The organism is Pelomonas sp. Root405, assembly GCF_001425165.1.
GTDB lineage: Bacteria > Pseudomonadota > Gammaproteobacteria > Burkholderiales > Burkholderiaceae_C > Pelomonas.
The window spans coordinates 56278-112919 of record NZ_LMDU01000003.1 but is presented as its reverse complement, the minus strand read 5'-3'; the positions used below and the strand labels follow the sequence as shown (position 1 = coordinate 112919).

Annotated in this window: 52 protein-coding genes and 1 tRNA gene (2 of these 53 only partly in view); 40 read left to right on the top strand and 13 right to left on the bottom strand. The window is 68.4% G+C overall.

Annotation, left to right across the window (positions count from 1 at the left end; genetic code table 11):
• Together ASC81_RS08030 and ASC81_RS08025 are read right to left on the bottom strand one after the other, a co-directional pair.
• On the bottom strand, positions 1–1530 hold the 5' portion of the coding sequence (locus ASC81_RS08030; RefSeq protein WP_056264996.1) for an efflux RND transporter permease subunit. Its footprint begins 1617 nt before the window's first position; only the first 1530 of its 3147 coding nucleotides appear in the window; its start codon is at positions 1528–1530; its stop codon lies beyond the left edge, outside the window.
• Positions 1531–1534: 4 nt separating this feature from the next.
• Positions 1535–2761 carry an efflux RND transporter periplasmic adaptor subunit gene (locus ASC81_RS08025; protein ID WP_162245871.1) on the bottom strand — a complete coding sequence of 409 codons (1227 nt, stop codon included), beginning with the start codon at positions 2759–2761 and terminating at the stop codon, positions 1535–1537.
• A 106-nt stretch (positions 2762–2867) separates the two neighbouring features.
• Between ASC81_RS08025 and ASC81_RS08020 the strand changes: the two genes are divergently transcribed.
• Both ASC81_RS08020 and ASC81_RS08015 read left to right on the top strand, forming a co-directional pair.
• Entirely contained in the window at positions 2868–4253 is a 1386-nt protein-coding gene (locus tag ASC81_RS08020) for an ATP-binding protein (RefSeq protein WP_056264993.1), read from the top strand.
• Positions 4246–4974: a response regulator gene (locus tag ASC81_RS08015; protein ID WP_056264990.1), complete on the top strand. Its 729-nt coding sequence runs from the start codon at positions 4246–4248 to the stop codon at positions 4972–4974. Before ASC81_RS08020 ends, ASC81_RS08015 begins: the two co-directional genes overlap by 8 nt.
• A 13-nt stretch (positions 4975–4987) precedes the next feature.
• Here the strand turns inward: ASC81_RS08015 and ASC81_RS08010 are convergent, their stop codons facing one another.
• On the bottom strand, positions 4988–6352 hold the full coding sequence (locus tag ASC81_RS08010; protein WP_235533596.1) for a sorbosone dehydrogenase family protein: 1365 nt from the start codon (positions 6350–6352) through the stop codon (positions 4988–4990).
• The gene (locus ASC81_RS08005) at positions 6349–6735 is read right to left on the bottom strand and encodes a DUF2231 domain-containing protein (RefSeq protein WP_056264985.1); all 387 of its coding nucleotides are present in this window, start codon (positions 6733–6735) and stop codon (positions 6349–6351) included. The genes ASC81_RS08010 and ASC81_RS08005 overlap by 4 nt, the downstream gene beginning before the upstream one ends.
• A gap of 157 nt (positions 6736–6892) precedes the next feature.
• Here ASC81_RS08005 and ASC81_RS08000 point away from each other — a divergent pair, with 157 nt between their 5' ends.
• Positions 6893–7657 (top strand): cytochrome c oxidase assembly protein, encoded by a 765-nt coding sequence (locus ASC81_RS08000; RefSeq protein ID WP_056264983.1) that lies wholly within the window; start codon positions 6893–6895, stop codon positions 7655–7657.
• Positions 7654–8316: a cytochrome b gene (locus ASC81_RS07995; protein WP_056264980.1), complete on the top strand. Its 663-nt coding sequence runs from the start codon at positions 7654–7656 to the stop codon at positions 8314–8316. The genes ASC81_RS08000 and ASC81_RS07995 overlap by 4 nt, the downstream gene beginning before the upstream one ends.
• On the opposite strand, the gene ASC81_RS26485 is transcribed toward ASC81_RS07995, so the two are convergent.
• Complete coding sequence (locus ASC81_RS26485) at positions 8240–8881, bottom strand: c-type cytochrome (protein WP_162245870.1); 642 nt, start codon at positions 8879–8881, stop codon at positions 8240–8242. The genes ASC81_RS07995 and ASC81_RS26485 overlap by 77 nt on opposite strands.
• On the opposite strand from ASC81_RS26485, the gene ASC81_RS26920 reads away from it, so the two are divergent.
• From ASC81_RS26920 to ASC81_RS07970, 4 genes are read left to right on the top strand one after another with little or no spacing between them, the layout of a single operon-like run.
• On the top strand, positions 8880–9263 hold the full coding sequence (locus ASC81_RS26920) for a cytochrome c family protein (protein WP_156391890.1): 384 nt from the start codon (positions 8880–8882) through the stop codon (positions 9261–9263). The genes ASC81_RS26485 and ASC81_RS26920 overlap by 2 nt on opposite strands.
• A 4-nt stretch (positions 9264–9267) precedes the next feature.
• Complete coding sequence (coxB, locus tag ASC81_RS07980; protein WP_235533595.1) at positions 9268–10206, top strand: cytochrome c oxidase subunit II; 939 nt, start codon at positions 9268–9270, stop codon at positions 10204–10206.
• Entirely contained in the window at positions 10203–12803 is a 2601-nt protein-coding gene (locus ASC81_RS07975) for a cbb3-type cytochrome c oxidase subunit I (RefSeq protein WP_056264971.1), read from the top strand. Before coxB ends, ASC81_RS07975 begins: the two co-directional genes overlap by 4 nt.
• Positions 12800–13105 carry a hypothetical protein gene (locus ASC81_RS07970; protein ID WP_157581033.1) on the top strand — a complete coding sequence of 102 codons (306 nt, stop codon included), beginning with the start codon at positions 12800–12802 and terminating at the stop codon, positions 13103–13105. The genes ASC81_RS07975 and ASC81_RS07970 overlap by 4 nt, the downstream gene beginning before the upstream one ends.
• A 177-nt stretch (positions 13106–13282) precedes the next feature.
• Here ASC81_RS07970 and ASC81_RS07965 read toward each other — a convergent pair whose 3' ends face one another.
• Positions 13283–14587: an alkaline phosphatase PhoX gene (locus ASC81_RS07965; RefSeq protein ID WP_162245869.1), complete on the bottom strand. Its 1305-nt coding sequence runs from the start codon at positions 14585–14587 to the stop codon at positions 13283–13285.
• Positions 14588–14804: 217 nt separating this feature from the next.
• Here ASC81_RS07965 and ASC81_RS26480 point away from each other — a divergent pair, with 217 nt between their 5' ends.
• The 4 genes from ASC81_RS26480 (at position 14805) to ASC81_RS07940 (ending at position 16438) form a co-directional block, all read left to right on the top strand.
• Positions 14805–15239, top strand: a complete 435-nt coding sequence (locus tag ASC81_RS26480; protein WP_082536357.1) for a DUF3597 domain-containing protein — start codon at positions 14805–14807, stop codon at positions 15237–15239.
• Positions 15240–15413: 174 nt separating this feature from the next.
• Entirely contained in the window at positions 15414–15644 is a 231-nt protein-coding gene (locus ASC81_RS07950; RefSeq protein WP_056264957.1) for an addiction module protein, read from the top strand.
• A complete protein-coding gene (locus ASC81_RS07945; RefSeq protein WP_056264954.1) occupies positions 15641–15943 on the top strand; it encodes a type II toxin-antitoxin system RelE/ParE family toxin in 303 nt (100 codons plus the stop codon). Before ASC81_RS07950 ends, ASC81_RS07945 begins: the two co-directional genes overlap by 4 nt.
• Positions 15944–16228: 285 nt before the next feature.
• Positions 16229–16438 (top strand): hypothetical protein, encoded by a 210-nt coding sequence (locus ASC81_RS07940; protein WP_056264951.1) that lies wholly within the window; start codon positions 16229–16231, stop codon positions 16436–16438.
• A 284-nt stretch (positions 16439–16722) separates the two neighbouring features.
• Here the strand turns inward: ASC81_RS07940 and ASC81_RS07935 are convergent.
• From ASC81_RS07935 to ASC81_RS07920, 4 genes are all read right to left on the bottom strand, one after another.
• Positions 16723–16799 (bottom strand) — tRNA-Met (locus ASC81_RS07935).
• Between the two features lie 114 nt (positions 16800–16913).
• The gene (locus ASC81_RS07930; RefSeq protein ID WP_056264948.1) at positions 16914–17477 is read right to left on the bottom strand and encodes an RNA polymerase sigma factor; all 564 of its coding nucleotides are present in this window, start codon (positions 17475–17477) and stop codon (positions 16914–16916) included.
• 149 nt (positions 17478–17626) lie between these two features.
• Positions 17627–18151, bottom strand: coding sequence for a hypothetical protein (locus ASC81_RS07925; RefSeq protein ID WP_056264943.1), 525 nt, complete (start codon positions 18149–18151; stop codon positions 17627–17629).
• A gap of 153 nt (positions 18152–18304) precedes the next feature.
• Positions 18305–20080 carry a serine/threonine-protein kinase gene (locus ASC81_RS07920; protein WP_056264940.1) on the bottom strand — a complete coding sequence of 592 codons (1776 nt, stop codon included), beginning with the start codon at positions 20078–20080 and terminating at the stop codon, positions 18305–18307.
• 195 nt (positions 20081–20275) lie between these two features.
• Here ASC81_RS07920 and tssA point away from each other — a divergent pair, with 195 nt between their 5' ends.
• From tssA to ASC81_RS07815, 21 genes are all read left to right on the top strand, one after another.
• Entirely contained in the window at positions 20276–21376 is a 1101-nt protein-coding gene (gene tssA / locus ASC81_RS07915; protein WP_056264937.1) for a type VI secretion system protein TssA, read from the top strand.
• 86 nt (positions 21377–21462) lie between these two features.
• Entirely contained in the window at positions 21463–21957 is a 495-nt protein-coding gene (tssB, locus tag ASC81_RS07910; protein ID WP_056264935.1) for a type VI secretion system contractile sheath small subunit, read from the top strand.
• A gap of 33 nt (positions 21958–21990) precedes the next feature.
• Entirely contained in the window at positions 21991–23484 is a 1494-nt protein-coding gene (gene tssC / locus ASC81_RS07905; RefSeq protein ID WP_056264931.1) for a type VI secretion system contractile sheath large subunit, read from the top strand.
• 98 nt (positions 23485–23582) lie between these two features.
• On the top strand, positions 23583–24083 hold the full coding sequence (locus tag ASC81_RS07900) for a type VI secretion system tube protein Hcp (protein ID WP_056264929.1): 501 nt from the start codon (positions 23583–23585) through the stop codon (positions 24081–24083).
• Between the two features lie 23 nt (positions 24084–24106).
• The gene (locus ASC81_RS07895) at positions 24107–24655 is read left to right on the top strand and encodes a type VI secretion system tube protein Hcp (RefSeq protein WP_056264927.1); all 549 of its coding nucleotides are present in this window, start codon (positions 24107–24109) and stop codon (positions 24653–24655) included.
• A 10-nt stretch (positions 24656–24665) separates the two neighbouring features.
• The gene (locus ASC81_RS07890; protein WP_056264924.1) at positions 24666–25517 is read left to right on the top strand and encodes a type VI secretion system tube protein Hcp; all 852 of its coding nucleotides are present in this window, start codon (positions 24666–24668) and stop codon (positions 25515–25517) included.
• 160 nt (positions 25518–25677) lie between these two features.
• Complete coding sequence (locus ASC81_RS07885) at positions 25678–26241, top strand: zinc ribbon domain-containing protein (RefSeq protein WP_056264921.1); 564 nt, start codon at positions 25678–25680, stop codon at positions 26239–26241.
• Complete coding sequence (locus tag ASC81_RS07880; protein WP_056264920.1) at positions 26231–27058, top strand: type VI secretion system accessory protein TagJ; 828 nt, start codon at positions 26231–26233, stop codon at positions 27056–27058. Before ASC81_RS07885 ends, ASC81_RS07880 begins: the two co-directional genes overlap by 11 nt.
• On the top strand, positions 27058–27591 hold the full coding sequence (gene tssE / locus ASC81_RS07875; protein ID WP_056264918.1) for a type VI secretion system baseplate subunit TssE: 534 nt from the start codon (positions 27058–27060) through the stop codon (positions 27589–27591). The genes ASC81_RS07880 and tssE overlap by 1 nt, the downstream gene beginning before the upstream one ends.
• Positions 27592–27609: 18 nt before the next feature.
• The gene (locus tag ASC81_RS07870; protein WP_056264915.1) at positions 27610–27930 is read left to right on the top strand and encodes a hypothetical protein; all 321 of its coding nucleotides are present in this window, start codon (positions 27610–27612) and stop codon (positions 27928–27930) included.
• A 68-nt stretch (positions 27931–27998) separates the two neighbouring features.
• A complete protein-coding gene (gene tssF, locus ASC81_RS07865; protein WP_056264912.1) occupies positions 27999–29864 on the top strand; it encodes a type VI secretion system baseplate subunit TssF in 1866 nt (621 codons plus the stop codon).
• Positions 29861–30919 carry a type VI secretion system baseplate subunit TssG gene (tssG, locus tag ASC81_RS07860; protein WP_056264909.1) on the top strand — a complete coding sequence of 353 codons (1059 nt, stop codon included), beginning with the start codon at positions 29861–29863 and terminating at the stop codon, positions 30917–30919. The genes tssF and tssG overlap by 4 nt, the downstream gene beginning before the upstream one ends.
• A 269-nt stretch (positions 30920–31188) precedes the next feature.
• On the top strand, positions 31189–33876 hold the full coding sequence (tssH, locus tag ASC81_RS07855; RefSeq protein WP_056264906.1) for a type VI secretion system ATPase TssH: 2688 nt from the start codon (positions 31189–31191) through the stop codon (positions 33874–33876).
• Between the two features lie 17 nt (positions 33877–33893).
• A complete protein-coding gene (locus ASC81_RS07850; protein ID WP_056264903.1) occupies positions 33894–36167 on the top strand; it encodes a type VI secretion system Vgr family protein in 2274 nt (757 codons plus the stop codon).
• A 56-nt stretch (positions 36168–36223) separates the two neighbouring features.
• Positions 36224–36700 (top strand): DUF4123 domain-containing protein, encoded by a 477-nt coding sequence (locus tag ASC81_RS07845; RefSeq protein WP_056264900.1) that lies wholly within the window; start codon positions 36224–36226, stop codon positions 36698–36700.
• Between the two features lie 666 nt (positions 36701–37366).
• Complete coding sequence (locus tag ASC81_RS07840; RefSeq protein WP_056264897.1) at positions 37367–39127, top strand: hypothetical protein; 1761 nt, start codon at positions 37367–37369, stop codon at positions 39125–39127.
• Positions 39128–39138: 11 nt separating this feature from the next.
• On the top strand, positions 39139–39945 hold the full coding sequence (locus tag ASC81_RS07835; protein WP_156391888.1) for a hypothetical protein: 807 nt from the start codon (positions 39139–39141) through the stop codon (positions 39943–39945).
• Between the two features lie 25 nt (positions 39946–39970).
• Positions 39971–41731, top strand: coding sequence for a type VI secretion system-associated FHA domain protein TagH (gene tagH, locus ASC81_RS07830; protein ID WP_056264889.1), 1761 nt, complete (start codon positions 39971–39973; stop codon positions 41729–41731).
• 9 nt (positions 41732–41740) lie between these two features.
• The gene (locus tag ASC81_RS07825) at positions 41741–42490 is read left to right on the top strand and encodes a PP2C family serine/threonine-protein phosphatase (protein WP_056264887.1); all 750 of its coding nucleotides are present in this window, start codon (positions 41741–41743) and stop codon (positions 42488–42490) included.
• A gap of 21 nt (positions 42491–42511) precedes the next feature.
• Complete coding sequence (locus ASC81_RS07820) at positions 42512–42892, top strand: DUF4280 domain-containing protein (protein ID WP_056264886.1); 381 nt, start codon at positions 42512–42514, stop codon at positions 42890–42892.
• 79 nt (positions 42893–42971) lie between these two features.
• On the top strand, positions 42972–43865 hold the full coding sequence (locus ASC81_RS07815) for a hypothetical protein (protein WP_056264883.1): 894 nt from the start codon (positions 42972–42974) through the stop codon (positions 43863–43865).
• A 98-nt stretch (positions 43866–43963) separates the two neighbouring features.
• Here ASC81_RS07815 and ASC81_RS28170 read toward each other — a convergent pair whose 3' ends face one another.
• Positions 43964–44524, bottom strand: coding sequence for an OmpA family protein (locus ASC81_RS28170; protein WP_056264880.1), 561 nt, complete (start codon positions 44522–44524; stop codon positions 43964–43966).
• Between the two features lie 159 nt (positions 44525–44683).
• Here ASC81_RS28170 and tssK point away from each other — a divergent pair, with 159 nt between their 5' ends.
• From tssK to ASC81_RS07775, 7 genes are read left to right on the top strand one after another with little or no spacing between them, the layout of a single operon-like run.
• Positions 44684–46021, top strand: a complete 1338-nt coding sequence (gene tssK / locus ASC81_RS07805; RefSeq protein WP_056264878.1) for a type VI secretion system baseplate subunit TssK — start codon at positions 44684–44686, stop codon at positions 46019–46021.
• Between the two features lie 23 nt (positions 46022–46044).
• Complete coding sequence (locus ASC81_RS07800; protein WP_056264875.1) at positions 46045–47370, top strand: DotU family type VI secretion system protein; 1326 nt, start codon at positions 46045–46047, stop codon at positions 47368–47370.
• 2 nt (positions 47371–47372) lie between these two features.
• Positions 47373–50918 (top strand): type VI secretion system membrane subunit TssM, encoded by a 3546-nt coding sequence (gene tssM, locus ASC81_RS07795; RefSeq protein ID WP_056264872.1) that lies wholly within the window; start codon positions 47373–47375, stop codon positions 50916–50918.
• A complete protein-coding gene (gene tagF / locus ASC81_RS07790) occupies positions 50915–51526 on the top strand; it encodes a type VI secretion system-associated protein TagF (RefSeq protein ID WP_056264868.1) in 612 nt (203 codons plus the stop codon). Before tssM ends, tagF begins: the two co-directional genes overlap by 4 nt.
• Before the next feature lie 8 nt (positions 51527–51534).
• Complete coding sequence (locus ASC81_RS07785) at positions 51535–53310, top strand: type VI secretion system contractile sheath domain-containing protein (RefSeq protein WP_056264865.1); 1776 nt, start codon at positions 51535–51537, stop codon at positions 53308–53310.
• A 36-nt stretch (positions 53311–53346) separates the two neighbouring features.
• A complete protein-coding gene (locus ASC81_RS07780; RefSeq protein WP_056264862.1) occupies positions 53347–53982 on the top strand; it encodes a hypothetical protein in 636 nt (211 codons plus the stop codon).
• Between the two features lie 20 nt (positions 53983–54002).
• A complete protein-coding gene (locus ASC81_RS07775) occupies positions 54003–54749 on the top strand; it encodes a hypothetical protein (protein WP_056264860.1) in 747 nt (248 codons plus the stop codon).
• Between the two features lie 31 nt (positions 54750–54780).
• On the opposite strand, the gene ASC81_RS07770 is transcribed toward ASC81_RS07775, so the two are convergent.
• Both ASC81_RS07770 and ASC81_RS07765 read right to left on the bottom strand, forming a co-directional pair.
• The gene (locus ASC81_RS07770; protein ID WP_082536355.1) at positions 54781–56373 is read right to left on the bottom strand and encodes a beta-xylosidase; all 1593 of its coding nucleotides are present in this window, start codon (positions 56371–56373) and stop codon (positions 54781–54783) included.
• A 114-nt stretch (positions 56374–56487) separates the two neighbouring features.
• Positions 56488–56642, bottom strand: the 3' end of a protein-coding gene (locus ASC81_RS07765; RefSeq protein WP_156391886.1) for a glycoside hydrolase family 5 protein. Its footprint extends 1507 nt past the window's final position; the window shows 155 of its 1662 coding nt (coding positions 1508–1662); the start codon falls outside the window, past its right edge — the gene reads right to left on this strand; it ends in the stop codon at positions 56488–56490.

The following is a 56642-nucleotide window of genomic DNA, read 5'->3' as shown; positions in this document are numbered from 1 at the left end:
CCCGCCGTGGGCGGCGTGCTCGCCCTTGTGCACGGGCTTGAGCACCGTGGCGCACAAGGCCGGCGACAGCGTCATCGCCACCAGCACCGACAGCACCATCGCACTGACCACGGTGATCGAGAACTGCCGGTAGATGATGCCCGTGGAGCCTCCGAAGAAGGCCATCGGGATGAACACCGCCGACAGCACGACGGCGATGCCGACCAGCGCACCGGTGATCTCCTTCATGCTCTTGCGCGTGGCGTCCTTGGGCGACAGGCCTTCCTCGCGCATCAGGCGCTCGACGTTCTCGACGACGACGATGGCGTCGTCCACCAGCAGGCCGATGGCCAGTACCAGGCCGAACATGGTCAGCGAATTGATCGAGAAGCCCGCCACGGCCAGCACGCCGAAGGTCCCCAGCAGCACCACCGGCACGGCAATCGCCGGGATCAGTGTGGCGCGCAGGTTCTGCATGAACAGATACATGATGGCCACCACCAGCACGATGGCCTCGATCAGCGTCTGCACCACGCCCTTGATGGACACGCTGATGAAGGGCGTCGTGTCGAAGGTGACCGTGGCCTTGTAGCCGGGGGGGAAGAAGGGCTCCAGTTCCTTGATCTTGGCCTTGACCGCATCGCCCGTGGCGAGCGCATTGGCGCCGCTGGCCGGGAAGATGGCCACGCCGGCGGCGGTGCGGGCGCTGGAGCGCACATTGGTCGTGTAGCTGTCGCGGCCGAGTTCAACGCGGGCCACCTCGCCCAGGCGCAGGGCCGAGCCATCGGGCTGCACGCGCAGCACGACGTTCTTGAACTCTTCGGCCGTGGTCAGCTTGGATCGCGCGGTGATGATGGCCGTCAGGCGCTGGCCGGGCGGTGCTGGCTGGGCGCCGATCTGGCCGGCCGAGACCTCGGTGTTCTGCTGTTGCAGGGCGGTGCGGATGTCGCCGGGCACGAGGTTGTAGCGTTGCAGCTTCAGCGGGTCCAGCCAGATGCGCATCGCATAGCCCGAGCCGAACACGTTGACGTCGCCGACGCCCTCGACGCGGCTGATGATGTCCACCAGCGTGCTGTTCAGGTAGTCGCCCAGGTCGGAGGAGCTGACCGCCGGATCGTCGCTGGTCAGCATCATCACCATCAGGAAGTCGGTGCCCGACTTGGTGACGCGCACGCCTTGGGCTTGCACCGCCTGCGGCAGCCGGCTGATGATGGACTGCACCTTGTTCTGCACCTGCACCTGCGCGGTGTCGGGGTCGGTGCCGGCGACGAACGTGAGCTGCGTATTGGCACTGCCCGCGGCACTGCTGCTGGACTCGATGGACAGCAGGCCGTCGATGCCCTTCAGGCTCTGCTCGACGATCTGTGTCACCGAGTCCTCGATGGCCTTGGCGGATGCGCCCGGATAGCTGGTGTTGATGGACACGCGCGTGGGCGCGATGTCGGGGTAGCGCTCCAGCGCCAGCTGGTGGATGGCGCCGCCGCCGGCCAGCATGATGACGATGGCGATGACCCAGGCAAAGATGGGCCGGTCAATGAAGAAGGAGGCCATCGTGTCAGCCCGCGCTCGCCACCGACGCGGCCGAGGCGGGCGAGGCGGCCGAAGCCGCGCCGGCCGGCGGCTTGCCCTCGCCCTTCTTCTTCGGTGCCGAGCCGGCGGGCACCGGTGTCACCACCTGGTTGGGACGGGCGCGCTGCAGGCCCTCGACGATGAGCTTGTCGCCCACCTTGAGGCCGCTGGTGACCAGCCACTGGTTGCCGACCGCACGCTCCAGCACCAGGCGGCGGCGCTCGACCTTGTTGCCCTCGCCCACGACCAGGGCTGCGGCATCGCCGGTGGGCGAACGCGTGACGCCCTGCTGCGGCACGAGGATGACGCCGCTGTCCACGCCGGCCAGCAGCTTGGCGCGCACCACCATGCCGGGCAGCAGGCTGCCCTTGGGATTGGGCACCGTGGCGCGCAGCGTCACCGCGCCGGTGCCGCGGTCCACCGTGACGCCGCTGACCTGCAGCGTGGCGGGTTGCGGGTGCACGCTGCCATCCTCCAGCATCAGCTTGAGCTGGCGGCTGCCGGTGCTGCTGTCGAGCTGGCGGCGCAGGGTCAGCATCTCGGCGCTGCTCTGCACGATGTCGATCTGCATCGGGTCGAGCTGCTGCACGGTCGTGAGCGCCTGGGTCTGGTTGGCCGTCACCAGCGCGCCAGCCGTCACGCTCGAGACCTCGGTACGGCCGCTGATGGGCGAGGTGATGCGCGCGCGCTCCAGCTGCACGCGGGCGGCATCCAGCGCCGCCTTGGCCACGGCCACATCGGCCTCGGCCTGCTTCGACGCGCCGGCGCTGTCGTCGGCAGCCTGGCGGCTGATCGCGTCGACCTTGAGCAGCTCGGCGTCGCGCGCGGCCTTGCTGCGCGCCACGGCCAGCGAGGCCTCGGTCTTCTGCAGCGCGGCGGCGGCGCGGGCGCGCTCGGCCTCCAGGCCGGCGGCGTCCAGCTGATAGAGCGGCTGGCCGGCCCGGACCAGCGAGCCTTCAGTGAACAGGCGCTTGAGCACGATGCCGCTGACCTGCGGGCGGATCTCGGCCACCTGGCTGGCCGACAGGCGCCCCGGCAGATCCAGCTCCAGCGGCGCGTCCTGCGTGCCGACGCTCACGACACCGACTTCGGGCGGCGGCGGCTTGGCGCCGGCCTTGGCCGCGTCGCTGCCGGCCTTGTCCTGGCAGGCGCCCAGCACCAGCAGGGCCGCCAGCGCGGGGAAGGTGAGAATCTTGCGCACATGCTTGTCCATGGCGCGGCATGCTGCCAGCAGAATGTGGAGAGAGCTTGAAGTCACCTGCAGCGGCCGGGATTGCTTGCCGCGAGGGCCGCGCCGCCGCCACCATTGCCCCCTGATGATGAAGCTCAGCCTGACCGCCCGCCTGTTCGCCGCCGTGTTCAGCACGGCCATGGCCGTGGCCCTGGCCATGGGCGTGTTGACCCACGTCAACCTGAACCGCGACTTCCTCGGCTACCTGAACGAGCAGGCGGTCAACCGGCTGGACCTGGCCCAGGTCAGCGTCACCGCGGGCTACCGAGAAAACGGCGGCAGCTGGGACTTCCTGCGTGAGAAGCCCGAACTGTGGGGCCGGCTGCTGCGACCGCGCGTGCCGGAGGGGCAGGCACCGGCCGTCAAGTCCAGCCCGGCCGAGCTGACCGGCGCAACACGCCGCTTTGCGCTGCTTGATGTCGACCGCCAACGCATCGCCGGCTTCAGCCAGCCATCGCCGGACGCCGTCGAGCGCCCCATCGTGGTCGATGGCCTGACGGTCGGCTGGCTGGTGCTGACGCCCTTCGAGTCGGTCAGCTCCGGCGCCGAGAAGCGCTTTGCCGATGCGCAGCTGCGGTCCGCCTGGGCGGTGGGCGGCGGCGCCGTGCTGCTGGCCGCCGGCGTGGCGTTCTGGGCCTCGCGCCGCCTGCTGCGCCCCGTGCGACGCGTGGCCGAGGCCAGCCATCGCCTGGCCGCCGGCGACTACGGCACCCGCGTGCCCGTCACGGCCAGCAAGGACGAGATCGCCCAGCTCAGCCATGACTTCAACCACCTGGCCCTGACCCTGCAGCGCAACGAGGCGATGCGTCGCGAGTTCATGGCCGATGTCTCGCACGAGCTGCGCACACCGCTCGGCGTGATGCACGGCGAGCTGGAGGCGCTGGAGGACGGCGTGCGCCGCCTCGACGCCCAGGCGCTGCGCTCGCTGCAGGGCGAGGTGGCGACGCTGCACAAGCTGGTGGACGACCTCCATGAACTGTCGCTGGCCGATGTCGGCGCGCTGTCCTATCGCAAGACCGACCTCGACCTGCGCACGCTGATCGACGGCACCGCCGGCGCCTTCCGCGAGCGCATCAGCGGCAGCGGCCTGGCCCTGCAGCTGGAGCTGCCCGACCAGCCCCTGCCTGCCTTCGGCGACGAGCGCCGGCTGCGCCAGCTCTTCAGCAACCTGCTGGAGAACAGCTGCCGCTACACCGAGGCCGGCGGCGCGCTGCGCATCAGCGCCCGGCGCGAAGGCCCGCACGCGGTCATCGACGTGCAGGACTCCGCGCCCGGCGTGCTGCCCGAGCAGTTGCCGCGCCTGTTCGAGCGCTTCTTCCGCGCCGAGGCCTCGCGCAGCCGGCGCAGCGGCGGGGCGGGCCTGGGCCTGTCGATCTGCCAGCGCATCGTGCAGGCGCATGAGGGCCGCATCGAGGCGCGCCCCTCGCCGCTTGGCGGCCTTTGGCTGCGCGTTGAGCTGCCGAGTCATGGCTGAGGCTTCGCTAGCCCTGGACACCGGCCCCGCACGCGTGCTGGTGGTCGAGGACGAGCCCAAGCTGTCGGCCCTGCTGGCTGACTACCTGCGCGCCGCTGGCCACGAGCCGGAGTGCGTGGCCGATGGCCGCGACGTGCTGCCGGCCTGGACCGCGCGCCGCCATGACCTGATCCTGCTGGACCTGATGCTGCCAGGGCTGGACGGCCTGAGCCTCTGCCGTGAAATCCGCGCGCGCAGCAGCGTGCCCATCGTCATGCTGACCGCGCGCGCCGACGAGACGGACCGCCTGCTGGGCCTGGAGCTGGGCGCCGACGACTACATCGCCAAGAACCCCTTCAGCCCGCGCGAGGTGATGGCCCGCGTCAAGGCGGTGCTGCGGCGCAGCCGAGGCAGCGGCGGTCCGCCGCCGGCGCCGGCCGCGGACGAGGGGGGCGAGCTGCCGCTGCAGATCGACGACGCTGGCTGGCGCGCCAGCTGGCGGGGCCAGGCCCTGGACCTGACACCCATCGAGTTCCGCCTGCTGCGCACGCTGGCGACGCAACCGGGCCGCGTCTACTCCCGCGCCCAGTTGCTGGCGCAACTGCACGATGACGGCCGCGCCGTGACCGAGCGCGCGGTCGACAGCCATGTGAAGAACCTGCGCCGCAAGCTGGAGCAGGCCGGCGCCGGCACGGAGTGCATCCGCGCGATCTACGGCGTGGGCTACCGCTTCAACGCCTGAGGCGCCCGCAGCTTTAACCGGCCGGCGCGCTCGCCGGCATTGGTGCGCTGGCCGCCGCAGGTGCGCTGGCCGACGCCGGCGCCACGCGCCAGATGGTGTTGGACAGGTCGTCGGCGACGATCACCGCGCCCTTGGGGTCGACCGTGACGCCGACCGGCCGGCCCATGGTCTTGCCGTCGGCCTGGAAGCCGGTGACGAAGTCGACCGGCGGGCCGCTGGGGCGGCCGTTCGTGAACGGCACGAAGATCACCTTGTAGCCGACCGGCTGCTTGCGGTTCCAGCTGCCGTGCATGCCGACGTAGGCGCCCTCGGCAAATGGCGCGGCGGCGCCCGGCTGCACGAAGGACAGGCCGAGCGGCGCCGAGTGCGACTGCAGGGCGTAGTCCGGCTTGACGGTGGCCTGGACCTTGCTGTCGTCCTGAGGCTGCACGCGGCGGTCGGCATTGGGGCCCCAATAGGCATAGGGCCAGCCGTAGAAGGCGCCCTCTCGCACCGAGGTGAGGTAGTCGGGCACCAGGTCGGGCCCGAGTTCGTCGCGCTCGTTCACCACCGCCCAGAGCTGCCGGCTGCCGGGCTCGAAGGCGAGCGCCGTCGGGTTGCGCAGGCCGGTCGCGAACGGCTTTGTCGCGCCGGTGCTGGCGTCCACCTGCCAGACCAGGGCGCGGTTTTCCTCGATGGCCAGACCGCGCTCGCCGACATTGCTGTTGGAGCCAATGCCGACATAGAGATAGCGGCCGTCGGCATCCGCCGCGAGGGCCTTGGTCCAGTGGTGGTTGATGGCCGACGGCAACTTGGCCACGGTCACCGGGGCGGCGGTGGCGCGAGTCTGGCCCGGCGCGTAGTCCAGCCGCACCAGCGCGTCCTGGTTGGCGACGTAGAGCTTGTCGCCGGCGAAGGCGAGGCCATAGGGCGCATTGAGGTTCTCGGCATAGACCCAGCGGCCTTCGTAAGTGCCGTCGCCGTCGGCATCGCGCAGCAGGGTCAGGCGGTTGCCGCCCTTGACCTTCGTGGTGCCCTTGGCCTTGATGAGGCCGGCAATGATGTCCTTCGGCGTCAGCGCCGGGGCGCCGCCGCCCCTGCCTTCGGCCACGAGGATGTCGCCGTTGGGCAGCACCAGCGTCTGGCGCGGGATCTTCAGATCGGTGGCAATGGCCTGAATCGCCCAGCCTTGCGGCACGGCGGGGCGGCGCTCGCCCCACCCGGCCGGCTCGGCGATGCGCATGTCGGGCAGCAGGCCGCGCTCCGGCGACGGCAGCTGCGGATTGGCACCGTGCTGTTCGGCGGCCGGGCCGGTCTGAGCGACGACGAAGCCGAGGGTTGCGCCCAGCACCGCGACGGCCATGGTGCCCAGGGCGATGCGCCGGGCCCGGGGCGTCATGCCGTCCTCCGGTGCATGCCTGCCAGGCCAAGCGCGCTGGCGGCTGCAGCGAGCACCACCACCACGACAGACAGGATCAGCGCGGTCGGCATCGCAGCCCAGGCGTCCCTGGCGTGGACCAGTGCATTGATGAAGCCGAGCACGAAGGTCGCGAGCAGCAACAGCAGGTAAAGCATGCCGTGGCGATGCCGCGTGGTGCGTGAGCGCAGCAGCACGTCCAGCGCGCCCCACAGCAGCGCGATGCCCGCGAGCACCAGGCCGGCGGCCACCAGCCAGGACGCAAAGTTGGTCCACTGCACCTGATAGCTGCTGCTGTAGGCCCAGTCGCTGAGAAGCGCACCGAGAAACAGCGGCAGCGCGGAGAAGGCGATGACGGCATGCATGGCTGGGCCATGGCAATCGCGATGCCGGCCCCTCGGGCAGCGCGTTTGCCATGGGCGCTTGCCGGTGGCCACGGCGCGGCCCGGTGAGCGGGGCTGCCGTAAATGTTGCGGCAAACGCTGCCGCCGGCGCTGTGCATACTCGACTTGAGGCCACGACGTGGACGAACCCAGAAGGTGGATTCCCTATTGCGGCGAGGCGCCCGGCCCCGAGGCCTGGCTGAGCCGTTGGAATTTTGATCCGGTGCTGGGCGCCTGCCTGCTGCTGCTGGCCATGGCGCTGTGGCGCCCGGCTGCGGTGCAGTCGGCGACGGCCGGGCAGCGCCGCAGCCTTCGCCTGGCATGGGCCGTGACGGTGCTGCTCTACGTGTCGCCGCTGTGCGCGCTGAGCTCGGCCTTTTTCACGATCCGCGTGGTCCACCACATCGCGCTGGTGTTGGCGGTGGCACCGCTGCTGGCCCACGGCATGGCGCCGTGGCTGCATCGCCTGCCGGCGCCGCTGTGGAGCAGCACCGCCATCGCCGCGATGACCTTCTGGACCTGGCATGCGCCCGCGCCCTATGCGGCGGCGTTGTCGTCGACTGCCATCTACGCGCTGATGCAGCTGACGCTGCTGGCCAGCGCCACGGCCTTCTGGCTGGCGGTGCGGCGGTCCGCGCCGGCGGCGGCGCTGGGCGCCATCCTGGTGACCACGGTGCAGATGGGGCTGCTGGGCGCGCTCATCACCTTCGCCGTGCGGCCGCTGTATGCGCCGCACTTCGCGTCCACGCTGAGCTGGGGCGTCGCGCCGCTGCAAGACCAGCAGCTCGCCGGCATCACGATGTGGGCGCCGGGCAGCATCGCCTACCTGGTGGCCGCGATGTGGATTGGCTGGCGCTGGATGCGTGCGGAGCGTGGGCGCGGATCGGTGGCTGAGCCCGCATGAACCTCATCGCCACCATCGAATGGGCCGAGGGCTACAACCGGCGCGGGCTGTACTCGCCCATCGGCGTCACCTTCCACTGGGTCATGGCGGCGCTGATGATCTTCCAGCTGGGCTATGGCTGGTACTTGAGCTGGGAGCCGGCGGGCGGCGACAAGTACCTGGGCTACCAGACCCATGCGCAAGTCGGGCTGACGATCATGATGCTCGGCACGCTGCGCTTCTTGTGGCGCAGCCAGATCACCGGCCCCAAGAACGTCGACGAAGACTCGCTGGCCGGCCGGGCCAGCCGCCTGCTGCAGGCCTGGTTCTATTTCAGCTTCTTCGCGCTGCCGATCAGCGGGTGGGTCATGTGGTCCACCCTGCCCAGCGACCTGCCGCTGACCGTCGCCGGCGTGATCCCGTTTCCCAACCTGCCATTCGACCAGATGTCCGAGGGCCTGCAGCAGCGTGTGATGCGCTGGGCCGCGGTGGCGCATCTGTGGATTGTCTGGATGACGGTGCTGGCCATCCCGGGCCATGCCGGGGCGGCGGTACTGCACTACCTGGTCAAGCGCGACCGCGTGCTGCCTTCGATGTTCGACCTCAACGGGCCGCAGAAGCCGGGTGTGATGGGATCTGCGACAGATACAGGCTCAGCTGATGAACCTCCACGGGCTTGAGCTGCTGCGCCACCTTCAACATCGCATGGCCGGCGTCATTGCGCCGCTTGGCCACCTGCCAGTCCTGCAACTGCTGGGCAAGGTAGAAGGCCGGCTGGGCGTTCAGCGGCGGGCCCAGCTCGCTGCCCGCGCCCTGGGCACCATGGCATTGCTGGCAGGCGCGGGCATACAGCGCCGGGGTCGCCGCGGCAATGGCTTCGCGGCTGGCGGGCGGCATGGCGCGCGGCGGCAGCGCGGCGTAATAGCCGGCCACCTGCACGCGTTCATGGCTGTCGAGAAACCGCGCCACGTCGCCCATCAGCTCGTGTGGCCGCAGGCCGGCCGCGTAGTCCTCCATCTGCTTTTGCAGATAGCCCGCCGGCAGGCCGGCCAGGCGCGGCGCGTCGAAGCCGTTGCCCTCGCCGCGTGCGCCGTGGCAGCCGATGCACGCATAGCGCGCGCCGCCTTCACCGCCACTCATCGCAATGAGGTCGCCGCTGCGGCCGAAGCGGTCGTCGCTCGGGGCCATGCGGTCGGTGCAGGCGGCAGCCAGCAGCGGGAAGATGAGAAGGGACAGGTGGCGCATGGCGGGTGAATCATCGTCCCTGGCAAGCATCGTGCTGGGCTGCGCCCTCCTTGCCGGCTGCGACGGCCCGCCCAAGCGCACGCCGACCGTGGGCGACGCCGACGCGGCGCGCGGCCGGCAGCTCGTTGCGGACAAGGGCTGTGTGGCCTGCCACACCTTTCCCGACGTGAAGTGGCCGCGCGGCGGGCTTGGGCCTGCGCTGGAGAACTTCGGCCGACAGGGCCTGATCGCCGGTCGATTGCCGAACCAGCCCGGCGTGTTGATGCAGTTCGTTCGCAACGCACCGTCGATGGTGCCCGGCACCGCCATGCCAGCCGTTCCCATGTCCGACCAGGAAGCACGCGATGTCACCGCCTACCTCCTCCAGCTCAAGCCTCACTGAGGCCTTGAGCGGCTGGCCGCCGCCGGTGCTGGACCCGCATGGGCCGTTCTCGAACACGGTCACCACGCTCGCCTGGGTGCTGATCGGGCTGATGACCCTGATCTTTCTGCTCGTCTGCGCGGCGATGTGGGTGGCGCTGTATGGCAGCGACGAGCTGCGCGCCAAACTCGGTGGGGAGCGCATCGTCAGGTGGTTCGGGCTCATCATCCCGGCCGGCGTGCTGTTGCTGCTGCTGGCCTGGGGCCTGACGCTGACGCGCGGGCTGACGGCCATCCAGGGCGACGAGCTGCGCATGCGCGTGTCGGGCAACATCTATTGGTGGCGCGTGTCCTACCTGGATGCCGCAGGCCGCGAGGTGCTGGCGGATGCCAACGAGTTGCACATCCCCGTCGGCCGCCCGGTCGTCATCGACATGGTGTCCGAGGACGTGATCCACAGCTTCTGGGTGCCCAAGTTGGGCGGCAAGATGGACATGGTCCCGGGCCGCACCAACCGGCTCAAGCTGCAGGCCGACAAGGCGGGCAGCTATGGCGGGCAATGCGCCGAGTTCTGCGGTGGCGCGCATGCGCTGATGGGCTTCGTCGTCGTCGCGCACGAGGCCGCCGACTGGCAGCGCTGGCTGGATTCACGCCTGAAGCCACTGCCCACCACGCCCGTCAGCGTCGAGGCTCTGCGGGGCAAGCAGCTGTTCAGCGAGGTCGGCTGCGCAGCCTGCCACCGCGTCGCCGGCACCTCGGCACAAGGCCTGTCCGGCCCCGACCTGACGTTCGTCGGCGCGCGCCGGTCGCTGGGCGCAGGCATCCTGCCGAACACCCGCGGCACGCTGATCGGCTGGATAGGCGACAGCCAGTCGATCAAGCCGAACAACCGCATGCCGTCCTACCGCTCGCTGCAGGCCGATGAACTCAACGCGCTGGCGGCCTACATGGAATCTCTGCGGTGACGGCCGGCGGCAGCCCCGGCGTGGCAGGTGCGGTGCGCGATGCAGCGGCCGGGCCCACGGAGACCGGCTTCGACACACGGCTCTACGAGCGCTTTCCGACGCAGGGCGAGCGTCCACCCGAAGAATTGGAGGCCTTGAAGAAGGTCTGGGAAACACCGAAGGGATGGCGCGCCTTCAGCGCCGTCAACAACAACTTCATCGGCTTCCTGTTCATCGTCACGGCCTTTGGTTTCTTCATCGCCGCAGGCATCTTGTCGCTGGTGATGCGCGTGCAGTTGGCCGCACCCATGGCCGCCGTCGTGCCGCAGGAGACCTACAACCAGCTCTTCACCATGCACGGCTCGGTGATGATGTTCCTGTTCGCCGTGCCGGCCGTCGAGGCCATCGCTGTGATGCTGCTGCCGCAGATGCTGGCCGCGCGCGACCTGCCGTTCCCGCGGCTGTCGGCCTATTCGTACTGGGCCTATGCCATCGGCGGCACCGTCTTCTTCGGCTCGATCTTCTTCAGCCTGGCGCCGTCGGATGGCTGGTTCATGTATCCGCCGCTGAGCTCGGGCGTCTATTCCAAGGGCATCAACGCAGACTTCTGGCTGCTGGGCATCGGCTTCATCGAGATCAGCGCGATTGCCGGCGCCATCGAGCTCATCGTCGGCGTGCTGCGCACGCGCGCGCCGGGCATGACGCTGACGAAGATGCCCGTCTACGCCTGGGCCATCCTGATCTTCGGCGTGATGATCATCCTGGCCTTCCCGGCCATGATCATGGTGACCTTCCTGCTGGAGCTGGAGCGCGCCTTCAACTGGCCGCTGTTCGACGCCACGCGCGGTGGCGACCCGCTGCTCTACCAGCACCTGTTCTGGTTCTTCGGCCACCCCGACGTCTACATCATCTTCATCCCGGCGTCGGCCATGGTGTCGACCATGATCGTCACGGTCGCGCAGAAGAAGCTGGTCGGACACGAACTGGTGGTGCTGGCGATGATCGCCACCGGCTTCATCAGCTTCGGGGTGTGGGCACACCACATGTTCACCGTCGGCCTGCCGGAGCTGTCGGCGGGCTATTTCTCGGCCGCGTCGATGGCGGTGGCCATCCCCGCCGGCGCCCAGGTGTTCGCGTGGATCTGCACGCTCGCGTCAGGCAAGGTGCAGCGCAACGTGCCGTCGCTGTTCCTCGTCGGCGGCATCCTGATCTTCGTGATGGGCGGCCTCACCGGTGTCATGGTGGGCATGGTGGCCTTCGACGGCCAGGCCCACGACACCTACTTCGTCGTCGCCCACTTCCACTACGTGCTGATCGGCGGCATGGTGTTCCCGCTGTTCGCCGGCTTCTACTACTGGACGCCGATGATCAACGGGCGGCAGCTGTCCGAGAAGCTCGGGCGCTGGGTGTTCTGGCTGAGCTTCGTCGGTGTGCATGTCACCTTCCTGCCCATGCACCTGAGCGGGCTGATGGGTATGCCGCGGCGCGTCAACACCTACCTGCCGGACCGCGACTGGGACCTGCCGAATCTGGTCTCCACGGTGGGCGCCTTCATCATGGCGGCGGGCGTGTTGCTGTTCCTCATTGACGCGGTGCGCTGCTACGCCCGCCAGGGCGGCAGCGGGGGCGATGCCCGCAACGTCTTCAACGGCGGCACGCTGGAATGGCTGTCGGCTGGCAACTACTCGGTGCGCTCCATTCCCGTGGTAAACGACCTGGAGCCGTTGTGGACCGACCCGCGCATGGCCAAGGACGTCGAAGCCGGGCGTTACTTCCTGCCCAACACCGCCACGGGTGCGCGCGAGACCTTGATCACCAGCACGTTGCGAGCCGAGCCGCAGTACGTGCAGATCATGCCGGGGCCGTCCTGGTGGCCGGTGCTCTCGGCGCTGTTCACGGCCGGTTTCTTCCTGCTGCTGACGGTCAAGGCGATGACCTTGAGCGCCATCTGCGGCGTGCTGACGGTGTTCTGCCTGATGCGCTGGGTCTGGGGCAATGACCGCCACATTGCCGAGAAGCAGGTCGATGCCGGCGCCGGCATCCTGCTTCCGACCTACGTGGCCGGCCCGGCGTCGCACGGCTGGTGGGCGGCCATGCTGCTGAACATCGTGCTGGGCATGATCTTCCTGATGGCGATGTTCGCCTACCTCTACCTGTTCGGCGCCCATCCCGACTGGTGGCGCATCCCCGCGCCGCGCGGCGTCGTGTTGCCGGGTCTTTTGCTGCTCAGCGCGTCGGCTGGCCTAGCCTGGGCCGCCCGGCCGTTGATAGCGCGGCTCAAGCGCGGCAGCGGCATCAGCGCCGCTTTGATGACGCTGAGCATGCTGTGCCTGGTGGCCGCGCTGGCGGTGGATGCGCTGGCTTGGTGGCAAGCGGGGCTGCGCGGCGACGCCAGTGGCCAGGGCGCTGCGGTCTACGCCATGCTGGCCTGGCATGGCGCCATCGTAACGGCGGTGGTGCTGTCTGCCTTCTACTACGCGCTGCGCTGGATGCGCGGACTGGCGCCAGGCCCGGCTAACAAGACGCTGGAGGCGCTGCGCCTGCTCTTCATCTACGCCGCACTCGAAGGCACCGCCGGCCTGCTCTTGCCGCGCCTGCTGCCATGGGGCGCCGCGTGAAGTCGCTGCCGCTGCCCGGTTGGCGGCCCATCCTCACCGCCTTCACGATCTGGTTCCTGCACTTCATGGTGTGTTGGGCGGCGGCCGAGATCTGGCCCCACCAGTGGACCGCCAATGCAGTGGCCTGGGCCGCCACGGTCATCGCGCTGCTGGCCGTCGGCGCGCACCTCAAGCGAGTGCGCGCGCGGCATGCCGCTGGCCAACTGCCGGGCTGGCACTACCGCTTCGCACAGGGTGCGATGGCGATTGCGACGGCCGCGGTGCTCTTTGGCGCGCTGCCCTCCCTCGTCTTTCTGCCTTGAGGCTTGAAGCCCGCTTCCATCTCGGCGAGCGCCGGACAGGCCCGCCGGAAAGCGCGATGTGCGATCTCTTGATAGGTCAGTGCACGGCGACGGGATGCGGCGCGCCGGGGTGCTCACCTGCTGCAGAAGCTTGACCTCGCCTGATCCAGGCGAAGTTGGGCCGCTGGAAACCGCCAGCTAGAACGGCCCGCTGATGGCCACCGTGTACCCGGGCCGGTAGATGTTGGCGAACAAGGTCTTGCCGTCCGCGCTGAAGCAGGCGCCGGCCCATTCGGTGTTGCGGAAGTCGCCCTTGATCCCCAGGTGCTCGCCGTCCAGCACGGTATTGTTGCGCGCCAGCTCGGCGAGCTGGCCATCGCGCCCCATCCACCACAGGCGCTGCACCGGCTGCTTGCTGTCTTCGCAGATCAGCAGGCCGCCGCCGGGCGCCAGCGTGACGTTGTCCGGGTAGTCGAGCACGTGGGCACCGGGCGACTCGAAGAACAGCTCCAGTTGCTGGCGCGAGGGGATCAGGCGCCAGACCTGGCCGGCCTGGGCGTCGCCGCCATCGGTGCTGTTGAAGAAGATCTCATCGTCACCGGCGATCAGCCCTTCCAGGCGGGTGAAGCGGCTTGCTCCCTGGACCAGGCCCTGGCGCTGCACCCCGTCGACCGCGCCGCCGACGAAGCCCTGTGCCGGTTGCTCGATGTCGACCCAATCGATATCGAATCGCTGCCCCGGCTTCAAACCCCGGCGCAGGTCGGACGCCCCCTTGGCACGCAGCATCTGCAGGCGGCCGCCTGCGGCCAGGTCGCCCTTGCGCGTGGGCAGCAACCGGTAGAAGCCGGCGGGGCGGTGGTCTTCGGTCAGGTAGACGACGCCGTCGCGCGGATCGACAAGCGCCGCTTCATGCTTGAACTGACCCAGGCTCGTCAACGCCTTGGCGCTTGATACGCCGTCGGCCGGCACCTCGAAAACGAAGCCATGGGCGTGCTCCAGGCGGAACGGCTTGCCGCCGAACTGCCCGCTGTGACCGACCGGCGTGACGATCTCTTCGCAACTCAGCCAACTGCCCCAGGGCGTGATGCCGCCAGCGCAGTTCACCAAGGTGCCGGACAACGAGCCGCGTGCCTCCGCCAGCTTGCCCTGGCGGCGGTCGTAGCGCAGCGTGACGGTACCGCCGCCGCAAGCCGGGTCGTAGTGGCTGGCCGCCGGGCCGAACGGCGTCGGGCCCATGACTTCGTGGTTGCGCACCAGCGTGAAGACCTCACCGTCCGCCCGAGCGATGCCCATACCGTCGGCCGCGCCCGGCATGCGGCTGCCGTCGGCCAGCAGCTCGCCAGCCCAGGCAAAGCTGCGGTAGCTGAAGCCCTCGGGCAGCTGCAGCAAAGGCAGGCCAGTGTTTGCATCAGGCACCGGGCGCAGCGGCCCGTACCCGTCGCCGGCACGGCGCGCGCCGACGACGCGGGCCAGCGCCTCGCCAACCGGGCTGAGCGCGCTCATGGCAAGCGCAGATTGAAGCAGGCGGCGGCGGGGCAGCGCGGGCATGTTCATCAAGAAATCCTATCCCGGGCGCATCGCGTGCCGCACTTGCCAAGCCGAGTCCGTGGGAATAGGTCTGAGGACTGTTGCTTTTCTAACCAGCAAAACAAGCGTCAGGCTGATTGACAGTAAGGCGCAATCCCCTACCGTGCATCAGCCATCACTGCAAAGGACTGCCATGAGCTTCTTCTCCAAAATACTCGACAAACTCGGCATCAACCAGCGCGATGACGTCGCCCCCGCGCCGTCGACAACTTCGACCGCCGCGTCATCGCCTCCTTCGATGCCGACAACGCCAACAACGGCCACAGCGCCCGGGCTGATGCCGGACGGGAGCCCGGCGCCAATCGCCATCGTGGACGTCGAAGCTCAACTTGAGCAGCGTGCCGCGGCCCACGGCCAGAAGCTCAACTGGCGAACATCGATCGTCGACCTGCTCAAGCTGCTGGACATCGACTCAAGTCTGGACGCGCGCAAGGAGTTGGCCGTGGAACTGCGTTGCCCGCCTGAACTGATGCAGGACTCGGCGAAGATGAATGTTTGGCTGCACAAAATGGTGCTCGCCAAGATCGCCGTGAACGGGGGCAAGATCCCACAGTCCCTGCTGGACTGATCTGCGCGCCGAAAACGACAAAGCCCGCACTTGGCGGGCTTTGCCAAGTCCTTCACAGGACTCTTATTCCTTGGTTGCGGGGGCGTGCAACCACTCCCTGAGACGCATCTATTTCCCCAGGTGAGGCAGACCCACTGGGCAACAGCCCAGGCCCTGCCGCGCTAACATCCGGCCATGCGTGCACAACTCGCCGATGAGCTGATTCACCTGAGCCCCGCTGAGAAGCGCGAACTGGGCGAGGCCCTGATCGCCAGCGCCGAGGCCGACGCTGACGGCCCGCCGCAGCTCACCGAAGCCCAGCGCACTGAACTGCGCGCGCGCCTGGCCCACCATCGGGCCAACCCGGGCGAGCGTGGCGTCACCATGCAGGAGTTGAAGGCCAGGCTGCTCAGCGCCCGCGCATGAGCTTCAGCCTGGAATTCAAGCCGCGGGCCGAGGCGGAGATCGCCGACGCTTTCGAGTGGTACGAACAGCCGACCATCCGTCAGGGCGAGGCCTTTCTCGCCGAACTGGAGCGCGTCGAAAGGTTCATCCGGTTGAACCCCCAGCTCTACCCCGAGGTCGATCCGGCCATCCACCGGGCTAACCTGCGCCGCTTCCCCTACTCGCTGTTCTACGTCGTGGACGGTAAAGCCATCAGCGTGTTGTCGTGCTTGCACCAGCACCGAGACCCCGTTGCGCGGCCAGGTGCCAGCGACGCATAGACCCTCCAGTCAGACGTGTTGGGGGCTGGGGCTGGGGCTCGTCCCTAGTAGAGGCCGAAGGCCGCGAGGTTGAACTCGCTTCACGGCCAATCGCAGTCACATTGCGATCTTCAGTTCGTCATCTGTGAGGCTGAATACTGGTTGCCGTAGCTCGAGCCGGAATGTCCCCTCGCCCGTAACCACGGCAGCTCGGGGCGCCGCATCGTCATCGACACCAAGTTCACCTCCATCGGCACGGCAGGGTGGTATCGGGAGCAAAGCCTGCGCAACGGCTACATCTACCAGATGTATGCCTATCTGAGGTCACAGGTCGGCTGCGGCGATCCGCTGGCAGACTCGGCAAGCGGCACGCTGTTGCACCCCTCCGTCGGAACGATGATCGATGAGACGGTCGTCATCCATGGCCACCCGCTCCGCTTTGCGACCGTGGACTTAGCGGCAACACCTGCCGAGATTCGTGCGCAGTTGCTGCCGTGCGCTGAGGTGGCATGTTGATGCGCCTTTTCGCAGAACCCCGCCCGCAGTTGCCACACTAAGGAGTACGACCACACGCCATACGGACCATGGGACGCGCTGCTTGCGCTACTGGTGGGTCGAATTCCCGGAGGGGGACTCAGCGACGCTTGCCGGCACATGTCAGCTTCACTCGCCACATTGACCAATGGTCAGTCGCAGCTCTTCCAGTCCTGGTGACGACACAAGGCCCGTCACAGCGCCCAGAAACGACAAAGCCCGCACTTGGCGGGCTTTGCTAAGTCCTTCAAAGGACTCGTATTTCTTGGTTGCGGGGGCAGGATTTGAACCTACGACCTTTGGGTTATGAGCCCAACGAGCTACCAGACTGCTCCACCCCGCGACTGAAGCTAGCAGTATATACGAGATTTCGGCGGATCGGCAAGTCGCTGGGAGCGAACGGGGCAAGTACCTCCACGAACAGTGGAGCCATCACGGTCAGCTTGAAATGACTCGCCTAGAAAGGCAGCTGGGCGCCGCGGGCTTGCAGCCTGGTGCGCAGATGCGACCGGGCGCGGGATACGCGGCTGCGGACGGTGCCGATGGGTACCGACAGCAGGGCCGCTGCATCCTCGTAGCTCATGTCGTCCATCGCGACCAGCAGCAGCACTTCGCGCATTTCGGGCATCAGGCCATCAAGCTCGCTCTGCAGCAGTCCCATCAGCTGGTTGAGATGGCATTGCTGCTCGGGGTTGGCGTGACTGCAGGGCGTGGCGTCGAGCGCGGTTTCGTCTTCAAAGCGGTAGAGCCGTGACGGCGCGCGCGAAAGGTGGTTGCGCACCAGGTTCATGGCAATGCCGTACAGCCAGGTCGACAGCTGCGATTCACCGCGGAACTGCTCGAAGGTACGCGCAGCCTCGACGAAGGCTTGCTGGGCCAGCTCCTCGGCTTCGGTGCTGTCGCCGATGTGGCGCAACACAAAGCGATAGAGGCGATCCCGATGCTCGCCGAACAACTCCGAGAAGATGACGTTCGGGTCGGCAACGGCCGGATGACGAATCTGAGGGAACTGGGGCTGCATCACGGGCTCCGCGCAGGTAGGACGGCCCCAATTGGCCGGCTTGTCTGAACAGACGCCATCGCGGTTCGCGCAGCGACAGCGCGGACGCGTCCTGCCCCGTATTCACGGGCATGGGTTAACCCGCGCCGGCGTGAACGATGTCACGACTTTCAGTGCAGGGCCTGCATCAGCAGCGTTTTCAGCCGCGCAGCCAGTACGTCGGCATCAGCGGGCAGAGACGCCTGGAAGTCCGCGTTGAGGAGCTGATCGAGGGCCTGGCGCCGCTCGACACCGAGGCTGGCCGGGTCCAGACCCAGCGTCTCGGCAACGCGCCTGAACCGCCAACCCAGCATGGCGGCCGAGAACTCGATCTGCATCAGCTGGGACTGGGCCTGTAGCAGGCTGAGCGCAGCCTCCGCACACGCCACCGCATGTTGCACCGTGCGCGCGGGCAGAAGGCGCCGGGGCTGCAGGCCAAGCCGCCATTCGCGCTCAGCGACGGCGCTGGCGGCCTCGCCGAATTGCTCACGCAGCGCCGCGACAAAAAGCCGGCCGATCTCGCTGGAAACCGGCGGGGCGGGCGTGTTGCCGCTGCACACCTGCAGCCGCCCGTCCGTCCAGCGCGCCCACAGCAGACGACCCGCGGAAGCGGCGCCTACGAAGGCGTCGATGCCGGGAGCGGGGGGCGCCGCCATCGGGGTGGCAGTCGGGGCTGGGGTCGGTTTCAGAACATCGTCCAGAGGTCAGCGAGTTGCCGTGCAGATCCTCGGGAATCGGTGATCTGCAGGCATTCCATAGGTAACGGCGGCATCGGCCGGGTTCCTGCGTGACCATCCAAGCGCGGAGTGCTACTTCAGGGCTTCGACGCTGAAGACAGCCGCACCGTAGTCGGCCGCGCAGTTGGCGTGGCCGCAGGCTGGCTGGCCGAGCAGCCAGTGGGATGCACCCGGTGCCGGCCCAGTGACCGGACCCTCGGCCGGCAGCGTCAGGAAGCCGTAGCTCGGGTCCTTGTCGGTGGCCCAGGGGGCGAAGCTGCGCGGCTCTGCGGTGACCAGCACGAAGAAATGCTCCAGCCCCGGCGGGTCGCCGGCCTTGAGCGGCCAGCTGGCGCCGGGCAGGCGCAGCGTTTCACCGGCACCGATGTGGTTGTTCTTGGCGCGGTCGTTGGGGTAGAGCTGCACCAGGCTGCCATCGGGGCCGGCCAGCAGCACATAGACATAGCCCTCGCGCGAGGCGCTGACGCTGAAGCGCAGGTCGTCCTGGTCGATGCGCAGGTGGGTGCGCTCGGCCTTGGCCTGCACGTCGAAGCCTTCGCTATGGCGGGCCACCATTTGGCGGAACTGCGCCGGCAGGTCGCGCGGTGCAGGGTCGGCCTGCGCTGGCGCCGGGTCTGGCGCCAGCGCGGCTGTCGAAACGGGCGTCGCTGCAACCACGGACGCCACAGGCGCTGGCGGCCGAGTCGCAAACCAGGCCGCGGCGCTGGCGACAGCCAGCCCGGCCAGCCCGAGGCCGATCAGCAGGGGCGCACGGCTGGCCGCCGGGCGGCCCGGGGCCGGGCTTGGTGCCGCAGCTGGCGCCTGGATCAAGGTCGCCATGTGGCCCGCCTTGGGTGTGTAGTGGCCCGTCAGTCCGAGCGCCTCGCGAAAGTCCGTCATCGACTGGATGCGCTGCTCCGGCAGCACCTTCAGCGCGCGGTCGACAGCCTGCAGGAGGCGATCGCTGTAGCGCCCTTGCGCCAGCTCGGTCAGCGGCTGATAGCTGTCCTTGACCATGCGCGCCACGCTGGGCGGCGGCGTGCGCCCGGTGATCGCGCAATAGATGACGGCGGCCAGCGCGTAGACGTCGGTCCACGGCCCCTGCTTCATGCTCGGCACCTCGGCGTACTGCTCGATGGGCGCATAGCCGGGCTTGAGGATGACCGTTAGCGCCTGCGTCATGTCACCGATGACGCGGCGCGCGGCGCCGAAGTCCAGCAGCAGCGGCCGGCCGCTGCCGGCCACCAGGATGATGTTGTCCGGCGCAATGTCGCGGTGGTAGCAGTGCTCGCCGTGCAGCACCAGCAGCGCCTCGGTCAAGGAGCCCAGCATCTCCATCAGCCAGGCTTCGCCGGGCGGCTCGCCCATCTCCTTCAGCGTGTCCTTCAGCGTCTTGCCTTCGATATAGGGCATGACCATGAAGGCGGTGCCGTTGGCCTCCCAGAAGCGGTAGACCTTGACGAGGGACGGGTGGTCGAACTGCGCCAGCAGCCGCGCCTCGTTGATGAAGCTTTTCAGGCCCGCCTCGAAGGTGTCGCGGTGGCGCTCCGAGCGCACACGCACCTGTGAGGCGTCACCCCGCAGCGCCAGCGCAGCGGGCATGTACTCCTTCAAGGCCACCGTGCGCTCCAGCGCGTGGTCGCGCGCCAGGTAGACGATGCCGAAGCCGCCTTCGCCCAACACACGGATGACCTCGAACTCGGCCTGCCGGCTGCCGACGGGAAGCGCATTGCCACCCTCCTCGCGTTCGACGCGCGCCAGCGACGCCTCGGCGGGAGCGGCGGCCGGGGCGGGCGTGCTCGGCCGGATGATGGTCGCGTCGCTGTCGTCGCTGCTCGGGTCCGGGGTGCTGGAGGCAAGAGGGTTCATCTTGATAGGTGGCGGCGGGCGCGGCTCACGCGCGCCCAACTGGCTGAGTGACGTCTTGCGCCATTCCGTTCCCGCCGCAGCGCGCCAGGCGCACGCCAGGGAACTAAGCGAGACCCCAGGTTACTCAACGCCCAAGCCCTCCCCTGAGCATTCATCGTCAGCCTGGGCCGGTCCCTCAGCGCCTTTCGGAACCCCATGGACACGACGCCCTTTGACGAGCCGCTCGACCCTGCGCTGTCGCTCAGCGACCCTGCGCTGGCGCCCTGGCTGGTGGGCATCGCCGAAGACGATGTCTGCGGCCCCGACCTGGAGTACGACAACGACTTCCTGGCCTTGACGCAGGCGGCTGCGGGCAAACCCGAAACCCAGTTCGCCGCCGCCGAGCCGCCGGACTGGCGCGCCGTGTTCAGCCAGGCCGAGACCCTCAACAACCGCAGCCGCGACCTGCGCATCGCCAACCTGTGGCTGCGCGCCCGACTGCGCCTGGAAGGCTTCGCCACGTTGGCGCCGGGCCTGCGCATGCTCGAGCAGCTGCTGCTGCGCTGGTGGGACGAACTCCACCCTCGCCCCGAGGACGGCGACGCCTTCGCCCGCGTCAATGTGCTGGGCGAGCTGTGCAGCCTCGAAGCGACGCTGGGCGACGTGCGTGCCAGCCTGGTGCTCAACGACCGCAGCATTGGCCAGATCAGCGTACGCGACATCGAGATCGCGATGGGCGACATGACGGCGCGTGACGACGAGTCCGTGCCCTCGCGCGGCCAGATCGAGAACATGCTGGCCGATGCCGTGGGCGACAACCCGCAGGTCAACACGCAGGCGACGGACGCCATCGCCGCGCTGGATGCGCTGGTTGAATGCCTGTCGACCCGCCTGGGCTACGGCGAGCAGCCCGATTTCTCGGCGCTGCGCAACATGCTCGACAGCGTCGCTGCGGTATCGCCCCGCCCGGTCAGCATCGATGCCGACTCGGACGACCTTGCCGGCATGCTCAGCGACCTGGGCATTGACGACAGCAACAGCGGCAGCGACGACGCTCCGGCGCCGGTGCGCCGTGGTCGCGGCGGCGGCGGTGGCGCGCTCGGCAGCATCGAAAGCCGTGCCGACGCAATGCGCGCCATCGACCTCGTCTGCGCCTACCTCGAAAAGAACGAACCCACCAACCCGGCCGCCGACCTGCTGCGCCGCGCGCAGCGCCTCATCGACCGCAATTTCCTGCAGCTGGTGCGCGAGTTCGCGCCCGAGGCCGTCGGTGAAGTCGCCCGCATGCTGGGCGTCGACCCTGAAACCCTGCAGTAGTCGCAATGGAAGCGCCGATGTCGTCTTCTATATCCAAGGCCCCGCGGCCTTCGACCTTTTGAACCCCGTTCGCCAGGAGCACTGATATGAGCAAGAGCAGCCAGAAATTCATCGCCCGAAACCGGGCACCGCGGGTGCAGATCGAGTACGACGTGGAGCTCTACGGCGCCGAGAAGAAGGTGCAGCTGCCCTTCGTCATGGGCGTGATGGCCGACCTGTCTGGCAAGCCCGAGGACCCGCTGCCGCCGGTGTCGGACCGCAAGTTCCTGGAAATCGATGTCGACAACTTCGACTCGCGCATGAAGTCCATGAAGCCACGCGTCGCCTTCAACGTCGAGAACACGCTGACGGGCGAAGGCAGCCTACCGGTGGATATCACCTTCGAGAGCATGGACGACTTCTCGCCCGCCGCCGTGGCGCGCAAGGTCGACGGCCTGAACAAGCTGCTCGAAGCGCGCCAGCAACTGTCCAACCTGATCACCTACATGGACGGCAAGAGCGGCGCCGGCGACCTGATCGCCAAGGTGCTGGCCGACCCGACGCTGCTCAAGACGCTGACCGACGCGCCCAAGTCCGAATAAGCGCAGCCCCAGAACCCGAACGGAGTTTCCAACATGACCCAAGCGGAACAGTCAGCATCGGCCCTGGCGGGCGTGACCTTCGAAGGCAACGACTTCGCGGCACTGCTGAACAAGGAATTCAAGCCCAAGACCGACGAAGCGCGCGGCGCCGTCGCGCAGGCCGTGCAGACGCTGGCCCAGCAGGCGCTGAGCAACACCACGCTGCTCAGCGACGACGCCGTCAAGACCATCGAATCGATGATCGCGGCCATCGACGCCAAGCTCACCGAGCAGGTCAACAAGATCATGCATCACGAGGATTTCCAGAAGCTGGAATCCGCCTGGCGTGGCCTGCACTACCTCGTCAACAACACCGAGACTGACGAGCAGCTGAAGATCCGCGTGATGAACGTCTCCAAGACCGACCTTGGCAAGACGCTCAAGCGCTACAAGGGCACGGCCTGGGACCAGTCCCCGCTGTTCAAGCGCCTGTATGAAGAGGAATACGGCCAGTTCGGCGGCGAGCCTTATGGCTGCCTGGTGGGCGACTATCACTTCGACCACACGCCGCCCGACGTCGAGTTGCTCGGCGAGCTCAGCAAGATTGCCGCCGCCGCGCACGCGCCCTTCGTCACCGGCGCCGCGCCCAGCGTCATGCAGATGGAGAGCTGGCAAGAACTCGCCAACCCGCGCGACCTGACCAAGATCTTCACCACGCCCGAGTACGCCGCCTGGCGCTCGCTGCGCGAGAGCGACGACGCGCGTTATCTAGCGCTGTGCATGCCGCGTTTCCTGTCGCGCCTGCCCTATGGCGCCAAGACCAGCCCGGTCGACGAGTTCGCCTTCGAGGAAGACACCGAGAGCGCCGACCACAGCAAGTACACCTGGTCCAACGCCGCGTATGCGATGGCGGTCAACATCAACAGCAGCTTCAAGCAGTACGGCTGGTGCTCGCGTATCCGTGGCATCGAGTCCGGCGGCGCGGTGACGGGCCTGCCCACGCACACCTTCCCGACCGACGACGGCGGCATGGACATGAAGTGCCCGACCGAGATCGCGATCTCGGACCGCCGCGAAGCCGAGCTGAGCAAGAACGGCTTCCTGTCGATGGTGCACCGCAAGAACAGCGACTTCGCGGCCTTCATCAGCGGCCAGTCGCTGCAGAAGCCCGCCGAGTACGACGACGCGGACGCGACCGCCAACGCCGCGCTCGCCGCCCGCCTGCCCTACTTGTTTGCCTGCAACCGCTTCGCCCACTACCTGAAGTGCATCGTGCGCGACAAGGTCGGTTCGTTCAAGTCGCGCGACGCGATGGAGGACTGGCTCAACAGCTGGATCCTGAACTACGTCGACGGCGACCCGATGAACTCGTCGGAAGAAACCAAGGCCAGCCGCCCGCTCGCCGCGGCGCAGGTCGAGGTCTCGGAAGTGGAAGGCGCACCTGGCTACTACCAGTCCAAGTTCTACCTCAAGCCGCACTACCAGCTCGAAGGCCTGACCGTGTCCTTGCGGCTCGTGTCCAAGCTGCCGTCCGAGAAGTCGGCCTGAACCAGAGACCGGAGAACTCGCCCGGCGCGGGAGCAGGGCGAGCCCTCCAACACCACCATCGAACCCGCGCAGTCTGAACCCCCACAGGAGATATCAACATGGCAGTCAATGCATTCCTCACCTTCTTCGACAAGGCCGATGGCGAGTCCATCCAGAAAGGCAAGGAGAAGTGGATCGAGATCCAGGGCTGGGACTGGGAAGTCGAGGCTGAGACCAGCTGGACCAAGGGCGGCGGCGCTTCCGTCGGCAAGCCCAACCCCGGCAAGATGAATTGGGAGCACTACTTCGATACCTCGTCGACGGTCATCATGGGCTACATCTGCACCGGCAAAGCCTTTCCCAAGGTCGAGCTGCAGATGATGAAGACCACGGGCAGCGCCACGCCCGAGACCTATTTCACGATGACGATGGAAGGCTGCTTCATCACCAAGGTGCAGATGAACGGCACCGAGGAAGGCAACGTCCAGCAGAAGGTCGAGATGGTCTTCAAGACCGTCAAGATCGAATACAAGCCGCAGGACAACAAGACCGGCAAGCTCGGCGCGCCCAAGACCTACAACTGGGACATCCCGGCCGGCACCGCGTCCCCGTCGGCTTGATCTTCTGAAGCGGCCCCGGCGACATGAGTCGTTCCAACATCTTCATGCAACTCATCACCGGCGCCGGCCCGGTGGTGGGCGAAGGCCTGCTCGAAGGTTGGGAAGGCTCGGTCGAGGTGCTGGAGTTCAGTTGGGGCATGCACGCCCTGAAGGACCCCAAGGGCAAGGCCGGCGGCCTGGCCGGCATGGCCAACGCCGCAGCGGCCATGGCGGGGCTGGGTAAGCCGGTGACGATCAAGATGGAGCCGCTGGTGTTCCTGAAGCGATTCGACGTGGGCTCCTCGCAGCTGCATTTCTGCGTGGACAACCACCTGCCCGTGCTCAGCGCCACCATCACGGTGCTGCACATCAAGCAGCAGGGGCGTGCCATCCACCAACCCGGCTTCGTGGTGGCCTGCACTCAGGGCTATTTTGAAAGTTGCGTGCTCGACGTGCGGGATGACGGCAACTCCAAGGAGTTGATCGAGACCTACACGCTGAACTTCAAGAACATCAAGATGACCTACCTGAAGACGCTCGGCAAGGACAACCTGCCGACGGCGCCCTTCCTTCACCCCGTCTCATTGATTTGAAGAGCTTGCCATGGCCAACGGCGGTGCCGACATCTTCATGATCCTGCTGCGACCGAGCCGCGTGCCGGTCACCGGCGAGGCCGTGTCCCATCTCTTCCAGGGCCAGGTCCTGATCGAGTCCTTGCGCTGGAATCTCCACAACGAGAGCGAGCGCAAGAACGCCGAGGGTCGTGACGACGCCTACAACAAGCGCAAGTACCTGGTGGGCCAAAGCGGCAGCATCGATGTGCGCGCCCGGCATGCCTGGGAAGACTCGGAGCGTGAGCTTCGCCGCGCCGGCAAGGCCCTGCAGAAGGCACAGCGCGACGCGACCGACGATGACGCCCGCGACGAGATCTACGCCGATTACCTGAAGCAGACCGACGCCATCCGCGCCACCCACAAGGAAACCTTCAACGAGATCCTGGGCAACGAACGTGCTCGCACGAAAGACGAGCTGCGCTATTCGCAACGCCAGTCCGAAGTCGACGAAGCCGAGCGCAACCGCAATTTCGAGATCACCTTCACCAAGCGCGTCGACATCGCGAGCACGCAGATGCTGAACTCGATGAAGGCGGGCGACGTGTTCCCCTCGGGCACGCTGACCATCCACAAGCGCTCTTCCACCGTGATGGACGGCACTTCGCTGGTCTTCACCATCCAGAAGATCCGACTGCTGGACTATCAGCTGCAGGTCGCCGTGACCGACACGATGACCGAGATGATGGAAGAGTGGACCTGCGAGTTCGGCGCACTGGCCTATGTCTACAAGAACCCGCCATCGCACTACTCGCACGGCAACGCCGGCCAGGCGGCGGCCAAGACCGCGTCGCAGGGCACGATGCGCGCCTTCACGATGAAGAACATCGGCTCGCCCGTATGAAGGTGCCCCTCGCCCAATCTGGCCGCGCTGAACGCCGGCCAGCCTGGTCGGTCCCCCGAGGGGACGGCGATGCTCGCGGCATTGAGCCACGAGCACCTCGCCAGACGGGCCGGCTTGGGAGCCGGCCCGGCGCTCGGCCCAAAGACGCTGGACCACTGATATGGCCCTCACCAACTACCGCGACATCAGCACGTCGATGAGCGACGTGTCCGCCGGCTTCCAGTTCGAGTTCTTCTGCGAGAAGTGCGGCGAGAGCTCGCGCTCGGCGTTCAAGCCCTATCGCAAGGGCCAGATCACCGGCTGGCTGAGCCGCTTCGCCTTCATGTTCCACGACCTGAGCAAGGCCAGCCGCGCGACCGGCGCGTTCGCCGAAGCCGGCGGCAGCGGCGCCAAGGGCGACGCGCTGGCCGAGGCGATGGCTGCCGCCGCGCCGCTGTACGAGCGCTGCACCGGTTGCCGCAAATGGACCGGCCGCGAATGCTGGAACAGCAGCAGCGGCACCTGCAAGGACTGCGCGGGCAAATCTAGCGCGGGCTCGGCCGCCTATGGCGCCTCGTCGAGCACCGCCACGGCCTGCCCCAACTGCCAGACAGCCAGCGAAGGCGGACGCTTCTGCCACGAATGCGGCTTCGACATGGCCAGCACCCACAAGAGCTGCCCGGCCTGCGGCGTCACCCTCTCGCGGCAAGCCCGCTTCTGTACCGATTGCGGCCATGGCTTCTGATCTGACACCCCAACAAGCCGCTGAAGAATCGCTTCGCGCCGGTGACCCCCGCGCGGCCCTCGCCAAGCTGACCGAGGCAGTGCGCGCCAAGCCGGCCGACGCGAAGCTGCGCACCTTCCTGTCGCAGCTGCTCAGCGTGCTCGGCCAGTGGGAGCGCGCGCACACGCAACTCAACGTCGTCGCAGACCTGGACAAGCTCGCCATCCCGATGCGCGAGACCGTTGGCCACGCTATCCGCTGCGAGCTGCTGCGCGCCGAGGTGTTCGCCGGCAAGCGCACGCCCGTCGTCTTTGGCCAGCCCGAGGCCTGGGTGGCGCAGCTGATCGAGTCCCTGCGTCAGCAGGGTGAAGGCAACGTGCAGCTTGCCGCTGACCTGGCTGCCAAGGCCTTCGATGCCGCGCCCGCCAACGCCGGCAGCCTCGACGGTCAGCGCTTCGAATGGCTGGCCGACGCCGACTCGCGCCTGGGCCCGGTGCTGGAGGTCTGCCTGAACGGCCACTACACCTGGGTGCCGTTCAAGCATCTGTCCAAGGTCCACTTCGACGCGCCCGAGGATCTGCGCGATTGCGTTTGGACGCCAGCGCAACTGAGCTTCACCAACGGCGGCAACAGCGTCGCCCTGGTGCCCACGCGCTACCCCGGCTCCGAGAAGAGCGACGACGGCCTGATCAATCTGGCGCGCAAGACCGAATGGCAGCCGCTGCCCGGCGAGGAGCGCTACGCGGGCCTCGGCCAGCGCGTGCTGACCAGCGACATCGGCGACCACGACCTGATGGCCATCCGCGACATCACCTTCGATGTGACCGAGGCGAGCTGATGGCCGGCCTGGGCGCCCAGGACCGGCTGCAGCCCTCGCTGCTGGACCGGCTTACCGACAACAACCCCGGCAGCAAGGTCGAGGCACTCGACGCCCGCGTGCTCAACCGCCGCCAGCTGCGCGAGGCCGTGCTGCGCGACCTGTCCTGGCTGTTCAACGCCGTCTGCGAGGAGCCCGACCCCAACCACGGCGACCCCGAACGCGCCGCGCTCTGGCAAAGCCTCGCCTACGCGCGCGACTCGGTGCTGAACTTCGGCATCCTGCCGCTGACCGGCCAGTCCTTCACGGTGCACAACTTCCCCATCATCGAAGCCCAGGTGCGCCAGTCCATCATCCGCTTCGAACCGCGCCTGGACCCGGCCAGCGTCGAGGTGCGCATCCTCAACGACATGAGCACCGGCCTTCGCCCCACCAGCCTGCGCCTGACCATCAAGGGCCAGATGTGGAACCAGCCCGTGCCGCTGGAGCTGCTGCTCAATGCCGATGTCGATGTCGATACCGGCCAGGCCGCCGTGCGCGACATGCGCGCTTGAGGCACGACAGGAGCTCTCATGCAGCGCAAAGTGCTCGGTGGCACCGTCCAGCCCAAGGACGGCAAGCTCAAGGACGGCAACCCCAGGGACGACCGCGACCGCGAGATCAAGCCGCTACCGCTGGACGTCGACTCCATCGAGTTCAAGGTGCCCGAGGGGGCGCCCGACACGCCGGTGCGCTCCGAAGGCGTCATGCTGACCTCGTCCGCGCCCAACACCGGGCCCTACAAGAAGGACGACCTGCTCACCTATCTGCTGCCCAGGTTCAAGGTCAAGTGGACCCTGAAGGTCGTCGACGAGGTCGGGCCCGTCAAGTACAAGGTCAAGCGCACGGCTTGAGTGGAACCAACCGGTGCTGACACGCCACTCAACACGGGGTGCATGGCGCCCGACAACGTGCCCCGCCCATGGACCCACGACTCCTCCGCTACTACAACCAGGAACTGCGCTACCTCCGCGAGATGGGGGGTGAATTCGCGCGCGAGTTCCCCAAGATCGCGGGCCGCCTGGGCATGGAAGGCCTGGAGGTGGCCGACCCCTACGTGGAGCGCCTGCTCGAAGGCGCCGCCTTCCTGGCCGCGCGTGTGCAGCTCAAGCAGGACGCCGAGTTCCCGCAGCTCGCGCAGCGCCTGCTCGACATGGTCAGCCCCAACCTGGCCGCGCCGCTGCCGTCGATGCTGGTCGCGCAGCTGCAGCCAGCCAACGACCCCAACCTGATCGCCGGCTTCACGTTGCCGCGTGGCAGCGCCCTGCTCGGCCCGCGCACCGCGCTCGGCCCGACGCGCTGCGAGTTCCGCACCGCCCAGCCGGTCACGCTGACGCCGATCAAGGTCGCCGGCGTCGAGTACTTCCTCAGCGCCACCGACATCCCACTGAGCGCCCTGCCGCTGCGCGAGCGCCCCAAGAGCGGCGTGCGCGTGCGCCTGGAGCTGCCCGCGGGCATGCGCTTCGCCCAGCTGCCGCTGGACAGCCTGCGCTTCTTCATGGGCGGGTTGCAAGACGTGGCGCTGAAGCTGCACGAGCTGGCCACCTGCCGCTGCGTCGGCGTGCTGGCCGGGCCGGGCGGCAAGGACGCCCAACGCAGCTTTCTCGGCCCCGAAAGCGTGCGCGCCGTCGGCCTGCACGATGACGAGGCCATGCTGCCGGTCACGCTGCGCGGCCTGTCCGGCACGCGGCTGATGCAGGAGTACTTCGCATTCCCGCAGCGCTTCCTCTTCATCGACGTCGATGGCCTGGCGCCCGCCTTCGCGCGCACGGCTGGCAACGCCTTCGAGCTGGTGTTGCTGTTCGACCGCTACGAGGCCTCGCTGGAGGGCGGCGGCGAGCCGGCCAACTTCGCGCTGAATTGCGTGCCGGCCATCAACCTGTTCGAGCGCCGCGCCGAGCGCATCGCGGTGGACGACAGCAGCACCGCCTTCCAGGTCATTCCGGATCGCCTCGCCGGCAACGACTTCGAGGTCTTCGACGTCGCCTCGGTCACCGGCTACTCCAACGACAGCGACGAGCTGAAGTTCCTGCCGCTGTTCGACGTGCCGCACGCCGACCCGGCGGGCGCGGCCGGCTTCTTCAGCGCGCTGCGTGAACCCCGCCTCACCAGCGAGCGCGGCAAGCGCGAAGGACCGCGCTCGGCCTATGTGGCGTCGGAAGTCTTCTTGTCGCTGGTCGACCTACAGCGCGCGCCCTATCGCAGCGAGTTGCGCCAGCTTGGCGCCCAGGTGCGCTGCACCAACCGCGACCTTCCGCTGTTCATGCCGTCCGGCAGTGGCGATGGGGGCCTGACGCTGGAAAGCCGCGCGCCGGTGCAGAGCGTAGGCATCGTCGCCGGCCCGTCGCGGCCGGTCAGCGCAATGCGAGAGGGGCCGCTCGCCTGGCGGCTGCTGTCGCTGCTGTCGCTGAACTACCTGTCCCTCGTCAACGAAGACCCGGACCGCGGTGCGCTGGCCTTGCGCGAACTGATCGCCCTGTTCGCGCAGAGCAACGACGCCGGCATGCTGCGCCAGGTGGAGGGCCTGCGCGCGGTCAGCGCCAGCCCGGTCGTGCGCCGCCACCCGGCCCCGGGCCCCATCGCCTTCGGCCGCGGGCTGGAGGTGCGCGTCGAGGTGGACGAGCTGTCCTTCGAGGGCGGCAGCGCCACGCTGCTGGGCGCCGTGCTGCACCACTACTTCAGCCGACATGTGTCGATGAACAGCTTCGTGCAGACACAGCTGGTATCGCGCACGCGGGGCGAGCTCAAGCGCTGGGCGCCTCTGAGCGGCGCCCGAGCATTGCTATGAGCGAAGGCGAAAAGGTCTTCGACGCGCTGCGGGCGCGGCCGGGCCGCTTCGACCTCTTCCAGGCCCTGCGCCGCATCGAGGCCGCCCACCCGAACAAGCCGCGCCTGGGCGACGCGCTGCGCCCGGGCGATGAGCCGCTGCGCTTCAGCGGCGAGGCGGCGCTGAACTTCGCGCCCACGCCCATCACGCGTCTGGAGCCCAATGCCTTCGGGCCGCCGCGCCTGGTGCAGCGCGTCATCGGCCTGTTCGGCCCCAACGGCGCCCTGCCCACCCACCTGACCGAGTACGCGCGCGAGCGCCAGATGCACCATGGCGACCGCAGCTTCGGCGCCTTCGTGGACATGCTGCTGCACCGCTTCGGCCTGCTGTTCTACCGTGCCTGGGCGCGCGCCAACCCGGTCGTCAGCATGGACCGCGGCCAGGAGGCGCCCATCGTGCGCCACGTCGGCGCCCTCGTCGGCCTGGCCGAGCCTTCGCGGCGCGAACGCGACGCCTTAGGCGACTTCCCCAAGCTCTTCTTCGCCGGGCGCTTGGCGCGCTCGGCCCGCGATGCCGACGGCCTGCAATCCTGGATCGCGCTGCGCTTCGGCGTGCCAGTGCAGGTACAGCAGTTCTGTGGCCACTGGATGGCGCTCGACCCCGACGAGCGCACCCGCATCGGCCGCTACAGCGGGCCTGGCGTCGCCCTGGGCCGCGGCGCCATGCTGGGCCGCCAGGTCTGGGACGTGCAGCACAAGTTCCGCATCGTCATCGGCCCGGTGAAGTGGCCCGACTTCGAGGCCTTCCTGCCACAGGGCCAGCGGCTTAAAGCACTGCAGGCGATGGTGCGGCAGTTCGTCGGCCTCGAATTTGCGTGGGATGTCCAACTGCGCCTGCAACCGGCCGAGGTGCCGGCCTGGGGTTTGGGGCGCCAGCGGGCCATCGGGCAACTGGGGCGCAGCGCCTGGTTGAACACACAGCTTCCACGAGCGCGCGCCGACCAGCTCATCATGAATGTCGAGAGCATTTGCAGGGCGCCGCTGAAGGCTTCGTTGGCGCCGGCGCATTTGGATTAGGTAGGGCGCCGGGACGGGGCACGCAATTACTCCGTGTCCCCCGCATCCCGGCTCATCCACCAGAGGGTTCTCGCGGCGTCAACCCAAAGCGGCGCTAAGCAGGAGGCCGGGTGGGCCTGATGCGAAGGTAAAGGAGGAGGGCCGCGCAGCGGCCCGGGGGACACGAAGCATCAGGTCCACCCGCTCTCCTGCGCCCAACCGCATTCATCGCGGCTCTTCCCTGGAACCGAACGGCGCCCCCGGTCACTTAGCACCGAGGAGATCTCCAAATGACCGATATCAGCCGCCAAGCCTTGTTTGGCAAGCTCAACCCGCTGGCCTACAAGTCCATCGAGGGCGCCACCGTCTTCTGCAAGCTCCGGGGCAACCCGTATGTGGAACTGGTGCACTGGCTCACGCAGCTGCTGGAGAACAACGAGTCCGACGTCAGCGCCATCGTGCGTCACTACGGGCTGGACGCCGCCGCGTTGGCGCGTGACGTGACGACGGCGCTGGACCGGCTGCCGCGCGGCTCCACCGCCATCAGCGACTTCTCCGAGCACATCACCCACGCCATCCAGCAGGGTTGGGTCTACGCGACGCTGATGTACGGCGATGCGCAGGTGCGTTCGGGCCACCTGCTGCTGGCGCTTCTGTCCACACGTACGCTGCGCGACGCGTTGGTCGGCATCTCGCGCCAGTTCGAGAAGATCAAGGCCGACGACTTGGGCGACAAGCTGCAAAGCCTGGTCGGCAAGACCGGCGAAGCGGGCCTGGGCGCCACCGATGGCAGTGCGTTGAACGGCGCCCAGCCCGGCCAGGCCGAAGGCGCGATGGCGCCGGCCGCGATGGGCCGCCAGGAGGCGTTGAAGAAGTTCACCGTCGACCTGACCGAGAAGGCGCGCAAGGGCGAGATCGACCCTGTCACGGGCCGCGACGACGAGATCCGCCAGATCGTCGACATCCTGATGCGCCGCCGCCAGAACAACCCGCTGCTGACCGGCGAGGCCGGTGTCGGCAAGACAGCCGTGGTGGAAGGCTTCGCGCTGCGCCTGGCGCGCGGCGACGTGCCGCCGCCCATGCAGGGCGTGACGCTGCTGACGCTGGACATCGGCCTGCTGCAGGCGGGTGCCTCCATGAAGGGCGAATTCGAGCAGCGCCTGCGCCAGGTCATCGACGAGGTGCAGGGCAGCCCCACGCCCATCATCCTGTTCATCGACGAGATCCACACGCTGGTGGGCGCTGGCGGCGCGGCCGGCACGGGTGATGCGGCCAACCTGCTCAAGCCTGCTCTGGCGCGCGGCAACCTGCGCACGGTGGGCGCCACCACCTGGGCCGAGTACAAGAAGTACATCGAGAAGGACCCGGCGCTGACCCGCCGCTTCCAGACCGTGCAGGTCGAAGAGCCCGACGAGAAGAAGGCCATCCTGATGCTGCGCGGCGTGGCCACGGTGCTGGAGAAGCACCACAAGGTCCAGCTGCTCGACGAGGCCATCGAGGCGGCGGTCAAGCTGTCGCACCGCTACATCCCCGCCCGCCAGTTGCCGGACAAGGCCGTGAGCCTGCTCGACACCGCGTGCGCACGTGTGGCCGTCAGCCAGCATGCGATGCCGGCCGAGGTCGAAGACTGCAAGCGCCGCATCGAATCGCTGGAAATAGAGCAGGGCATCATTGGCCGCGAGGCCCAGGTGGGCGTGCATATCGGCGACCGCGGCGTGTCCGTGGAAGAGAAGCTGGCCAACGAGCGGGCGCGGCTTGCCACGCTGGAGGTGCGCTGGACTCAGGAGAAGAATGTCGTCGCGAAGATCCTCGACCTGCGCGCCAAGCTGCGCGGCCCTATCGACGGTGAAAGCCAGCCGGTCGACGAAGCGGCCTCGGCGCAACCCGACCGTGATGCGCTGCTTGCCGAGATGCACGCCGCCCAGGCGCAACTGGCTGAGCTGCAAGGCGATGCGCCGCTGATCCTTCCCTCGGTCGACGCCCAGGCCGTGGCCAGCGTCGTCGCCGACTGGACCGGCATCCCCGTCGGCCGCATGGTCAAGAACGAGCTGGAAGCCGTGCTGCGCCTGGGCGCCACGCTGGGCCAGCGCGTCATCGGTCAGCAGCACGGGCTGGACATGATCGCGCGGCGCATCCAGACCTCGCGCGCCAAGCTCGACAACCCGAACAAGCCCATCGGCGTGTTCATGCTGTGCGGCACCTCGGGCGTGGGCAAGACCGAGACCGCGCTGGCGCTGGCCGAGTCGCTGTACGGCGGCGAGCAGAACGTCATCACCATCAACATGAGCGAGTACCAGGAGTCGCACACCGTCTCCACGCTCAAGGGCGCGCCTCCCGGCTACGTGGGCTATGGCGAGGGCGGCGTGCTGACCGAGGCGGTGCGCCGCCGTCCCTACAGCGTCGTGCTGCTGGACGAGGTCGAGAAGGCCCACCCCGACGTGCATGAACTCTTCTTCCAGGTCTTCGACAAGGGCTGGATGGAGGACGGCGAGGGCCGCATGATCGACTTCAAGAACACCATCATCCTGCTGACCAGCAATGTGGGTTCCGAGCTCATCATGAACATGTGCCGGGACCCGGAGCTGCTGCCCGACCCCGAGTCGCTGGCCACGGCGATGACCGAGCCGCTGCAGAAGGTCTTCCCGCCCGCGCTGCTGGGCCGCATCGTCACCATCCCGTACTACCCGCTCAGCGACGAGATGCTGGCCCGCATCGTGCGCCTGCAGCTGGGCCGCATCGTCAAGCGAGTGGCAGAGAACCACCGCATCCCGTTCGAGTACAGCGATGAGGCGGTGGAGCTGATCGTCAAGCGCTGCAACAACGCCGAGAGCGGCGGCCGCATCATCGACGCCATCCTGACCAACACCGTGCTGCCCAAGGTCTCCATCGAGTACCTGTCGCGCACGGCGTCCGGCCAGCCGCTGCAGCGGGTCGCTCTCGGCGTTGCCGACGGGGACTTCAGCTATGCCTTCGACTGACTTGACGGAGCGCTGATATGGCCAGTCATGTCATGTCGATCAACACAACGCTGGGAGCAGACAAGCTCCTGGTGTTGCGCATGGACGGCCAGGAGCAGCTCGGCCGCCTGCCGGAGTGGCGGGTCGAGCTGGTCGGCAACGTCAACCTGCTCGGCATGAAGGAGCACATCAACCTGCATGGCCTGCTGGGCACGCGGGCCAACGTCACCATCGACCTGCACGGCGTCAAGCGCGAGTTCAACGGCTATGTGACACGCGCCCAGCGCGGCGAGCGGCACGGCCGCTTCGAGGCCTTCAGCATCGTCATGCGGCCCTGGCTGTGGTTCGCCACGCGCAGCAAGAACTCGCGCGTGTTCCAGAACAAGAGCGTCAAGGACATCGTCACCGCGGTGCTGACGCCCTACAGCAGCGACTTCGCCTGGCGCCTGCTGCTGCCCTCGGTCTACCCGACGCTCGAATACTGCGTGCAGTACGACGAGAGCGACTTCGACTTCGTCAGCCGCCTGCTGGAAGAAGCCGGCATCTACTACTTCTTCGAGCACACCAGCACCACCCACACGATGGTGATGACCGACTCGATGGCCAAGCACCGCAGCAAGGCCAGCACCACCCCCATCGAATGGGCCAACCGCCTCAAGCACGAGCAGTGCATCATCGACTGGCGCAAGCAGGAGGAGGTGCGCGCCGTCAAGGCCACCGTGCGCGACCACGACTACCTGGCCACGGCGACGCAGATCGAGCAGGACAAATCGGCCCTGCCGCTGTCGGCCACCGCCAAGCTCGGCGATGGCGAGGTCTACGAGTACCCGGCGCGCGCCGTGCTCAACCAGAAGAAGCCCGAGTCCACGCCGGCCACCTCCGCGGCGACTCAGGTCGCCAAGGTCAGGCTGGAGGAGCTGCAGGCGCTGCAGACGGTCTACAGCGGTTCCACCAACTGCAATGACATCGCCGTCGGCACCACCTTCCTGCTGTCCAAGGCAGCGGCGCTGCTGGAGAACAGCAACTACCTCGTGGTCGGCATGGCCTTCCGTGCCGAGTTCGGCGACCACGAGGCCATCGAGGACATCAAGTCCATCAAGCGCCGCCGCGACGGCTTCACCGCCGACATCTCCTGCATCAGCATGAGCGGCAACCCCTTCCGCCCCGAGCGCCGCACACCGCGCCCGGTGATGTACGGGCCGCAGACGGCCACCGTCGTGGGCGCCTCGGGCAACGAGGTCGAAGTCGACAAGCACGGCCGCGTCAAGGTGCAGTTCCACTGGGACCGCGAAGGCACCAAGGACGCCAACAGCTCCTGCTTCGTGCGCGTGGCCCAGCCCTGGGCCGGCAAAGGCTCGGGCATGTGGATGATCCCGCGCATCGGCAACGAGGTGGTCGTCAGTTTCATCGGCGGTGACCCTGATCGGCCGATCGTCACGGGCTCGGTGCACAACGACGTCAACCTGCCCGCCTACGAGCTGCCCAAGCTCTCGCATGTCAGCGGCTGGCGCACCCATTCCACCAAGCAGGGCGCGGTCGACATGTACAGCGAGCTGCGCTTTGCCGACGAGAAGACCAAGGAATACGTCTGGCTGCAGTCGCAGCGCAACTTCTACCGCCACGTCAAGGAAGACGCCTTCGACTTCGTCGTCAAGAACGAGACCAAGAAGGTCAAGCTCACGCGCAAGGAAGTCATCGGCGAGAACTGGTATGTCAACGTCGGCAAGGACGTCATGCAGGACCTCGGCAAGGACCTGCACACCAAGGTCGCCGGCGACATCTTCACGACCGGCGCCGCCACCTACCAGCTCAAGCTGACCAAGGACTTCAACGCCAAGGTCGGCGCCGACCACGGCCTGGATGTGACGGGCAAGACGGACATCAAGTCGGGCGGCGCGGTCAGCATCAAGAGCGGCGCGGACATCAACCTCAAGGCCACCGGCAAGATCGCCCAGGAGGCCACCGGCAAGGTCTCGCTCAAGTCGGTCGCCGACATCGTCATGGAGGGCCTGGCCATCAAGGCCAAGGGCTCGACAGAGATCGTGCTGGAGGCCACGGCCGGCATCAAGATCGTCTGCGGCGCCTCCGTCATCACGCTGGGGCCGGCGGGCGTCACCATCGACGGGCCGCTGGTCAAGGTCAACTGCGGCGGCGGTGGTGGCTCGGCGGGCAGTGCGGAATCGGCCGCCGACGCTGCCCCGGTGGCGCCCGCGGACGCGCTGGACCAGGCCGACCTCAAGCCCGACCAGGCGACTGACTTCGACAAGCTGTTTGCCGACCCGATCGCCCCCGGCGGGGGAGGCGCGGCTTGACCGTGGCCCCAAGCCCGCGGGTCAGGGCGGCGCTCTGGCCGTTTGAGGGTGCGCGCGTGCATGCGGTCATCGACGGCGCCGTGGTGGCCGGCCTGCCCGACAAGCTGAAGACGGCCGATTGCGCCGGCTGGGACTGCCTGCAGCGCGGCGCCCTGGCCCCCGAGGCGGCCCAGCGCGCGGCCTACATCGTCGAGCTGCTGCCCGACGCCGCCTTCACCGGCTGGCTGCTCGGCGAGGTCAATGCCGGCTTCGACGGCTGGGGTGTGCTGACGACCTCGCGCCAGCCGCTGCTGGCCATGCGCGAGCACAGCCGCGACCTGGCCGAGGTGCGCACGCCGGAAGGCCGCCGCCGGCCCTGGCGCTGGTGGGACGCGGAGCTGCTCGACACCTTGCTGCCCTCGCTGACGCCACCACAGCTGGACGCGGTGTTCGCGCCCGGCCAGCAGATCGCCTGCCCGGGCAAGGTGCAGTGGGTGTGGTGGCAGCGGTTGGATGGGGTGATTGATCGGCAGGTGCGTGAGCTTCAGGGTTGATATGAGCCGCTTTCTTGATGGCTTCGGCGGAATTGGCTTCGTGGCTAGGCCCAGCCGGGATTTCGTCCCGGCGGCCGACTCACTTTCTTGTGCGCACAAGAAAGTAAGCAAAGAAAGCGCCCCGGCAAAACCGCCCCTGCGGGGTGCCCTGCGATGCTCGAAGACCGAGGCCCGGGCAGAACTCCCTTCGCTACGCTGCGGTCAAACAACTGCCCGGAGTCAGTTGTTGAAGCGTGCTGCGCACGCGCCTCGGTCTTCTGCGCTTCTCGGCGGTTTTGAAGGGGAGCCCCTTGAACAGCCGAAACAGCCAACAGCCAAACTCGAAAGCCGCTCGCACCGAGGTATTCCTCTTCCCCCCTTTAGCACCGCCGAGCAGCGCAAGACCTTGAGGGCGTGCGCGAAGCGCACTTCAAGTTCTGACGCCGCGCGACTGTCCGACCGCAGCGTAGCGAAGGGAGTTGCGCGCGGGCCCTCAAGGTCTGAGCAGCGCAGGGAACCCGAAGCGAAGCGGAGGGCGGTGCGGCCGGGGGCGACTTCTTTGCTTACTTTCTTGCTCGCACAAGAAAACCGAAGGTTTCGGCGAAGCCAAAGTGAGTCGCCCGCCGGGGCGAACTCCCGGCACGGCTCTCGCCACAGGGCAAGAGCAACGAGCGAAGCGCGCGCGCAATGCTGCAACTAACCCCCGCCCAATCCGAGCAAATCGAGCGCCTGCAACTCAAGCGCGACACCGCCTCGCTCGTGCAACTGCTCGGCCAGGCCTGGCCCGATGTCGCCGAGCAGTTGCAGGCCCGCTGGCCCGCCTTTGTCGATGCGGCGCTGGAGCGCGCCCACCAGCTCGGCCTGAAGGAGGTGGCCGACCAGGCGCGCTATGCCTCGCTGTGCTGCCTGTGGGGCGCCAGCTTCGAGACCAAGCCGCGCTTCGAATGGGCCGCCGCCCTCTGCGCCGATCCGGCGCTCAACCGCGCCTTGCTGCTGCACCAGCTCCACCACCGCTCACGCGAGGATCTCGTGCGCCGCGCGGCCAGGGCCGAGCCGACCCAGCAGGCACTGACACCGGCCGGCTTCGACAAGGCCATGGCGGCCGTCGAAACGGGGCTGGCGCACATCACGCGCGGCCGCACGATCTACGTCGACCAGCCCCCGGCCCCCCCGCCCAAGGCCTGCGACCTCGGCGCCATCACCTTCGCCGTCGCCGAGCCCAAACCGCTGCAGGCCTACCAGGGCCAGGACGGTGCCTGGCGTCGCACCGACCTGACGTCCTGGGCACCACCGCCCGAGACCCTGTCGGCACCGCTGGACGAAGCGCGCGTGCTGCCCGTGCTGAGCCGCGCCGTCGGCGCCGGCGCCAGCGCGCGCCTGCAGCTGGCCGTCAGCACGCTGGCCGCCTGCGACGCCCACCACCCGGAGGTGCTGCATGTCAGCGCTGCCGGCCGCCTGACCTGGCGCGGCGCCGACACCGCCAAGCTCAGTCTGACGCTTCATGCCCCACCTGCGCCGCCGGCCGACCCCAAGCTCGGCCCGGCCGGCATCGCACACGGCGAGCCGCCGGACCTGCAGACGGTCAGCATCGCCAGCTGCGGCATCCGCGATGCTGGCGCACCGCTCGGCCAGGTCCAGCTCGGCCTGCAGGTGCACGCAGCCACGCAGCATCTCGTGAAGGTCAGGCACGGCGCCCTGCCCACCGAGGTATGGCCCACCGAAGGCGCACCGGCCGCGCCCACCACAGCGCTCACGGCCTGCCAGCTGGAAGCCGATAGCCAGGCGCAAGCCGCGCCGTCCTGGCTCAAGGCCTGGCAGGGCCTGCAGCCGCTGGCCCGCACTGGCCTCGACAAACTCTTTGCCGCCTGGTCGCGCCAGATGGCCGACACCAGCGGCCGGCTGGAGGCCGAGCTGTCGCCGCTGGTCGGCCAGGCCGGCATCACCTGGGGCTGGCAGCACGAGCACGACGGCGCCGTCGCGCTGCGCGTGCAGGGCGCCATCGACTTCGCCGCCCTGGTACTGGATCTGCGCCTGGCCGGCGAGCTCGCCTGGGGCGCCAGCCGCGCCCGCGTCAGCTTGCGCGCCCAGGGCCGCAGCGTGTGGCGCATGACGTTGGACCAGCGCGGTGCCGCCGCGGCCGACGGGCAGGGGCTGGCGCAGGCCAAGTGCAGCTGGCGCCACCCGTTTGCGCTCGGCGTCGAGGCGATGGCCACCGGCGACCCAGCGCTGCTGTCGGCGGGCCCGATGCCCGAAGCCTTGCGCGGCGCCGTCATCGGTGAATGCGGCCTGCGCCCACGGCCTGATGGTCGTGGCCAGCAATGGTTCTACCGCCTGTCCATCGAGCCGGTGCACGTGCTGCTGCTGCGCCAGGACCCGCTTGGCGGCACGCAGCGCCAGCGCCGCGAGCTGTTGCCGGCTTCAACGCTCATCGACTGGAGTGCTGGCTGATGGACCGCCTGATGTGCCTCCACGCCCAGACCAGCGGCGAGCCCGTCGAGGTGCATGTCAACGGCGTGCCCGTGCTCGCCCTGCCGGCCGGGGCGGGCAGCCAGTCGGTCACTGTGCACGAGTACCTGCAGAACGGCAGCAACCGCATCAGCCTGGTCGTCGCGCCTTTGCCCGCCGCCCAGGCGATGGCCGCGCCCGATGCGCCGGCCCAGCCACGCATGGCCGCGCGTGCGGCCCAGGCCCGCGCGCGCCTGGTGCTGCTGCGCCAGGGCAAGAGCCTGGCCGACGAGGCCGTGCGCGTGCTGGCCGAAGTGAACTGGGCGGTCGAGGAAGGCGCCAGCTTCCTGGCGCCCACCGTGCAGCACCAGGACCTGGAGCTGCCCGTCGGCTTCCCGCGCTGGCGCTGGCTGGACGCCCCCGTGCTGAACCCCGGGCCGGCCGACCGCCAGACCCTGCTGGCCGCCGTGCAGCGCATCGCCTTCGACCTGTCGCGCGGCAACCCCGACAGCTTCCTGGCCGCCTCGCGCCTGAAGCTGGATGAAGTCGACCAGGCCTACCAGCGCCCCGCCGGGCACGGCACCGCGGCGCTGCGCGAGCAGGTGCAAGCGCTCTGGCAGGCCGGCACCCTCGCCACGCTGCAGCCGCCGACGGCCGAGACCCTGCTGCTGCGCGTCGTGGCCGGCGGCCGCCTGCTGGAATGCCTCAACCCCATGGGTGCCCCTGCACTCAGCACGCTGAACGACGACGCGGCGCCCGACAACGTCGCCTGGCCCTTGCGGCTGACCCTCATCGAAGGCAAGGTCTACATCCTCCGATAACGGTGGCCGCGAAGACACTCACACCATGATCCGCCTCAACGTCACCACCTACAACGGCCTGCCCCTGAGCGAGCCGCTGTCCGCCCAGTTCGACGAACTCGGCGGCGACATCGGCCGCGCCGACACCAACCAGCTGGTGCTGCCCGACCCCGAGCGCACCATCTCGCGCGTGCATGCCCGCGTGCTGTTCCGCGCCAACGGCGGCTTCGGCATCGTCGACCAGGGCAGCAACGCCATCAGCGTCAACGGCATCCAGCTCGGCAAGGGCCGCGAGGCGGCCATCAAGCCGGGCGACCGCATCCAGATCGGCGGCTATCTGCTGGTCGTCGAGGCGGCCAGCGCCAGTGGCGCCGCCGACCCCTTTGCCGACTTCTTCGGCCTGGCACCGGCCCCCTCGGTCACGCAGCCCGACATTCGCCGCGACATCGCGGCGGCCGATCCGCTGGGGCTGTTCGGGGGCCCGCCGCCGCAGGTCGCATCGCCCGTCGCGTCGCCCTATGCCTCAGCGCCACCGCCGCCCGCAGCGCTGGGCGGCATCCCGGCCGACTGGGACCCGTTCGCGCCGATTTCAGCGCCGGTGGCGGCCAGGCAGGCGGCCGCAGCGCCGCCCTCGGCTGGCGCCCGCGCCCTCGGCTTGGACATCGGTGCCGGTGCCCCCGCGCCGCTGATTCCCGACCTGCCCGGCACCGGCGGCGGCGGTGATTCGCTGGACATGCTCTTCGGCCTGGGCGCGCCCTCGCCGACCAGCAACCCGCTGGCCCAGTCCCTGCTCGGCGAGGCCACCGCCCAGCCCAACATGGCCGGCCATGCCGACCCGATGCAGGCGTTGAACATGCTGCCCGCCGCGGCCGGCCAGGCCCTGCCCGACACGATGTCCGAGCTGAACCGGCCCTTCCTGGCGCCGAAAGCGCCTGTGACCTCGCCGGCCCAGCAGCCCCGGCCGCCCGCTGCTTCGATGCAGGCGCTGAACAAGCTCGACCCCTCCGGAACGCTGTCCGGCGCCGTCGTGTCCTGGAACGACAGCGCCGGCGAGGGCCGCACGATCATCCGCGCGGGCAAGAAGGCCGACGCCGCATTGCCGGTGTCAACGCCGGTGCAGGTGGCACCCGCGCCGACGCTGCCACCGCCTCCGCCACCCGTCATGGCGCCGGTCACCGCGGCGGCGCCGACAACACCCGCCGTGCCGGCCGACCAGGCGGCCCTGCTCGCCGCCTTCCGCGAAGGCCTGGGGCTCCCCAACGTGCCGGCCAGCGGCCTGACGCCCGATTTCATGCGCCTGGTCGGCCAGTTGCTGCACGAGTCCGCGCGCGGCACGGTGGACCTGCTCGTCGCCCGCGCTGCGCTCAAACGCGAAGTCAGGGCCGAGGCCACCATGATCGTCGCGCGCGAGAACAACCCGCTGAAGTTCTCGCCCACGGCCGAGGTGGCGCTGGGCCATCTGCTGGGCCCGTCAGTGCGCGGCTTCATCGAGCCGCAGCGCGCCATGCGCGACGCCTTCGACGACCTGCGCGCCCACCAGCTCGCCTTCCTGGCCGGCATGCGCGCCGCGCTCGAAGGCCTGCTGCAGCGCTTCGACCCGGCGGCGCTGGAGTCGCGGCTGACGCAGAAGTCGGTGCTGTCCAGCCTGCTGCCGGCGGCGCGCAAGGCGCAGCTGTGGTCCGTCTTCCAACAGGAATACCAGCAGATCGCCGGCGAGCTGACGGACGACTTCCACCAGGTCTTCGGGCGCGAGTTCCTGCGCGCCTATGAAGCCCAGCTTGAAGCGCTAGAACAAGAACAACGATAGGAGCCCCCTGTGCAAATCGAGCTGGCATTGATGTCCGAGCAAGGTGGCCGCAGCTACAACGAGGACGCCTGCGGCCACTGGCATTCCGAGCGCTACCTCTGCTGCGTGCTGGCCGACGGCGCGGGCGGGCATGGTGGCGGCGACATCGCCTCGAAGCTGGCCGTCAGCCATGTGCTGCAGGGCTATGCCAGCCTGCCCGCCCATGCCCCGCAGGCGCTGCACGCACTGCTGCAGGACACCAATCGCGAGCTGCTCGCCCAGCGCGCTGCCAACCCCAGCTTGCGCAACATGCACTCCACCGTGGTCGTGCTGTCCATCGACCTGCAGGACCGCAACGCGCTGTGGGGCCATTGCGGCGACTCGCGCTTCTACGCCTTCCGCGACGGCCAGCTGGCCGTGCGCACGCGTGACCACAGCCTGGTGCAGTCCCTCATCGATGGCGGCATGCTCGACGAGGCCGGCGCCCGCGTGCATCCCAAGCGCAGCGAGCTGTATTCGGCCCTCGGCACCGACGGCAGCGACCTGCACATCAGCGTGTCACCCGCGCCGCTGCCGCTGTTCGGCCGTGAGGCGCTGATGCTGTGCACCGACGGCCTGTGGGAGTGGGTGCCCGACGAGGACATCGCCGCCGCGCTGGCCATCGCGCCGGGGCCGCACGCCTGGCTGAAGAACCTGCAAAAGCGCGTGCTGCTGGCCGCCGCCGACAAGCCCAACCACGACAACTTCAGTGCCCTGGCCCTCTGGCTGGGCGCGGACTGAGGACGACCGAGGAGAGCCACCATGCCCCAACATGTCTGCAACGGCGCGCTGATCAAGTGCAGCTTCGCCTTTCCGCCGCCCGGCACGGGCACGCTGGTCGTGCTGCCGATGAACCGCATGATGACCAGCAACCAGCCGGCGGCCACCATCATGGACAACAAGCCGATGCTCAACATCATGCCGTTCGGGCAGTGCATGAGCCCGAGTCAGCCGAGCATGGCCTCGCTCGGCGTGCCAGGGCCGTGCGTACCGGCGACGCCCATCCCGTGGTCACCGGGCGCGCCGACGGTGATGCTGGGCAATATCCCGGTGCTCAACAACACCTCGACGCTGAGCTGCGTGGCTTTCGGCGGTGTCATCACCATCATGATGCCGGGGCAAGTGACTGAAATGACCCCTTGACCAGGCGCCACGCCGGGAACTGACCGGCCCGCATCCGCCACACAGAGTCTGCCCAAAACAGCACTTTGAGGAGACCCTGATGGCCGATCTGTCCATGCCCTACCCGCCGGAGCTCACCAAGGCCCAGTGGGACCGCAACAAAGGCGTGATGGCCAAGCTCTTCGTCGGCAAGACCGACATCGGCGCCGCGCTGACGGCCGTGGAGCTGGAGTTCAAGCGCGGCGGCTACGCCAGCATCAAGACCTTTGACGGCGTGGCCGACCCGCTGGATTTGGCGGAGTACAAGAAGGGCCTGCTCAGCGGCCTGGCCAAGGCCGAGGCGGCTGTCAACAACAAGCTCGGCGCGCTGAAGGTCATCGCCACCGCCGCGCACAGCGACTTCGCCAAGAGCAAGACGGTGCCCAAGTCGGCCACCACCTATGTCAAAGGCATCCTGGACGCCATCACGGCTTTCAAGGCCGCGCTGGACAAGTTTCCCGGCGAGCTCGACAAGGCGCTGGACAAGGACTTCCGCGAGCGCCTGCACAAGACCAAGGAATACGTCGCGACGATGGCCACGGCCAAGTCGGCTAGCGACCTGGCGGTCAAGATCATCAACATGGTGAAGATGGTCGAGGCCAACCCGACGGTCGCCAACGTGAACAAGGTCTTCGGCGCCGATGGCCCGCACCGCATGCTGACCACCAGCTTCAAGACCTGGGACCAGTTCGTGAAGGTCCAGTTCCCCAAGCTGTCCGCCAAGCTCTATGCCGGCACGGCGATGTCCGATTTCTTCACCCTGCCCCACCTGTCGGACATCGGCAACGAGACCAACAAGGCCGCCAGCAGCAAGCTCGCCGCCAAGGTCAAGGCTGGCGCCGACGAGAAAAAGGTGGTGACGCAGTTCCTGCTGGAGTACAGCAAATCAGTCGTTGAAGCGCAGAAACTGCTCAAGCACTTCGTCGCCATCGGCAAGGTGCTGAACGCGGTCTGAGTGGACCCCTCGCCCAGTCGCGCCGCCTCGACCGTCCCCCGGGGGGACGGCAATGCTTGCCGGCTCGACCGGCAAGCAAATCGCCATCGCGGGCCGGCTTACTTGCGCCCGATCTCCACGCGGCGGTTCTCACCGGCCTTGGGATTGGCGGGGTTCTTCAGGTCCTTGGCACCCGCACCCTCGATGACCAGCAGCGCCGGGTCGGCGCCCTTGGCGACCAAGTAGTCACGGACCGACTCCGCCCGCTTGATGGACAGCGCCTGGTTGGCCGCCGGCGTGCCGGAGGCATCGGCATGGCCGATGACGCGCACCTTGCGGTCGCTGTTCTTCTTGGTCTTGAGCACGTCAGCAAAGACGTCGAGCTGCTTCTTCAGCACCGCGGGCAGCTCGGCCGACCCGACCTTGAACGACGTGGCCGGCAGCGAATACTTGATGGCCGGCTTGAAGCCCATGCACTTGAAGCCTGCGGCCTCCAGCTCCTTGCACTTGTCATCAGGAAACAGCCCTTCGGCGATGGACTCGGCCGTGGGCACGGTCTTGCCGAGGTCGACGGCCTCGGCAGCCGACGCGGCTGCGGGCGGAGCCTCGGGGGTCTGCGCCGACACGCCCAGCGTGAAACCGCACAGGGACGCAAGCAGCAGGGGGCGGAACATCTTCATGGCGGGCACTCGCTCAACAGCCGAAACGCTCACTGAGTGACCGCCACGACCAGATGGTTCCCGGGAACCAAGCCGGCGCCGCAGTCACTCACTGCCTGATCGCCGGCCCCAGTGCCGCTCCCCATCCGTTTTCACTGCTCCCTTGAGGCCAAACCATCCATGACCTGGCGTGACCGCGTGATCTGGACGGAGGGCATGTTCCTCCAGCCGCAGCACTTCCAGCAGCATGACCGCCACTGGGAGCATCAGTGGCGCCAGCGCCTGCAGCAGGCCGTCGCCTACGGCTGGGGCTTCGCGGCGCTGAGCCTGGACGAAGCCTCGCTGACGCTGGGCAAGGTCGGCCTGGCTGCGGCCCAGGGCCTGCTGCCCGACGGCACCGCCTTCTCGGCCCCCGGCAGCGACGCCGCGCCGGCCGCCCTCGACATCCCCGCCGATGCCCGCAACGAGATCGTCGTGCTGGCCGTCACCCTGCAGCGCCCGGGCGTCGTCGAGACCGACGCCGAAGGTGCCGCCGGCTCCATGGGACCGCGCTTCACGGCCAGCGAGGTCAATGTCGGCGACAGCAACTCCCAGCTCGACCGCGACGCCGCCCTGCAGGTCGGCCGCCTCAACCTGCGCCTGATGCTGCAGCGCGACGCCGGCGAGGGCTATGCAACGCTCGGCGTGGCCCGCGTGGTGGAACGCCGCGCCGACAACCGCGTCGTGCTCGACCCCGCCTTCGTGCCGCCGCTGCTGCACGCGCCTGCCCACCCGGTGCTGGACGGCTATGTGCGCGAGCTCTGCGGCCTGCTCAATCAGCGCGGCGAGGCCCTGGCCGCACGCCTGGCCGCACCCGGCCGCGGCGGTGTCGGCGAGATTGCCGACTTCCTGCTGCTCGAAGCCGTCAACCGCAACCAGGCCCTCTTCAACCACCTGCGCTCGGTGTCGTTGCTGCATCCCGAGCGGCTTTACACCGACTGCTTGACGTTGGCGGGCGACCTCGCCACCTTCCGCGACAGCCGCCGCCCGGCCGCCTATGCCGAGTACGTGCACGACGACCTCGCCGCCACTTTCCGCCCGGTCATCGACGACCTGCGCCAGTCGCTGAGCATGGTGATGGAGCAGACCGCCATCCCCATCGAGCTGCAGGACCGCGCCTATGGCGTGCGCGTCGCCCTCATCCCCGACGTGCAGTTGCAGCGCAGCGCCACCTTCGTGCTGGCCGTGTCGGCCCAGTTGCCCGGCGACGCACTGCGGGCGCGCTTCCCCACGCAGGTCAAGATCGGCCCGGTCGAGCGCATCCGCGACCTCGTCAACCTGCAGCTGCCCGGTGTCACGTTGCGTCCGCTGCCGGTGGCGCCAAGGCAGATTCCGTATCACGCGGGCCACAACTACTTCGAGCTGGAGACGCGCGGCAACGAGCTGTGGAAACAGCTTGAAAGCTCGGGCGGCCTGGCCATGCACATCGCCGGCGAGTTCCCCGGCCTCGAACTCGAGTTCTGGGCCATCCGGGCTTGACCTCCCTCTGATCGGCACGCCCCATGAGCGATCCCAACAACGACGATCCCTTTGCCGCCTTCGGCCAGGACCGCACGGTCATCAAGCCGAGCGCGGGCCGGCCGGTCACCGGCATGCAGCAGCCGGCCAAGGCGCAGCCGTCGGTGTCACCGGCCATGCCTGCCAGCCGCGAAGCGCCGCTGGCGTTGGAGGCACTGACCAGCGCCAGCCTCAACCCGCTCGTCGCGGCCGCGATGCCGCTGCTGTCGGCCGCGCCGCGCGTGCGCCACAGCGCCCAGCACCCCAACCCCGCCGGGCTGAAGGAGGCGTTGGCCGACGGCATTCGCGCCTTCGAGGCCAAGGCGCGCGCCGAGGGCCTGCCCAACGAGCAGGTCATCGCCGGCCGCTACATCCTTTGCACCCTGCTCGACGAGTCGGCCGCCAGCACGCCCTGGGGCGGCTCGGGCGCCTGGGCGGCGCAGAGCCTGTTGGTGCAGTTCCACAACGAGTCCTGGGGTGGCGAGAAGGTCTTCGCGCTGATGGCCAAGCTGGCCGAGAACGTGCCGGCCAACCGCAACCTGCTGGAGCTGCTCTACGTCTGCCTGGCCTTCGGCTTCGAGGGCCGGTACCGCGTCATCGACAACGGCCGTGCCCAGCTCGACGGCGTGCGTGCGCGCCTGGCGCAGATGCTGCGCCAAGGCAGCAACCCCGACCCCGCGCTGTCGCCGCGCTGGCAGGGTGCCGAGCCGGCCGAGGCCGGGCTGCGCCAGCGCCTGCCGCTGTGGGCCATCACGGCCGCCACGGCCCTGGTGCTGCTGCTGGTCTATGTCGGCCTACGCTTTGGCATCAACGGCGCGTCGGACAGCGTGTTCACCGCACTGCGCAGCTTCGACGTGAAGACCGCAGCCGTCGCCGCACCCACGCCGCAGCCGGCCGCGCCCCGCCTGGCCGGACTGCTGGATCTGGACGTCAAGGCCGGCCTGATTCAGGTCAACGACCTGGCTGACCGCTCCGTCGTCGTCATCAAGGGCGACGGCCTGTTCGGCCCCGGCAGCGCCGAGGTGTCGAGCGAACTGCGCCCGCTGGTGCTGCGCATCGGCGAGGCCATGCAGCGCCTGAAGGGCCCCGTGCAGGTCACCGGCCACACCGACAGCCAGCCGATCCGCTCGCTGCGCTTCCCGTCGAACTGGCATTTGTCGCAGGCGCGCGCCGAAGCCTTCCGCAACCTGCTGGCCGAGCGCGTCGAGGTCAGCCGGCTGCGCGCCGAGGGCCGCGCGGACGCCGAAGCCGTGGCGGACAACAGCACGCCCGCCGGGCGCTCGAAGAACCGGCGCGTCGAAGTGACGTTGATGGTCCAGGACGCGCGCTGATCATGAAAAAAATCCTGTCCATCCTGTTCCACCCCGTCACGCTCGGCGTGTTCGGCCTGCTCGTCGTCTCGGCCCTGGTGTGGTGGGCCGGCCCGCTGATCGCCTTCGGCGACAACCGCCCCTTGGACACCCGCCTGGCACGCGGCATCACGCTGGCCGTCGTCTGGCTGCTGGGCGGACTGCGCCTGGTGTGGACGCAGATGCGCCGCCGCCGCATCAACGCCGCCCTCGTCAAGGGCATGGGGGGCGGCCCGTCGGCCTCGGCCAAGGAAGAGGCGGTGCTGCAGGAGCGCTTCACCGCGGCCATCGGCCTGTTGAAGAAGGCGCCGGGCGCCAAGAAGGGCCTGTTCGGCGGCGGTACCTCGCTGTACGAGCTGCCTTGGTACATCTTTGTCGGCGCGCCAGGCTCGGGCAAGACGACGGCGCTGCTCAACGCGGGGCTGAACTTCCCGCTGACCGACAAGCTCGGCCAGGCCAGCGTGCGCGGCGTGGGCGGCACGCGCAACTGCGAATGGTGGTTCAGCGACGAAGCGGTGCTGATCGACACCGCCGGCCGCTACGCCACGCAGGATTCCGACAAGGACACCGACGCAGCGGCCTGGGACACCTTCCTCGGCCTGTTGCGCAAGGCGCGCCCGCGCCGCCCCATCAACGGCGTGCTGCTGACCATCAGCGTGCAGGACCTGCTGGCCCTGCCGCCCGACCAACGCAAGGAGCAGGCCTCGCGCATGCGCGGCCGCATGCAGGAGCTGCAACAGCGCCTGGGCGTGAAGGTGCCGGTCTATGTGATGGTCACCAAGTGCGACCTGCTGGCCGGCTTCAACGAGACCTTCGGCGCCATGGGCAAGGAGGAGCGTGACCAGGTCTTCGGCTTCACCTTCCCGCTGGCCGCCCAGCCGGGCGAGGAGTTGATGGCCAACTTCGGCGGTGAGTTCGCGTCGCTGGAGAAGCGGCTGCGCGAGCGCCTCATCGAGCGCATGGAGGCCGAGAGCGACACGCTCAAGCGGGCAACGATTTTTGCGTTCCCGCAGCAGTTCGGCGGCCTCAAGGGTCTGCTGGGCGGCTACCTGGAAACAGTCTTCGGCGGCGGCGGCACGCTCGACGAAGCCCCGCGCCTGCGCGGCGTCTACTTCACCAGCGGCACGCAAGAGGGCACGCCCATCGACCGCGTGCTCGGGGCACTGGCCCGCAGCTTCGGCGTCGAGCGGCGCCTGACGCCGCCGGCCGCGGCCAAGGGAAAAAGCTTTTTCCTGAACCACCTGCTGCGCAAGGTGATCTTTGTCGAGCAGGGCCTGGTGGGGCAGAACGCGCAGGTCGAACGGCGCAGCGCGCTGCTGCGGCTGGCAGGTCTGGCGACACTCGGCATCGTCACGGCGACGTTGCTGGTCGGCTGGGGCTTCAGCTACTTCGGCAACCAGGGCTATATCGCCGATATCGAGGCCAAGCTGCCGGCGCTGAAGGACACGGTCACCGCCCTGCCGCCCACCAGCGGCAGCGATCCGTCGGCCCTGCCCGAGGCGTTGGCCGCCATCCGCGACGCGGCCCAGCCGCCCGGCTTTGCGCTGCACGACCCGCCGCTGCGCCTGGGCTTCGGCCTGTTCCAGGGCGACAAGCTCGATGCCGGCGCGCAGGTCTCCTATCACCGCCTGCTGCAGCGCGGCCTGGCGCCACGCGTCGCGGCCCGGCTGGAGGAGCGGCTGCGCACGGCCAACCGCGACAACCTGGAGTTCGCCTACGAGTCGCTCAAGGCCTACCTGATGCTCTACACGCCGGAGCATCTGGACGCGCCCGGCCTGCAGGCCTGGGTCGGGCTGGACTGGGACGCCAACCTCGAAGGCAGTCTTGGCGCCGAGAAGGTTGCGCTGCTGAAGAACCACCTGGATGCGCTGTTGAGCCGCGGCGCCTTCGAGGTGGCCCAGCCGATGGACAAGACGCTGGTGGCCAGCGTGCGCGAGATGCTGGGCGCCTACCCGCTGGAGTACCGCATCTTCAGCCGCCTGCGCCGCGCGCAGATCGACGGCGATCTGCCGCCGTTCACGGTGGCGGCCGCGGCTGGCCCGCAGAGCCCTAACGTCTTCGTGCGTGCCAGCGGCGCGCCGCTGACGCAGGGCATCCCGGGCATGTTCACGAAAGACGGCTACAAAAAGGCTTTCCAGACCTCCGTCGACCGCACAGCCAAGCAGCTCGCGGAGGAAGAGGCCTGGGTGCTGGGCACCAACCCTGCCACGGCCAAGCGCCAGGCGGCCGACAAAACCCTGGTCGAGCGCGTGCGCCGCCTCTACCTGGAGGAGTACGTCAAGGTCTGGGACGCCTACCTGGCCGATGTGCGCCTCGTGAAGCTCAATGGCCTGGATCGCGGCATCGCGGTGTCCCGGCTGGTGTCGGCCGTGGACTCTCCGCTGGCCGCTTTCCTGCGCGCCGCGTCGCGGGAGACCACGCTGATCGACCCGGTCAGCAACGCCAACACGCTCGACAAAGAGCTGACCAAGCGCAAGGATGACGCCATCTTCGCCAAGGGCGGCGAGCTGGCCAAGCTGGCCGGCAACCAGGCCAAGGCACCGACGAGCCTGTCGGCCGACGGCCCGCTGGAAAAGATCGTCGACGACCACTTTGCCTCGCTGCGCCGCCTGGTGACCGGCACGCCGCCGCCGCTGGACGACGTGATGAAGATGTTCAACGAGGTCTATGTGCAGCTCAGCGCCGTGCAGGAGGCGTTGAAGAGCAAGTCACCGCCGCCGGCCGGGGGCGGCGGTGCCAAGCTCAAGGCCGCTGCCGGCCAGCAGCCCGAGCCGCTGCGCGGCGCGCTGGAGACGCTGGCCGACGCGGCCGACAACCAGAGCCGGCTGGTCGAGCGCCAGAGCCTCACGGGCGAGCTGCAACCCGTCAGCGAGTTCTGCGCCCGCGCCATCGCGGGCCGCTATCCCGTCGCGCAAGGCGCCAAGGTCGACGTGCTGCCCGAAGACTTCGGCCAGTTCTTCGCGCCCGGCGGGCTGATGGACGACTTCTTCACCCGCAAGCTCAGCCCCCTGGTGGACGTGGGCACCAACCCCTGGAGCTTCCGGCCCACGGGCGACGGCACCAAGCCGGTGTCCCCCGCGGCGCTGGCGGACTTCCAGCGCGCGGCCCGCGTGCGCGAGGTTTTCTTCCGCGGCGGCGGCCGCGCGCCAGCCTTCCGCGTCGACGTGCGCGCGCTGGAGCTGGGTGACGGCATGAAAGAGCTGGCGCTGGACATTGACGGCCAGGTCAGCAAATTCACCGCCGGCAGCAATCAGGTCGTCAGCCTGCAATGGCCCGGCCAGCGGCTGAGTTCGCAGATCAAGCTGACCAGCCAACCGGGCGGCACGCCCATCGTCTTCGACGGCCCCTGGGCGCTGTTTCGGCTGTTCGACCGCTTCGAGGTGCAGGGCTCGCCGCAGCAGCCCGAGCGCTTCATCGTCGTCATGAACGTGGACGGGCACCGCGCCCGTCTGGAAGTGACGGCCAGCAGCGTGTTCAACCCGTTCCGGCTGCGCGAGCTGCAGCAATTCCGCTGCCCGGGGGCGCTGTGACCAGCGCGCCAGGTTGGTACGGCAAGTTGCCCGCATTGGGCGACTTCGCCTCGCGGCGGCTGGCGCCCGAGTGGATCGCGCAGTGGGACAACTGGCTGACCGCCGGCCTGCATGCGCTGCGTGACAACGCGCCCGACACCTGGCTGAACGACTACCTGGCCAGCCCTGCCTGGCGCTTTGCCCTGCTGCCGGGCGCCCTGCCGGGCGCCGAAGGCGAGAGCCTGCGCGTCGGCGTGATGATGCCGTCGGTCGACCGCGTCGGCCGCTACTTCCCGCTGGTGGTGGTGAGTGCCCCGCTGCCTCGCCCCAACGGCAGCGCCCAGGTGGCCGCGCTTTGGCAGTGGGCCGGCCAGATCGAGGAAATCGCCGTCAATGCGCTGCATGGCGACTGGAGCGCCGAGACGCTGGACGCCGCGCTGGCCGACGCACCGCCGCCGCCACCCACGGCGCCCGACACCGCGCTGCCGCCCGCGCTGACCGCCCTGCTCAGCCAGGCGGCCTGGGATGGCTTGCAGGGCTGCTCGCTGTGGCTGCATGCGGGGGGCGGCCCCACGGTGCAGCCCGCGCTGCCGACGGGCGCGGCCTTCGCCGCGCTCTTCAAACCTTGAGATCGACCATGACCGACTGGACTCCCAACTACGGCAACCTCGATGCCACGGCCCCGACCTGGGCCGCCAAGCGCCCGGTGCGCATCGCGCTGCTTGGCGACTTCGGCGCGGGAGCCGTTGCGGGTCGCCTCGACAGCGGCGACGACCTGGCGCGCCGCAAGCCGCGCGCGGTCGAGTTCGATTCGCTGGAGGATTGGCTGGGCCAGCAAGGCATCACGCTGAGCCTGCCGGTCGGCGCCCACGGCGCGGCCGTGGACGTGCCGTTGGCCGACCTGGAGTCCTTCCACCCCGACACGCTGTTCCGCGAGCTGGAGCTGTTCAAGAAGCTGCACGACCTGCGCAAGCGCCTGAACAACACGGCCAACTTCGACAAGGCCGCCGCCGAGGTGGCCAAGCTGTCGGGCACCAAGAAGAAGGCCTCGCGTGCCGGCCGCGGTGTGCGCCCCCGCGGCGCCGCGCCGGCAACCGGTGCCAGGCTGGACGACTTCGCGCGACTCACCGGCCGCACCAGCGTGCAGGCCGAGGGCGGCATCGACGCGCTGCTGCGCGATGTCATCGGCCCCTTCGTCGTGCCCGCCGCCAAGCCCGAGAAAGCGGCGCTGCTGGCCACGCTGGACGCTGCCATCGCCGATAGCATGCGCGCCGTGCTGCACCAGCCCGATTTCCAGGCCGCCGAATCGCTGTGGCGCGGCGTGGACTTCCTGCTGCGGCGCCTGGAGACCGGGCCGATGCTGCAGGTCCACCTCATCGACATCAGCGCGGAGGAGTTCGCCGCCGACCTCAGCAGCACGGACGACCTGGCCGACACGGGTCTGCACCGCCTGCTGGTCAACAAGCCGGCCGAAGCCAAGGACGGTGGCTACACCTTCATCGCCGGCCTCTACCAGTTCGAGGCCACGCCGCCGCACACCGAACTGCTGGGCCGCATGGCCAAGATCGCCGACGCCGCCGGCGCGAGCTTCTTCACCGCCATGGCCGTGGATGATCTCGTCAACGCCAAGAAGCCGCCGCACCCGCTCGTGGCCGAGGCCTTCGAGGCCTTGCAGGGCTTGCCCGAGGCCAGGCGCCTGGTGCTGCTGGGCCCGCGTTTTCTGCTGCGCCACCCCTACGGCAAGCGCAGTGACCCAATCTCCTCGTTCGCCTTCGAGGAGTTCACGCTAACTGATGGCCTGGGCGGCATGCTGTGGGGCCACCCGGCGTTGCTGGCGCTGACGGCCCTCGCCGGCCAGGGCGGTACGCCGACCGTGACCGACCTGCCCTTCCACCACTTCGTCGATGCCGACGGCGACAGCACCGCCCTGCCCTGCACCGAGCGCTTCATGTCGACGACGGCCGTGTCGGAACTCGGCCGCTGGGGCGTAGCCGCACTGGTGGCGCACAAGGGCGAGCCGAGCGTGCGCCTGTCGGGCCTGGGCGGCATCGCAGCGGCGGGCGCGGCGTCGAAGGCCGGCGCGCGTGCGGGCATCGAGATGAACGTGAAGTCCAAGCTCGCCGAGACGCCCAAGCGCAGCGCCCCCACCAAGGCCTCGCAGGACGACGACGAGCCATCGGGTTCTGGTGACGACAGCGGCGGCAGCAGCAGTGACATGGACGATTTGCTGGCCGGCCTCGGCGGCTCGGACAGCGATGACAGCGGCAGCAGCAGCAGCAGCAGTGACAGCGACCTGGACGCGCTGCTGGCCGGACTGGGCGGTGGCGACGACGCGCCCGCCAGCGACGACACGGCGGCGGGTGATGACGGCATGGACGCCGAACTCGCGGCGCTGCTGAAGTCGCTCGGCTAAGCACCGCCCAAATCTCAACGCCCCACCAGGACTGCCATGAATCTGATGCTCACCGAAGCCCATTGGAAATCCAAGGGCCTGCCGCTGCGGACGACGAAAGAGAAACTCACGCAGAGCAAGACCGGCATCTCGGAGGCGTTGCGGGTGCTGGCGGCCACCGACAAGCTGCTGCGCGCTGAGATCCTGAACGAGTCGCTCGTGAAGAAGATGGACACGGTGCTCAAGGCCAGCGAGGCCGCGCTGAAGAAGCTCAAGGCCGAGGACAAGAAGCTGCTCGCGCTGCGCGACAACATGGTCAAGGAGCTGGCCGACTACCGCAAGGATCACAACACGCTGGTGAACCAGATTGCGCGCGACAACATCGGCGCCGTGTCGGGCGGCATCAAGATGCTCAGGGCGCAGGCAAAGAAGGAGTTCTCGTCCGAGAACCAGGACTTCGTCGAAGGCGCCGCCAAGGTCGCCAACGCCGACGCGATGAAGATCATGGGCTACATCGCCACCATCGACGTCGGCAGCCTCAACATCTCCAACGCCTCGCGCTGGAAGGCCCTGGTCGACGAGCGCCTGCAGTGGGAGAAGGACGTCAAGCTCGCGCTGAAGACCTCGATGCTGGAGATCCGCAAGATCCAGGGCGACACCATCGACCGGCTCAAGGCCACCTGCCAACTCTGACCCTGCGAGGACGACACACCATGAAATCCGGATTCAAGCCCAAGCTCTGGACCAAGAAGGAATGGACGGATGCCGATCCGTCCAGCAAGACCCAGGGCTGCGGCGTCGAGGCCGCGCTGGACGAGTGGCAGAAGCATTGCAAGGGCAAGTTCGCGGTCATGACGCCGGTGGAAGCGGCCAAGGCCTCGATGACGGCCACCAAGCTGTCCGAGGCGATGACCAAGGCCAGCAAGAAGTGCGACCCCAAGGCCCAGAAGGAAACGCTGATGGGCATCCTCGAATACAAGAAGCGCGCCGACGACTACGCCCAGTTCGCCAAGCTCGCCGCGGCCGCACTGGTCGGCCGCGAGAAGTACGCCGGCAGCATCAAGAACCTCGAGACCGTCATGAAGGACGCCGCGGCCGAGGCCGTGTTCGAGCGCTACTGCAAGCAGCCGCAGGTCGCCATCTGGCCCAGCGTCGACACGCTCAGGCTGTTCGCGCAGAAGAAGTACGCCGACGCCGTGCGCCTGTACGGCGACGGCGGTGTGGGCGGCGGTGACTACAACATCCGCGGCGCGGATAACAAGATCCTGCACGACACCTTCATCGCCAAGGTGAGGCACGAGCAGAAGGACATCCTCGAAGCCATCGGCAAATGCGTGGCGAGCCAGAAGGAAATGCTCAGCGACCCGCGCCACTACGGCGACCACGGCCTCAAGGCCATGCCCGAATGGAAGGCGCTGGTGGAAAAGAAGTTTCCGATCAAGGAGTACGCGGTCAGCTGAGGGCGCGGCCGGCGCGGCCACGCCCCGCGGCTCAACGCTTGACCGGGTCCAGCGTCAACAAGGCGATGTCGTTGCTGCGCATGGGCACGGTGAAGTTCAGCAATCCATCCTTGCCGACGTTGACGGTGCGTTTGACCTCGGGCAGGTCCCGGGTCAGCAGCTGCAGCTTGGCGAGCTGCGCGGCGTCGAGGTTGGTGGGCGCGCCCATCTCGAGGTAGGCCGTGTAAGCGTCGTTGGCCTTGTAGCCGACGCGGCGCAGCTCGAGCCGATAGGCGCCGGGCTTGAGGTTGCGCAGCGCAAGCTTGACCGCGGGCGCCGGGCCGTTGGGCACAGGCTTGGCGAAGAACACGCCGTTGCTCTTGGCCTTCTGGTCGGGATGCTGCCAGTCCCATGCCACGACGGCTGTCTTGTCGCCATCGATCGCAGCCAATACTTTGTCGTCGGTGCTCGGGATCTCATTGCCGCGCAGCGCGTTCAAGTACTTGTAGGCGAACCAGGTCGACTTGCGCACACCATCGCGCGTCATCAGGCCGAAGCCGCCATGGAAGGCGCGGGGCGGCGGGCCCGGCTCCTCGAACAGGTCGCTGTAGGTCCAGTAGCTCATCGCCTGCGCATAGCCACGCGTGGCGCGCAGCTTGGTGAGGATCCACGGCGCGCTGATGTAGCTGTCATGCACCTTGTCGTACGGGTTGTAGCTGGTGCTCCACTCGGTGATGTACAGCGGAATGCCAGGGAAAGGCGAGGCTTCGATCTCTTTGCGATTGCGGCGCACGTCGCCGACGATGGCGTCGGGGTTGGGGTCCAGGATGCGGTCGGACTTGCCGAACTCGTCGAGGTAGCCCTCCGTGACGCCGTAGGTGTGGGTGGTGACAAAGTCGACCGGCACGCCTTCCTGTTTGGCATAAGCCAGCAACTCGGGCACCCAGAAAGCGCCGGCCGTCGCGGGGCCGCCCACCTTCAGTCCGGCATCCACCTTCTTGAGCGTGCGCGCCGTGTTGGCGTACAGCTCGAAATAGGCCTTCTGGTCGGCCTTTTCCCAGAAGCCGTCGAGGTTGGGCTCGTTCCATACTTCGAACGGCCACTTGCGAACCTCTTCGATGCCATAGCGCTGGATGAGGTGACGCGCGAAGGCGTCGATCAGCTCGGTCCAGGGTCCCGGTTGCGGGTGCGAGGTGTTGCCCTTCCAGTAGAAGATCTTCAGGTCGGAGGTCTTCATCACGGCGGGTGTGAAGCCCAGCTCGATGAAGGGCTTGACGCCACTGGCCAGGATGCCGTCGTACAGCTTGTCGATGCCGGTCCAGTCGAACACCAGCTTGTCGCCGTCCTTCTTCACCGTGCCGTAGACATCGTGAAAGATGTCGTGGAAGCGCACGTAGCGAAAGCCCAGCTCGTCCGCAGCAGTCTTGAGCTGGGCGATGTTTTCGGGGCGGCCGGTGGTGCCCGGGTAGTCCGCGCCGACCGAGAGATCGAAGAAGCGGTCCATGGGCTGGATCGCCGCAGCGCGGTCCAGCGTCACCTGGCGGGCAGCGGGAGTGGCCGCAGGGCTCGTGGCGCACAGGCCGAGTGAAAGGAGCGTCGCCGCGAGGCTGACGACGCCCCGGGGCAGGGAAAGGGATGTGTTCATTGGAGGATTGGGAGGACTTCGGAAGAGAGGAGCGGCAGGCCCGGTCCGGTATCGGCCAAGGAATTTGGAAAGAAGGCCGCCATGCGGCGGGCCTTCGGACAAACTCACAGGGAATTACAGGCCAGGAATCGGACCAATCTCGGAAGTGCCGAGCATGGAGTTAAGCAGGTTCCAGTCAAGGACCGCACCGGTCGTGTCGTGGAAGAGGTCGTTTTGGATGTTCCAACCGGTGCCACTGAAACCAAGACTGTTGATCTTGTTCTGCACAT

Coding starts and splice junctions, on each gene's coding strand:
- ASC81_RS08025 (WP_162245871.1), bottom strand. CDS start 2,761: ATGGACAAGCATGTGCGCAAGATTCTCACCTTCCCCGCGCTGGCGGCC.
- ASC81_RS08020 (WP_056264993.1), top strand. CDS start 2,868: ATGAAGCTCAGCCTGACCGCCCGCCTGTTCGCCGCCGTGTTCAGCACG.
- ASC81_RS08015 (WP_056264990.1), top strand. CDS start 4,246: ATGGCTGAGGCTTCGCTAGCCCTGGACACCGGCCCCGCACGCGTGCTG.
- ASC81_RS08010 (WP_235533596.1), bottom strand. CDS start 6,352: ATGACGCCCCGGGCCCGGCGCATCGCCCTGGGCACCATGGCCGTCGCG.
- ASC81_RS08005 (WP_056264985.1), bottom strand. CDS start 6,735: ATGCATGCCGTCATCGCCTTCTCCGCGCTGCCGCTGTTTCTCGGTGCG.
- ASC81_RS07995 (WP_056264980.1), top strand. CDS start 7,654: ATGAACCTCATCGCCACCATCGAATGGGCCGAGGGCTACAACCGGCGC.
- ASC81_RS26920 (WP_156391890.1), top strand. CDS start 8,880: ATGGCGGGTGAATCATCGTCCCTGGCAAGCATCGTGCTGGGCTGCGCC.
- ASC81_RS26485 (WP_162245870.1), bottom strand. CDS start 8,881: ATGCGCCACCTGTCCCTTCTCATCTTCCCGCTGCTGGCTGCCGCCTGC.
- ASC81_RS07965 (WP_162245869.1), bottom strand. CDS start 14,587: ATGAGCGCGCTCAGCCCGGTTGGCGAGGCGCTGGCCCGCGTCGTCGGC.
- ASC81_RS26480 (WP_082536357.1), top strand. CDS start 14,805: ATGAGCTTCTTCTCCAAAATACTCGACAAACTCGGCATCAACCAGCGC.
- ASC81_RS07950 (WP_056264957.1), top strand. CDS start 15,414: ATGCGTGCACAACTCGCCGATGAGCTGATTCACCTGAGCCCCGCTGAG.
- ASC81_RS07945 (WP_056264954.1), top strand. CDS start 15,641: ATGAGCTTCAGCCTGGAATTCAAGCCGCGGGCCGAGGCGGAGATCGCC.
- ASC81_RS07940 (WP_056264951.1), top strand. CDS start 16,229: ATGTATGCCTATCTGAGGTCACAGGTCGGCTGCGGCGATCCGCTGGCA.
- ASC81_RS07930 (WP_056264948.1), bottom strand. CDS start 17,477: ATGCAGCCCCAGTTCCCTCAGATTCGTCATCCGGCCGTTGCCGACCCG.
- ASC81_RS07925 (WP_056264943.1), bottom strand. CDS start 18,151: ATGGCGGCGCCCCCCGCTCCCGGCATCGACGCCTTCGTAGGCGCCGCT.
- ASC81_RS07920 (WP_056264940.1), bottom strand. CDS start 20,080: ATGAACCCTCTTGCCTCCAGCACCCCGGACCCGAGCAGCGACGACAGC.
- tssA (WP_056264937.1), top strand. CDS start 20,276: ATGGACACGACGCCCTTTGACGAGCCGCTCGACCCTGCGCTGTCGCTC.
- tssB (WP_056264935.1), top strand. CDS start 21,463: ATGAGCAAGAGCAGCCAGAAATTCATCGCCCGAAACCGGGCACCGCGG.
- tssC (WP_056264931.1), top strand. CDS start 21,991: ATGACCCAAGCGGAACAGTCAGCATCGGCCCTGGCGGGCGTGACCTTC.
- ASC81_RS07900 (WP_056264929.1), top strand. CDS start 23,583: ATGGCAGTCAATGCATTCCTCACCTTCTTCGACAAGGCCGATGGCGAG.
- ASC81_RS07895 (WP_056264927.1), top strand. CDS start 24,107: ATGAGTCGTTCCAACATCTTCATGCAACTCATCACCGGCGCCGGCCCG.
- ASC81_RS07890 (WP_056264924.1), top strand. CDS start 24,666: ATGGCCAACGGCGGTGCCGACATCTTCATGATCCTGCTGCGACCGAGC.
- ASC81_RS07885 (WP_056264921.1), top strand. CDS start 25,678: ATGGCCCTCACCAACTACCGCGACATCAGCACGTCGATGAGCGACGTG.
- ASC81_RS07880 (WP_056264920.1), top strand. CDS start 26,231: ATGGCTTCTGATCTGACACCCCAACAAGCCGCTGAAGAATCGCTTCGC.
- tssE (WP_056264918.1), top strand. CDS start 27,058: ATGGCCGGCCTGGGCGCCCAGGACCGGCTGCAGCCCTCGCTGCTGGAC.
- ASC81_RS07870 (WP_056264915.1), top strand. CDS start 27,610: ATGCAGCGCAAAGTGCTCGGTGGCACCGTCCAGCCCAAGGACGGCAAG.
- tssF (WP_056264912.1), top strand. CDS start 27,999: ATGGACCCACGACTCCTCCGCTACTACAACCAGGAACTGCGCTACCTC.
- tssG (WP_056264909.1), top strand. CDS start 29,861: ATGAGCGAAGGCGAAAAGGTCTTCGACGCGCTGCGGGCGCGGCCGGGC.
- tssH (WP_056264906.1), top strand. CDS start 31,189: ATGACCGATATCAGCCGCCAAGCCTTGTTTGGCAAGCTCAACCCGCTG.
- ASC81_RS07850 (WP_056264903.1), top strand. CDS start 33,894: ATGGCCAGTCATGTCATGTCGATCAACACAACGCTGGGAGCAGACAAG.
- ASC81_RS07840 (WP_056264897.1), top strand. CDS start 37,367: ATGCTGCAACTAACCCCCGCCCAATCCGAGCAAATCGAGCGCCTGCAA.
- ASC81_RS07835 (WP_156391888.1), top strand. CDS start 39,139: ATGTGCCTCCACGCCCAGACCAGCGGCGAGCCCGTCGAGGTGCATGTC.
- tagH (WP_056264889.1), top strand. CDS start 39,971: ATGATCCGCCTCAACGTCACCACCTACAACGGCCTGCCCCTGAGCGAG.
- ASC81_RS07820 (WP_056264886.1), top strand. CDS start 42,512: ATGCCCCAACATGTCTGCAACGGCGCGCTGATCAAGTGCAGCTTCGCC.
- ASC81_RS07815 (WP_056264883.1), top strand. CDS start 42,972: ATGGCCGATCTGTCCATGCCCTACCCGCCGGAGCTCACCAAGGCCCAG.
- ASC81_RS28170 (WP_056264880.1), bottom strand. CDS start 44,524: ATGAAGATGTTCCGCCCCCTGCTGCTTGCGTCCCTGTGCGGTTTCACG.
- tssK (WP_056264878.1), top strand. CDS start 44,684: ATGACCTGGCGTGACCGCGTGATCTGGACGGAGGGCATGTTCCTCCAG.
- ASC81_RS07800 (WP_056264875.1), top strand. CDS start 46,045: ATGAGCGATCCCAACAACGACGATCCCTTTGCCGCCTTCGGCCAGGAC.
- tssM (WP_056264872.1), top strand. CDS start 47,373: ATGAAAAAAATCCTGTCCATCCTGTTCCACCCCGTCACGCTCGGCGTG.
- ASC81_RS07785 (WP_056264865.1), top strand. CDS start 51,535: ATGACCGACTGGACTCCCAACTACGGCAACCTCGATGCCACGGCCCCG.
- ASC81_RS07780 (WP_056264862.1), top strand. CDS start 53,347: ATGAATCTGATGCTCACCGAAGCCCATTGGAAATCCAAGGGCCTGCCG.
- ASC81_RS07775 (WP_056264860.1), top strand. CDS start 54,003: ATGAAATCCGGATTCAAGCCCAAGCTCTGGACCAAGAAGGAATGGACG.
- ASC81_RS07770 (WP_082536355.1), bottom strand. CDS start 56,373: ATGAACACATCCCTTTCCCTGCCCCGGGGCGTCGTCAGCCTCGCGGCG.